Below are 57,671 nucleotides of genomic sequence, written 5' to 3' on the forward strand. Positions count from 1 at the left end.
AAACTCAGTTTGTACGTCCTGTACATACTGTGACATTACTGCTGGGTAGCGATGTTGTTAAGGGCGAAATTCTTGGTATTAAGAGCGATCGTATTATTCGCGGTCACCGTTTTATGGGTGAAGCTGAATTTACTATTGATAATGCGGAACAATACCCAGAAATTTTACGCACTCGCGGTAAAGTAATCGCAGATTACGCTGAGCGTAAAGCGACAATTATTGCCGATGCAGAAAAAGCTGCTCAGGCGTTGGGCGGTAAAGCAGACCTAACCGACAGCTTAGTTGAAGAAGTGGCTTCTTTGGTTGAATGGCCAGTAGTATTAACAGCAAAATTCGAAGAGAAATTCTTAGAAGTTCCTGCTGAAGCACTGGTATACACCATGAAAGGAGACCAAAAATATTTCCCTGTTTATGATAATGCAGGCAAGTTAATGCCGAACTTTATCTTCGTGGCGAATATTGAATCTTCAGATCCGCAGCAAATTATCTCCGGTAACGAAAAAGTCGTTCGCCCGCGTTTAGCGGATGCGGAATTCTTCTTCAAAACTGACCGTAAACAACGCTTAGAAGATAACTTACCACGTTTAGAAACTGTTCTGTTCCAGCAACAGTTAGGTACTCTGCGTGATAAAACTGATCGTTTAGAAGCATTAGCGGGTTGGATTGCTAGCAAGATTGGTGCGGATGTGAATCATGCAACCCGTGCAGGCTTACTGGCTAAATGTGACTTAATGACCAACATGGTCTTTGAATTCACAGACACTCAAGGTGTCATGGGCATGCACTATGCTCGCCATGACGGTGAGTCAGAAGATGTTGCTCTTGCACTGAAAGAACAATACCAACCGCGTTTTGCGGGAGATGAACTGCCATCTACCGATGTTTCTGCGGCATTAGCATTAGCAGAAAAAATGGATACTCTCGCAGGTATCTTCGGTATCGGTCAGCATCCAAAAGGGGATAAAGACCCATTCGCTCTGCGCCGTGCGGCATTAGGTGTGTTACGTATTATCGTTGAAAAAGGCTATCAGCTTGACCTTGTGGAAATGACCCAAGAGGCTGTGCGTCTGTATGGCGATAAACTAACTAACAAAAATGTCGTGGAAGATGTGGTTGAGTTCATGCTGGGTCGCTTCCGTTCTTGGTACCAAGAGCTAGGCTACAGCATTGACACTATCCAAGCCGTATTAGCACGTCGCCCAACTCAGCCAGCTGACTTCGATGCGCGTGTTAAAGCAGTGACTCACTTCCGTTCTTTAGAAGAAGCACAAGCGCTGGCAGCTGCTAATAAACGTGTTTCTAACATTCTGAGTAAGTCAGAAGAGAAACTCGCTGATAGCGTGTTAGCGTCTGTACTGAAAACGCCAGAAGAAGTGAAGTTAGCGACTCACGTCGTGGTACTGCAAGACAAGCTTGAGCCAATGTTTGCTGAGCGTAACTATCAAGAAGCACTCGTTGAGTTAGCCTCTTTACGTGAAGTGGTTGATGAGTTCTTTGCGAACGTCATGGTGATGGATGAAGATCCTGCTGTGCGGAATAACCGTTTAACACTGTTAAGCCAGCTTCGCGAGCTATTCTTAAAAGTAGCAGATATTTCACTGCTTCAATAGGTTGATTTTTAGTCGGTTATTTTTGATTTAGAAAATAATTGTATAAATATGACCTTCCCAATGATTGGGATAAATAAGCGCTAAAATATTTTTAGCGCTTATTTTTTATCCAAAAATAGACGTAAAAATAAGAAACCATACCATTTTGATGGTTTTATCAGCATACGAACAGTTTTAGCGAAAAATAGGGTTGACGATCCCCATTCTTGGCAGTATTATTCACACCGTTTTCGGCGAGTAGCGCAGCTTGGTAGCGCAACTGGTTTGGGACCAGTGGGTCGGAGGTTCGAATCCTCTCTCGCCGACCAAATTCTAAAACCCACCTCATTGAGGTGGGTTTTTTCGTTTCTATCTCCCTCATTTTTCCAACTCCTTTTCGTGACGACGATTATGCTCATTTAATACATATTACGTATTAATAAGCTTTCCATTGCTTTTAAGCTAAGTTGCTCAGAACAAAACCAGTCTACCGATCAAAACAAGCCTACCTATCAAAGTAAGCCTACCTATCGAAACAAGTCGGCTAATCAAAACCAACCTTCATAATCTGATTGGTATTTTCCCCCGTGATTCCCTGAAAATGGTAAGAGGATATATAAATCCGCCAATAATTCTTTTTAGTATAAAAAACATGCAAAACAATCAGCTAACAAATAGTTTCATGTGAATTCTATTTAGCGTTTTATGTTGCAATTTTTTGTATTGCCCACTATTTCCGCTCAGTAATTCAGCACTTAATCACAAATATACAAATAATTAACGTCCTTATAAAAATCTATCCAGTAATGTTTCTGTGGTTATAATCGCTAGAAAATAAACATTTTCGTAACATATAAGGCTATATTTACACCGAAATTATTCGAAAAATGTTATTTAAGCGAAATTGTTACAGTGAATAATGCTATTGACGAAATGTATTCCAGTTGATTAATTGCACAGTGAATAACAAAAAATACAGATACGGCATCTGTCTTATCCAAGATGGATTTCAGTATTCGATAAAACAACATACACCACAGGAGCATTACCAATGACGCTCTCGATGAAAAAGACAGGTTTATTGGCGGTAGGCTTAACATTAGCTGCTTTAGCGGTATCTGCCTCAGTACAGGCTAAAACACTGGTTTATTGTTCTGAAGGTTCACCTGAAGGGTTTAACCCGCAGCTATTCACCTCTGGAACAACTTATGATGCAAGTTCAATTCCTCTGTATAACCGTTTGGTTGAATTCAAGCTGGGTACAACTGAAATTGAGCCGGGCTTAGCAGAAAGCTGGGAAGTCAGTGACGATGGTAAAGTGTACACATTCCACCTGCGTAAAGGCGTGAAGTGGCACTCCAATAAAGATTTCAAACCAAGCCGCGACTTAAATGCGGATGACGTGATCTACACGTTCATGCGCCAAAAAGATCCAAACCACCCATACCACAAAGTTTCTGGCGGCAGCTATGAATACTTTATGGGAATGGACATGGACAAAATCATCGACAAAGTTGAAAAAGTCGATGACAACACCGTCCGTATCACATTAACACGCCCAGAAGCGCCATTCTTAGCGGATATGGCAATGGACTTCGCATCAATCTTATCAGCGGAATATGCTGATCAAATGATGAAGGCAAAAACCCCAGAGAAAGTTGACCTGAACCCAATCGGAACAGGGCCTTTTGAACTGCAACAGTATCAGAAAGATTCTCGTATTCTGTACAAAGCGAACAAAGATTACTGGGGCACAGTACCGAAGATTGACCGTTTAGTCTTCTCTATCACCCCTGACGCGTCAGTACGTTATGCAAAACTGCAAAAAAATGAGTGCCAAGTGATGCCGTATCCTAACCCGGCAGACTTAGAGCGCATGAAAGCAGATAAAGACATTACCTTGTTGGAGCAGCCTGGTCTGAACGTAGGCTACCTGTCTTACAACGTTGAGAAGAAACCACTGGATAACCAAAAAGTTCGTCAAGCGCTGTCGATGGCAGTGAACAAAGACGCCATTATCCAAGCGGTTTATCAAGGTGCGGGTCAAAAAGCGAAAAACTTAATTCCACCAACTATGTGGGGTTACAACGACGCGATTAAAGATACCGAATATAACCCAGAAAAAGCCAAGAAATTGCTGGCGGAAGCGGGCTTCCCAGAAGGTTTTGAAATTGACCTGTGGGCAATGCCAGTTCAACGTCCATATAACCCGAATGCTCGTCGAATGGCAGAAATGATCCAAGCTGACTGGGCGAAAATCGGCGTTAAATCGAAAGTGGTTAGCTACGAGTGGGGCGAATACCTGAAACGAGCTAAGAGCGGCGAACCTCAAACTGTGATGATGGGTTGGACTGGGGACAATGGTGACCCTGATAACTTCTTCGCGACCTTATTCAGCTGTGCTGCGAAAAAACAGGGTTCTAACTACTCTAAATGGTGTAATCAAAGCTTTGAAGATGTGATCCAGCCTGCGCGTATGACTGCGGATCACAACAAACGTGTCGAACTGTACAAACAAGCTCAAGTGATAATGAACGAACAAGCGCCTGCGCTGATCGTCGCTCACTCCACCGTGTTTGAGCCAGTGCGTAAAGAAGTAAAAGGCTACGTGGTTGATCCGTTAGGTAAACACCACTTCGAAAACGTAGACATTGATAAGTAATTGTTTTTAATCTGTAAATGCCCTTCGTTGCCTCTTTGCAGCGGAGGGCGTTTTCTCCTCTGACGTTCAGAAGATGCAGATAAATTTAGTTATTTGTGAGCAGATGAAAACGTTGTTTTTCTGACCAGCCAAGCGGACTAAGAGCCGTCGACGGCATTATTAAAGAGACTCAGGATATGCTGCAATTTATCCTCCGACGATTCGGGCTCGTGATCCCCACCTTTATCGGTATCACGCTACTTACTTTTGCTTTCGTTCACATGATCCCAGGCGACCCTGTCATGATTATGGCGGGTGAACGCGGATTATCCCCAGAAAGACACGCTTATTTAATGGCTGAATTAGGACTCGACCAGCCACTTTGGAAACAATACCTCCATTATCTGAACGGCATAATGCATGGAGACTTAGGGATCTCCTTAAAAAGCCGAATCGGCGTTTGGGAAGAATTTTTACCTCGCTTTTTAGCCACCGTAGAACTAGCCACTTGCGCCATGATTTTTGCGGTTTCTGTTGGTATCCCTGTGGGGGTTTTAGCGGCAGTTAAACGTGGTTCAATTTTCGATCACACGGCGATCGGTGTTTCATTAACGGGCTACTCTATGCCGATCTTCTGGTGGGGGATCATGTTGATCATGCTGGTCTCTGTTCAGTGGGATCTCACTCCCGTTGCGGGAAGGGTAAGCGACACCGTTTTCCTTGATGACTCGAATCCGCTCACGGGCTTTATGCTGATTGATACCCTAATTTGGGGGGAAGCGGGAGACTTCAAAGATGCAGTGGAGCATTTAATTTTGCCATCCATTGTGCTCGGAACTATTCCACTGGCTGTGATTGTGCGTATGACCCGCTCGGCGATGCTGGAAGTATTAGGGGAAGACTATATTCGTACGGCTAGAGCTAAAGGTGTTAGCCGTGCCCGCGTGATTTTAATTCACGCCCTGCGTAACGCATTACTGCCGGTTGTCACGGTAATTGGTCTGCAGGTCGGTGTGATGCTCGCCGGTGCCATTTTGACGGAAACCATTTTCTCATGGCCGGGGTTAGGTCGTTGGTTAATTGAAGGATTACAACGTCGAGATTATCCAGTGGTTCAAGGTGGCGTCTTACTTGTCGCAACGTTGATTATCTTCGTTAACTTAGTGGTTGATGTGCTGTATGGCATTGTTAACCCACGTATTCGTCATAAGAAATAAGGAGCGCAAAAATGTCTCAAACAACTGAGTCAAAAGCTGTCAGCGCCCCGAAGCCGATGACACCATTACAAGAATTTTGGCATTATTTTAAGCGCAACAAAGGCGCGGTCGTGGGGATGTTCTACATCATTTTGATGGTGTTAATTGCAATCCTTGCGGGGGTATTAGCGCCTCATGCGCCTGATGAGCAATTCCGTCAGGCATTGTTGACTCCTCCAGTTTGGGAAGAGGGCGGATCATGGGAATTTATTCTTGGCACGGATGATGTAGGTCGCGATTTATTATCTCGCCTAATGTACGGAGCAAGGCTCTCGTTATTAGTGGGCTGCCTCGTGGTGGTATTATCCCTGATTATGGGGGTAACGATTGGGGTAATTGCGGGTTATTTTGGCGGCGTAGTGGATGCGATCATTATGCGTTTGGTCGACATTATGTTGGCTCTGCCAAGCTTGCTGTTAGCGTTAGTCTTGGTGGCCATTTTCGGTCCCTCGATTGTCAATGCCTCGATAGCGTTAACTTTTGTGGCATTACCTCACTATATTCGTTTGACGCGAGCCGCGGTGCTGGTGGAAGTGAATCGTGACTATGTGACTGCTTCGAGAGTGGCGGGAGCAGGGGCATTGCGTCAAATGTTCGTTAATATTTTACCTAACTGTCTGGCACCACTGATTGTACAGGCCTCTTTAGGCTTCTCGAATGCCATCTTAGATATGGCTGCACTGGGTTTTCTGGGAATGGGGGCGCAGCCACCAACTCCAGAATGGGGAACTATGTTGTCTGATGTGTTGCAGTTCGCACAAAGCGCATGGTGGGTCGTAACGTTCCCTGGATTAGCAATTTTATTAACGGTATTAGCGTTTAACCTGATGGGTGATGGTTTACGTGACGCCTTTGATCCAAAACTCAAGCAGTGATGAGGTAATCTAATGGCATTGTTAAATGTAGAAGAACTTTCCGTTCACTTTGGTGACGAAGGAACCCCGTTTCGCGCCGTTGACCGCATCAGCTACCAAGTTGAGAAAGGGCAAGTGGTGGGGATCGTCGGCGAATCAGGTTCAGGTAAATCAGTTAGCTCACTGGCGATCATGGGGTTAATTGATTACCCCGGCAAAGTGATGGCGAAATCGTTGCAATTTGATGGACGTGATTTATTGTCCATCCCTGAAAAAGAGCGTCGTCAAATTGTCGGCGCAGATGTTGCCATGATTTTCCAAGACCCGATGACCAGTTTGAACCCGTGCTTTACAGTCGGTTATCAAATTATGGAAGCGTTAAAAGTTCACCAAGGGGGCAATCGAAGCACCCGTAAACAGCGGGCAATTGATCTGCTAAACATGGTGGGAATTCCTGATCCGCAGTCGCGCCTTGACGTATATCCGCATCAGTTATCTGGTGGGATGAGCCAGCGAATTATGATTGCGATGGCGATTGCGTGTCGTCCAAAACTGTTGATTGCCGATGAGCCAACAACCGCGCTCGATGTGACTATTCAGGCGCAAATCATCGAATTATTGCTTGAGTTACAACAACAAGAAAATATGGCGCTAGTACTGATTACCCATGACTTAGCGTTAGTGTCGGAAGCCGCGCACCATATTATCGTGATGTATGCTGGGCAAGTGGTCGAGTCTGCGAAAGCGAAGGATATTTTTAAACATCCAAGACACCCATATACCCAAGCATTGCTGCGCGCACTGCCTGAGTTTGCTAGCAACAAATCGCGTTTAGCTTCTTTGCCGGGTGTTGTACCCGGTAAGTATGACCGCCCTGAAGGGTGCTTGCTCAACCCGCGTTGCCCGTATGCAACGGATCGTTGTCGCCAAGAAGAGCCTGCGTTACAAACCATTGGTGACCGTCAGGTGAAATGTCACATGCCACTGGATGATATGGGGAGACCAACGCTATGAGTGAGCAACAAGCCAAAGGAATGCCGCTCTTAAAAGCGGTGGATTTAAAAAAATATTATTCTGTGAAAGGCGGAGTTTTCTCGAAGGAGAAAACACTCAAAGCGCTTGATGGTGTCTCTTTTGAATTAGAAAAAGGGAAAACACTGGCAGTGGTTGGGGAGTCAGGTTGTGGGAAATCCACACTTGGGCGCCTGTTAACGATGATTGAGCAGCCATCTGCCGGTGAGCTGTATTATCGTGACCAAAACTTGCTAATTGCTGATAAAGCAGCAGAGAAACTTCGTCGTCAAAAAATCCAAATTGTCTTTCAAAATCCGTATGGTTCGTTGAACCCACGTAAAAAAGTCGGGCAAATTTTGGAAGAGCCTTTATTGATTAACACCTCGCTGTCGAAAGAGCAGCGCAAAGAAAAAGTGTTATCAATGATGGCAAAAGTGGGTTTGAAAACCGAGCACTATAGTCGTTATCCACACATGTTTTCCGGTGGGCAACGGCAACGTATCGCTATCGCTCGTGGGTTGATGTTAGACCCTGATGTGGTGGTGGCGGATGAGCCAGTATCGGCGTTGGATGTGTCCGTGCGTGCTCAAGTATTGAACCTGATGATGGATTTACAGCAAGAGTTGGGGCTTTCCTATGTGTTCATTTCCCACGATTTATCGGTAGTAGAGCATATCGCGGATGAAGTGATGGTGATGTATTTGGGGCGTTGTGTGGAAAAGGGGACTAAAGAGCAGATTTTTAACAATCCTCAGCACCCATACACTCAAGCGCTACTTTCTGCGACGCCACGCTTGAACCCTGACCAACGCCGTGAACGCATTAAATTAACGGGAGAATTACCGAGCCCAATGAATCCACCTCCAGGGTGTGCGTTTGCAGCACGTTGTCGACGCGCTTTTGGTCCATGTACGCAATCTCAGCCTGCATTGAAAAACTACCGTGAGCAGTTAGTCGCTTGTTTTGCCGTTGATGAAGACGAAAAGCAGGCAATAGTCGCAAATTAATCACGTTAGACGGCAGAAAAGCAGACTTTCTGCCGTTTCTTCATGCTGTATTTACTCACTTTAGCGGTTAATTTGGAGCTTATCCTAAATTAAGTGATCTTTCTTTTTTAAAGCTGCACCTTTATACGGAAAATCAAGTATACTGTTTGTCCGATTTTTTCTTTAAAAAGCAGCTTGATTAGGAAGGTTGTGGGAAATGAACACTCGTGTCCAACGTTCACTCACGTTTAAGAGCATGGTCGTATTCTTTGTGATTACGTTGCTTTTTCTTGCACTTTTTTTGTCCATTCAATTTACTTACCTCTTAGAACAGCGCAAACAAGATTATTTAAATCAACTGAGCAATGCCGTAGTTCAAGTCCAGAAACCATTGACGGATTCACTACTTAGCTCCGATTTAAACGAAGCCAAAAGGTTACTTGTGAGCCTGAAAACCTCGGGGATTATGGGAAAAGCCATTGTGACGGTGGATAATGCGACGGTAATGAATTTAAGCTTTGCCACGCCGAAACCGATCCCTGAATGGTCTTTACCGCTGATTGGTATTCCGGTGGAGATGACTGTCCCATTGTATGCCTATGGCACGATGGCGCCACAAGCGAAACCTCAAGGTTATTTGACGTTACAAGTGGATTCTAACCGGGTTTATCGTTTTGCACTCAACACATTTGCGTTGTTAACGACAACGTATTTGCTGCTAGCGCTGATTATCTCTATTGCAATGACGTGGTGTGTGAGCCGCATGATTGTACGCCCACTGCGTAAAATGGCGGGGGAGTTGCAAGCAAATCAACACGTCGACCATTTGGAAGTTTCTCAATATCATCAAGATGATGAGATAGGGTTATTGGCGAAAGGTTATAATCGTCAAATAAAACAACAAAATTCAGATTAAGCCATGAACATGTTATAAGGTTTGTGGTCTAATATCATTACACATACCTATCATATTGTTAGCAGCAAGATTCGGGCGACTTACTCACTATCTGTCGTATCCAAAATGCGAAATATCAGCAGATAAATGGTGATGTTTGACATGCATTTTAGTGATCAACTTAGCGACTTAGCGTATTGAGCGCCGCCCAATTATCTCAATAACATGCAACGATGTTTTTTTCGGGTATAGTGATAATCAAATTTTTGATGAAGCCAAACTATATCGCTTAACCGAGTCAATTAGCGTTTTTCGTTAATTTTTCTGTTGCTGTTTACGGTTAAATACAAGGATATAAAGAACATAGGGGTCTACATGCAGGGTTTGAAAGTGCGATATATCATCGGCGTGGTACTTTTATCAGTCACTGGTTTTGCTAGTGCTGAACCTTTACAACCCGATCCAGCATGGCAGCAAGGAAAGCTCGAGAATGGCTTTAATTGGCAGTTATTACAAACACCACAGCGTCCAAATGATCGAATCCAACTTCGGTTAGCCATTAAAACAGGTTCGTTATCTGAAAAAGCCAGTGAAAAAGGGTACAGTTATCTGATCCCTAGAATGGCGCTATTCCATCAATCTGAAGCTTTCCCTGCAGCTACATTACAAAATTTTTGGCGTCAGGCAACCGACCCTGATATGCCGCTACCTCCAGCCGTGGTTTCTTACGACTACACAATTTATAGTTTAAGCCTGCCTAACAACCGCCCTGATTTGGTGAAACAAGCATTAAGTTGGTTGGCAACGTCTGTCGCTGGGGCGCAGTATACTGAGAATTCATTGCAGAGTGGCTTAACAGTTCCTAATATTCCAGTGGCTACCTTGCCTGTAAATGCCAATGACCCTGTTTGGCGTGCCCGTCTCAATGGGTCGGCGATGCTAGGTTATGATCCAGGGCAGAAGCCAAACGGTAAAGTCGATTTAGCCAGTGTGAATTCGTTCTATCAAAAATGGTATACACCCGATGTTATGACGTTATACGTCGCGGGACATGTGGATTCTCGCATGCTATCTGACAGTATCACTCAAGCGTTTTCATCATTAGAAGGCAAGCGCTCTGAGCCTGTTTCGGTTGCCGTTTTATCGTCAGTTAAGCCTCAGGCAATTGATATTCTTCAAGATAAATCAACGCAAGATACGCTTTCTCTAATTTGGGATATCGATTGGTTACCCATTAAGGATTCCAACGTATTGCTGCGTTATTGGGGAAGCGACCTCGCTCGTGAAGCCATTTACCGCTCATTGCAGAAAACCTTTAAACAAAAGTTTGCTGAAGATGGTGTGACCCCAGGCTTAGATTGTCGTGTTCAGTATCAAAAAGCGAGTTGCACATTAGCCATTTCTGCACCACCAGAAAAAATGGCCGCAGTAGCAGATGTGGCGCTGAACGAACTGGCGACAATCAAACAAAATGGTATTGACCCAGAGCTGTTCAACGACATGATGAAAGAGAAGCAAGTTCAATTATCACAACTGTTTGCGGCATATGCACGTACCAGTACCGATGTGTTAATTAGCCAGCGTTTGATTTCACAACAAAATGGTGTTGTGGATATCGCTCCTGAGCAGTATCAATTACTCAGACAAGCGTTCTTAGGGACTCAAAATCTTGAACAAGTGAACATGGAAGCACGTCGTTTACTGTCTCAAGAAGCAGCGATTGTCTTAGCGCAACCGAAAGAAAAACAGACCATGGATGCGGAGCAAATTCGCCAGAAATTCACGCAAGTGTTATGGCCTAAATTACCTGTGGTTGTGGAGCCGGCACCTGAATCTCCAGCAGTCGCAGAGCCTCAAGAGGGCGAGCCTGCACCAGCGTTACCGATTCCAGCACCATTGACTCGTTAGTGGTTAACTGAATAAAAATAGCCCTCAATAATGAGGGCTATTTTTTTGTGTTGATGGCGCTTTATTTAGACGTTAACAATGCTTCAATCGCGTTAATCAGTACGTTCCGTGAATCTCGATTATCCACAAAACCCGCAGCGCTGGTTTGAGTTGCCGGTGAGTAGTACGCAACGGAACCCCAAAAGCCTAAATGGGAATAGAGTGTCATGCCGTTGACCTCGCTGACCATGATCCCTTGCCGATAGCCTTGCGCCCCTTCATGGGAACCTGCACTTAACATAGTGTCTAAAGTTTCCGACTTGGCAAAAATCTTACCGCTAAATAGCGCTTCAAAGAACTGCGCCATTTGTTTCGAGGACATCACTAAGCCACCACCGCCATACACATCCATTGAAGGATCCATGTCGGAGCAATCGAGTTTTCCAAGGTACTGTTTTGCACGAGGTTCCGTTGTGGCAGGGAATTCAAACGTTTCCCAGTAAGCGCTCTGCAAGCCAATTTCATTAAATTTCAAAAGTTCTCGGACAGCTTCTCCCAATGCTTGCCCCGTCATTCGCTCAATAATATTCCCAAGCAGAATATAGCCCGTGTCAGAATAGATAAAAGCTTCAGAAGGACGGAAAAAGGGGTGATCTTGCTGAACATATAGTTCAATTTGCTCTGAACGTGTCCATTGATAATCAGGACGTTTTAAGATGTCTTTGAGGTATTCTTCGTTGGCATGATCCAATAGCCCGCTACTGTGGTTGAGTAGGTGGCGGATGGTAATCGCCTCGGTGTCATATTTTGGTGAGAGTAATTGATTGTATTTTGTTGAAATATAATGAGAAATATCGTCATCCACAAACAGTTTTCCCATTTCAGCCAAGCGTAAAATCGCTGCGGCGGTAAAGGGTTTGGTGTTACTCGCAATGCGCAAAGGCGTATCGACAGTTAATGGTTTCCCCGCAAGATCGCTACCTCGCGCGCAGAATGTTCCAATGCAGTTTTGTGGCTGATTATGGTAATAAACGACGACACCACAAGATAGATTTTCCAATTGAGAGATTAGCATTGTCGGCTTCCTTAGGTGCAGGCTTACTGTATCTTCGGCTGTTTGTCGCTATAACATACACGCTTAAAATGCGTTTAGTTTGCTAATTTTATGGTAGTCATGAGAAGTGCGGTCGATATCACATTCCGAAAAACAGTTAGGTTCATTGGGGAAATATTGGGATAGAATGATAAAGATACATATTATATGCAATTTATTAACATGCCATTCATCTATCGCGTGAGCATAAAAAGGTAAGGAAAGTATGAGCCATTCCAATGTATTACTGCATCGCCTAAACCTACGTTATCCTATTATTCAAGCACCTATGGCGGTGGTTTCAACACCTGCATTGGTAGCCGCTGTTTGTGAGGCGGGTGGATTGGGCTCCTTAGCACTGGGTGCGAGCTCGGTAGATCAAGCAAGGTCAATGATTGCCGCCACTCAAGCACTGACGGACAAGCCGTTTAATGTGAATGTGTTTTGCCATACGACACCACAACGCAATAACCAGAATGAACAGGCTTGGTTGGCACATTTACAGCCTAAATTTCAGCAATTTAACCATCAAGCTCCGGAGCAATTGGATGAAATTTATCTCTCATTTTTAGATAACCCAGCCATGTTGGAGCTTTTCTTAGAAATGAAACCCGCAGTCGTGAGTTTCCACTTCAATGTGCCGTCTCGTGAAGTTATCAATGCCTTGAAAAAAGAAGGTATTTTTACGATGGCGACGGCGACAAACTTACATGAAGCCCAATTAATTGAGCAAGCAGGCATTGATGCAATTGTGGCGCAAGGAATAGAAGCGGGTGGTCACCGTGGCATGTTTGATGTGCAACTAAAAGATGAAGAACTGACGACAAATCAGCTGGTTGCGCTACTTGCTAAACACACCCAATTACCGATTATTGCGACAGGGGGGATCATGGACGGTGCGGATATCAAGCAAGCCCTTGCTCATGGTGCCTCTGCCGCACAATTAGGAACCGCCTTTCTGTTATGCCCAGAATCTGCGGCAAATGAAGGATATCGTCGTAAGCTGAAAAGCCAAACGATGGACAATACTTATTTAACTGCCGCTATCTCAGGGCGGCCTGCTCGAGGTATTTTCAATCAATTTATGCAGGCAGGGCAGGAATATGATGTGAATAAATTGCCAGATTACCCGATTGCTTACGATGTGGGTAAGCAGCTGAATGCCGCGGCTACTCACTCAGGCAGTGATGAATTTGCAGCTCATTGGGCGGGACAAAATGTGGCAAAAGTCCGTGAAATGAGTGCAAAAGATTTGATGGCGACGTTAGTGAAAGAGATGGAATAAGCAAATAAATGGAATAAATGAGATAGGGGAATGATAAATCCGTCATTCCCCTATGATTGAGATTAAGAAGTGAGAACGTCTTGTGCGCCACCTTTCGGCTCATCCGTGGCAATCCACGCGGCGCAAAAGAGTGTGAGTCGGGCAAAGAAATAGAAAAATGCCATTAACCCCAATACTGAACCGAAAGCTGCCCCCGATGGTGAAGAGGCTAAGGTTGGTAAAATCCATGTCATGATAGATTTGATGATTTCAAACCCAATAGCAGCGAGTAAGGTGCCTTTCAGTAGTGAGCGGCGACGGTGCTGCATACGTGGTAAAATCCAGAAAATCCACAAAAATAATAAGAAGTTAGCGGTAATGGAAATCGCTAAACCAATCAATGTCCAAACTGGTCTTAGCCACTCGATGCTGTCTAAGCCAAGTGTACTGACAATGGTCGCTTGCGCAGAGCCTGCTACGGAGGTCAGTGTAATGGTGACAATCAACGCAATTAGTAAGCCAATTAGTGCGAAAAAGTCCCGAATATAGCGGAAAATGATATTTTCTTGCTCCGATTCATTCCGTTCCCAAATGGTACGAGATTGCGCCAAAATCGCTAAGCGCAAGTTATTCACCCAGTTAACGCCAGAATAGACCGCTAACGCTAAACCCGTTAACCCCACAGTAGTACGTTGGCGGATGGCAGTATCAATGGTCTGTTCAAGGGTATTGGCAAGTGTGGGATCAGTAATGTTGGCAGAAATGCCACGAATGAGCTTTTCAAGTAATTCAGGATTGCTGGCTAACACGAAACCTGCCGCAGCGAAGCTAAACATCAGTACGGGGATTAGAGATAAAAACGAGAAATAGGTAATTGCGGCACCAAACTGGTTACCCATTCTATCGGTAAAACGTTGAGCCGTGCGGATTAAATGCGCAATAAATGGAATTGCACAAACAAAATCAACCACCCTCATTGAGAACGTTAGGGCTTTTTTACTGCCATCTAGGCTTTTGTTTAGAGTGGATTTTAATTTGTTGGTCTCTTTTTGTTGCTCATCTTGCATGCCTGACATGCGTTCCCCTTTTCACTGCTTAATCAAAATATGCTTATAATTCACCATTCTATATTCTTTTATACTATAGCCTAAATTTGTTGATAATTTCACCCTATGCCTTTATTTATCCAAAATTAGGCATAGGGTGAGATAAAGAATAAAAATTAACTATTTGATTAAACTTGAATTTTTATTAAAGGGTGTCTTTGTAGATGTCTGAAAGGTCTTGGGCTTCTTGAAGCTCTGCCTTTGCTTCGGCAACTTTACGCTTATGTTTAGCGATTTTTTCAGGGTCACCTTTTTGAATAGATTCCTGCAATTCAGCTTCGCGCTCAGCAACTTTTTTCTGTTTTTCGGCAATTTTCTCCTGACTATCGCGATACAGCGAATCAGAGGTACAGTAGCGGTTAACGTTCTCGAGTGCGCGCTCTAAGCCATTTACGCGGTAGGTACTACCGTGTGCTTTGGCATATTTGAGCTGAGTTTCAATTTTCTGCTTTTTGATTTCACACCCTTGGGATGAATTACCTGCTGTTGCAGGATTATTCACTAAAAATACAGCCAATATGGAAGATATTATAAATACTCGTTTCATTGGTTTTCCCTATTATGGTTTTTAATTTTGCTTAGGATAACTTTTTGGTAAGGAAAGGTCATGTGCAATTTTGTCATGTTTTGTCACTATGACAATCCCATCAAATTTTAGCTATAATGGCGCGAAAGAAATTATTCGGTCTATTTTTCATTCAACAGACCTTCTGTACAGATTCTATTAACAGCATTCACAAATGTGGCTGCTGAATTCCTCAGGAAATAAACGCGACATGTTAAGTTATCGTCATAGCTTTCACGCAGGCAACCATGCGGATGTTCTCAAACATACGGTGCAAAGTCTGATCATTGAATCTCTTAAAGAAAAAGAGAAACCATTTCTGTATCTGGATACCCATTCTGGCGCGGGTCGTTATCAATTAACCAGCGAACATTCAGAAAAAACAGGGGAGTATCTCGAAGGGATTGCACGAGTTTGGGAGCAACCGGACTTACCTGAGGAACTACTGCCTTATATGCAAGTTGTACGCCGTTTAAATGAAAACGGTCGCTTACGTTATTACCCAGGCTCGCCACTATTAGCGAAACATTTACTTCGTGAGCACGATAAACTGATTTTAACCGAGTTACATCCAAGTGATTATCCATTATTGCGTACTGAGTTTTCTCGCGATGAGCGTGCACAAGTTGCCCGCGAAGATGGTTATCAGCAGTTAAAATCGAAATTACCTCCGCAAAGCCGCCGTGGTTTTATGCTGATGGATCCACCTTATGAGATGAAATCAGACTACGAAGCGGTCGTAAAAGGCGTTGTCGAAGGCTATAAGCGTTTCGCAACAGGCACTTATGCGATTTGGTATCCGGTAGTTCTGCGCCAGCAAATCAAACGCATGGTGAACCAGCTCGAAGCAACGGGTATCCGTAAAATTCTGCAAATTGAATTAGCGGTGCGCCCTGATAGCGACCAACGCGGCATGACTGCATCCGGTATGATTGTCATTAACCCGCCTTGGAAACTTGAGCAGCAGATGAAAAATGTCCTGCCATGGTTACATAAAACACTGGTGCCAGAAGGCACTGGGCATACATTAGTTGAGTGGATTGTACCTGAGTAACAATAGACTCTGGCTATTGCAGTAACAGGCAATAGCTATCTTAAATGTTTATGTTTACATAGCATAATAAGAGAATATTAACGTATTCGTAATTCAACAAATGGGAACAACCAAGTTATGAGCAAACATTACGACTATATTGCAATTGGCGGCGGTAGCGGCGGTATTGCGTCAATGAACCGTGCGGCAATGTACGGACAAAAGTGTGCCCTGATTGAAGCTAAAGAGTTAGGCGGCACTTGTGTTAACGTCGGTTGTGTACCGAAAAAAGTGATGTGGCATGCAGCGCAAATTTCTGAAGCAATTCGTGCTTATGGTCCAGATTATGGTTTCGATACTACTATCAATGATTTCAACTGGAAGAAATTAATTGAGAGCCGTACTGCTTATATCGACCGAATCCACCAATCTTACGATCGCGTACTTGGCAATAATAAAGTCGATGTGATCAAAGGTTTTGCTCGTTTTGTTGATGCACATACTGTTGAAGTGAATGGCGAGATTTACACCGCGGATCATATTCTGATCGCAACGGGTGGTCGTCCGGTGATCCCTGCGATCCCTGGCGCAGAATATGGCATGACCTCTGACGGTTTCTTTGAGCTGGAAGCTCTGCCTAAACGTGTTGCTGTCGTCGGTGCAGGCTATATAGCTGTTGAACTGGCGGGTGTTTTAAATGGTTTAGGTAGCGAAGCGCACCTGTTTGTGCGTAAACATGCTCCACTGCGTGCGTTTGACCCGCTTATCGTTGAAACGTTAGTGGAAGTGATGAACACAGAAGGCCCAACGCTGCACACAGAATCTATTCCGAAAGAAGTGGTTAAAAATGCAGACGGTTCACTGACACTGAAATTAGAAAATGGTCACGAGCAAACTGTCGATGCGCTGATTTGGGCAATCGGTCGTGAGCCAATGACGGATAACCTGAATATTGAAGCGGCAGGCGTTGAGCTAAACGCGAAAGGCTATATTAAAGTCGATAAATATCAGAATACTAATGTTGCTGGCGTGTACGCGGTTGGCGATAACACCGGTGCGGTAGAGTTAACGCCAGTAGCGGTTGCTGCGGGTCGCCGTCTGTCTGAGCGTTTATTTAATAACAAGCCTGACGAGCATTTAGATTACACCAACGTACCAACGGTGGTATTCAGCCATCCACCAATTGGCACAGTAGGTTTAACCGAGCCAGAAGCCATTGAAAAATATGGTGCTGATGCAGTGAAATGCTACAAATCTTCATTTACTGCGATGTATACCGCGGTGACTTCTCATCGCCAACCATGCCGTATGAAGCTGGTGTGTGTGGGTAAAGAAGAGAAAATTGTCGGCATCCACGGTATCGGTTTTGGTATGGATGAAATGCTGCAAGGCTTCGCGGTCGCTCTCAAAATGGGCGCAACTAAGAAAGATTTCGACAACACTGTTGCAATCCACCCGACGGCTGCCGAAGAGTTTGTGACAATGCGTTAAGCATCGTTTAACTCTCTTTAGCGAGATATTAAAAAGGCGCAGGTTAATTCTGCGCCTTTTTGTATTTCACGGTGATGATAGTACGTACTACATCGCTAACAGCGCGGCAATCTCTGGATGTGTTGCTAGGCTATCCATATAGGTTTGCATCGGCGGTGTTGCGGTATACCCGCAATACTTGATTAAAAACATCACAAAGCAGCCGACATAGACATCCACTGCGGTTAATGTTTCACCGCAAATATAGGGCTTGGCACTGGCAAGGCAGACATCTAGTGTTGCTAAAGTGCGTTCAACGCTACCAAAACCTGACGATTTTTGCTGCTCTTCTGTTAATTCCACACCTAAATCAAGGACGGTAAACGCAGATTCAATCGGACCTGCGGTGAATAAAAACCAGCGGTAATAAGCACCACGCTCAGGGCTATTGAGCGCAGGGGCAAAGCCCTTTTCAATAAATTTATCGGCTAAATAAAGACAAATCGCCGCACATTCCGTGACAACCACATCACCATCAACTAAAGCTGGTACTTTTGCCATCGGATTAATGGCAAGGTATTCCTTGGTGTGCATCTCTGCACCATAAGCTAATTCAATGCGCTTATAGGGAACGTCCATCATTTTTAATAGTAAATCAACGGTATTGCCGCGGGACATTGCATTGGTAAATAGAACTAGCTCGCTCATAGTGGTTTTTCCTTAAATGAAGTAGAGCACTGACTATAAGCGAAGGCGGTGTCAGAAATTGTCAGGAGTGACGCACAAGACTTCTTGCTGCCAGCGGGTGAGTAAATAACCTTTCGGGTAGGGAAGCGTGTCGCTTAACACGGTGTAAGATTGCATTCTATCTAAGCGAAAATGGCGATAACTTTGACGCAGCTCGCACCAAGCTGCTAACACTTGGGTGTCTTTCATATAGCCCACTGCAATCGGCCAAATAATCCGTTCACTGGATTGCCCTTTAATATCCACATACGCTATTTTGGCTTTGCGCTCTTCCCGTAAACTCAAGCGCAAATTTTTAGCCACATGCTCGTCAACTTCATTAAGTTGAGTCGTCGGGGCAAATAACGTATTACTGTTTAGGATGATCTGCGCCTCTTTACCCACCACGGCATTGATTTTATTTAGCGTGCGTAGAGCTGAATTTTTGAGTTCTTCATCGGCATTACTTTGTACCCAGCGTAAACCCAATATCAGTGCTTCCAGTTCGTTTTCATCGAACATTAATGGTGGCAATAATAATCCGCTTTTTAACTGATAACCAATGCCCGCTTCCCCGGTAATTTCAGCCCCTTGGTCGCGTAGCGATTCAATATCCCGATAAATGGAACGAACACTCACCTCTAACTGACAGGCGAGGGCGTCAGCGGTGACCGGATAGCGATTCTCTTTCAGGATCTGAATCAGCGTGAGTAAGCGTTGGGTGCGAGTCATTCGGCTCTCAGTTAGGATGTTATGCAAAGAATTGCCATCATACTAAAGAAAGCCATCCTTGAATTCCAATCGTGTTTATCATTCTGAATAAAACCTTCACTTCACCTTCATCTAACTGTCATCTTCCAGCCGTAGCCTGCCATGGCAACTTGAACGCGCGTGCAAAAACGACTCAACCGAAAATTCATACAAAAAACAAGAGACATCCACTAGGAGAAGCAAATGATTAAGCGCACATTATTGGCATCCGCTCTGATAGCCTCAACACTTGGCGCTAGCGCCTCAGAATTAATTATTGCCGGACGAGATAGCAGTTACGGTGATGCGATGCAGTTTGTGGTCGATGAATATAAAAAAAATAATCCCAAGGCAGACATCACCTTAGTTAAGCGTCCGAGTAAAGGGTTGTATGAAAGTGTCGTGCTCTCCATGCGCGAAAAAACCGGTAACTATGATGTGATCTTAATGGATGACACGTGGGCACCTGAATTCCTTGCTAACAAGTGGCTATCCCCACTTCCTGATTCACTCCAAGATAAAGACTTTATTCAGTCCACCGTAGATATCGGCCGTCAAGATGGCAAAGGTGCGAGCTATGCATTGCCAATGGTAGGCAACGTGGCGATGTTTGCGTGGAATAAAGACCTGTTCGACCAGTACAAGCTTCAACAACCGAAAACATGGACGGATGTGTTGAACTCAGCGAAAACCATTAGCCAAGATGGCAAAGCCAATGGCGTGGTGTATCGCGGAGTAAAAGGCAACCCGATCGTGACGGGATTTTTGCCAATTTTGTGGGGATATGGTGGCGATGTTGTCGATAGTAACGGAAAACCAACCTTGAATACCCCACAAGCCAAACAAGCGTTAGAAACCTTCTTAGCCATGAAGCAATATGCACCGAAAGGGGTGGATGTGTTTAACGCGGATGAAGTACGTGATGCATTACAAAAAGGTACCGCAGCGATGGCAATCGAAGTGTGGCCAGCTTGGGTGCCTGATCTTGATAACGCCAAAGTCTCGAATGTGGTCGGCAAAATGGAAATGATGGCGCCACCAGCAGAAACCGGACAGCCAGCACCGATGCTGGGTATTTGGCAGTTGGCGATTCCGGCAGATGCGAAAAACAAAGTGGAAGCGGAACAATTCCTTGCATTTGCGAGCAGCGCCGAAATGCAAAAAGCGTTAGCACTAAACTTCGGTACGCCGCCGACGCGCCATAGCGTCTATGCAGACCCGCAAGTTGTTAGTCAATACCGTTGGTATCCACAACAAGCTGCTGCATTAGAAGCCGGTAAAGCGCGCCCACGCATTCAAAATTGGGCCGAAGTGGAAAGTATTCTTGGGGACTTTTTACAAATGGCAATGATGGGGCAAATGACCGCGGATCAAGCTTTGGAACAAGCGCAAAAACGCATTGAACGTAGTACCAAAAAATAGCACCCAAAAATAGTGATGTTTTCATGGCGCTAGTTTCTAGCGCCTTTATGGAATGCTGAGTATGTTATTTGAAAACCGTAAACAGTTGTTTTGGTTACTCCTCCCAGCGCTGATTATGCTGGGGTTATTGACGCTGTATCCCATCGTATCTGTGCTGTATCACGCATTTGGGCAAGTGGATTATATCGATGACAGCTACCACTTTATTGGCTGGTCGAATTTCTCTGAATTGTTCGATGACTTTTTCTTTTTGGCTGCTATTAAAAATACCTTCGTGTTTACCCTCGTGGCATCCATCGCCCAAGTTCTTTTAGGGCTGTGGCTAGCACTGCTGTTTAACCGTCAATTTGCTGGGCGTAAATTTGCATTGCCCATCATTATCTACCCGATGATGCTTTCCACACTGGTGTGTTCCTCGATTTGGCGCTCTTGGTATAACTACGATTTTGGGTTCTTAAATAGCCTGCTGGTGGCGGTGGGTTTACCCGCCCAAGAGTGGCTATTTAATCCGGATTTAGCCTTATATTCCATCGCGTTAGTGGATACATGGCAATGGACGCCAATGGCATTTCTGATCATCTTGGCGGGCTTGCAGTCCATTCCTAAAGATATTGGCGAAGCGGCCATGGTGGATGGCGCTAAAGGCTGGAAATCCTTTGTCTACATCACGCTTCCGCTGATCAAAAAGCAACTGATGCTGGCGTTTTTATTGCGCTCTATCGACACCTTTAAGTTATTCGACAAAGTGTATGTGATGACGGGGGGCGGCCCCGGAAATTCCACCGAGACATTATCCATGTTTGTCTATAAATACGGTTTCCGCTTCTTCGACTTAGGTATGGCGAGTGCGGCGGCGTTAGTGATGTTGGCGATTTCCTTGCTGATGACATTGATTTATGCCCGCAACGTAATGAAAGGACGCTGATCATGAAAGCCAAAATACATACATTGTTGGTTTGGTTGGCGGTGTTGATCATGACGCTGCCGATTATTTGGATGTTCGGCACGGCGTTTAAATCCCCGTCTGAAATTATGCAATCGGGGGCGCAATTACTGCCAAGCCAATTGAGCTTATCCGCATTTGAAAAGCTATTTGAAGGGGATTTACTGCGCTTAGTCGGCAACACGGTTTTAGTCTCGGTGGGGGCAACCGCGGTTTCGGTGGTGCTAGCGTTCTTTTGTGCTTACGCCTTAGTGCGTTATCGCTTCCCCGCTAAGCTCGATAACGTGTTTTTGCTCGGTGTATTGATTATCAAAATGATGCCGCCGATTGTGATTGCCATCCCGCTCTATTCTTTGATGAACCAAGTCGGGTTACTGAATACGCGCATTGGGCTGATTTTGTCTTATCAGGTGTATACCTTGCCATTTTGTATCTGGATGCTGCTCGGTTTTATTCGCGATATTCCATTAGAAATTGAAGAGGCCGGGGCGATGGATGGGGCGAACTTACTGCGCCGTTTAGCCTATATCGTATTTCCGCTTTGTGCGCCGGGGTTAGTCGCGACGGCGATTTTCTCCATGATCCTCGGCTGGAATGAGTTTTTATTCTCGCTGTTATTTATTCATACACCCGACAAATTCACCATCCCATTATTTATCTCTAATTTTATGACTGAAGACGGTACCGCGTGGGGAGAAATGATGGCGATAGGGATTGTTTCTTCATTGCCGATGCTGGCACTGGCGGGCTATATGCAGCGCTATTTATTACGTGGCTTCTCGATGGGATTGAAATAATAGGCACTTATCATGAAAAAACTAGAACTGATTAATATTGGTAAAAGCTACGCAGGGCATTGCGTGATCCCACAAGTGGATTTAACTATCGACAATGGCGAATTTGTGGTGTTTGTCGGGCCTTCTGGCTGCGGGAAATCCACATTGTTACGCATGATTGCAGGGCTTGAATCCATCACCGACGGGGAGCTGAAACTCAATGGCCAACCTCTAAATGATGTGCATCCCTCACTGCGACAAGTGGCAATGGTATTCCAATCCTACGCCCTGTATCCCCACATGAGCGTGGAAAAAAATATGGGATTTCCGCTGAAGATGGCGGGAATGAGTGCGCGAGAAATTACCCAAAAAGTACGGGAAACCGCAGAGAATCTACAATTAACCCATTTGCTTGACAGACTACCATCGGCGTTATCTGGTGGGCAGCGTCAACGAGTGGCAATTGGACGCGCGATTGTGCGTGACCCAGAGTTATTTCTGTTTGATGAACCACTGTCTAACCTTGATGCCAAGTTGCGTGGTGAAATGCGCATTTACTTGAAGCAACTTCACCAAAACCTGAAAGCCACCATGATTTATGTGACTCACGATCAAGTTGAAGCGATGACCTTGGCTGACCGCATTGTGGTATTAAATCAAGGATGTATTGAGCAAGTTGGCACGCCTGAAACGCTATACCAGAAGCCTGCCAATAAATTTGTGGCATCGTTTATTGGGTCACCGGTGATGAATTTTCTCGCAACGAAAATGTTTGATTCAGTCAATATTCCGCTACCTGCAGAGGCAGAGTGTGTGGGCGTTCGCCCTAATCAAGTGGTGGTGGATAACCAAAACCCAGATGCCTTTATGCCAATCACCGTGGTGGAACCTCTTGGGCATTCTCGGCTTTACTATGGCCTATTACAAGATAAGGGTTCATTACAAGGGCAGCATTTTGTGGTGGAGAGTGACCAGATTTATGGTGTGGGGGACAGGTTGCCCATAAGCTTAGCGCGTTCGACGCTGCATTTTTTTGATGGGCAGGAACAACGGATTGAGATGGCTAACACAAGGACAAACCATGCAGCCTAGCTTTCAAATTACGGTAGTGGGAACGGGGGATGCTTATGATAGTGAGCGCATCAATGCCAGCATTCTTGTGGAAGAATCAGATTATCAATTGCTGGTGGATTGTGGCCCAACGGTACCTCAAGCGCTGTTTGGACAAATGCATGTGGAAGAATTGGATGCAATCTATTTGACCCATACCCATCCGGATCACTGTCTGGGATTAACCTCGTTACTTAACTGGATGGATTCGTACCGACGAAAGCGTCCACTAACTATCATTGCTCAGCGGGAACAATGGACACTATTAGCGCCGCTTCTTGCCTTCGCGCATTGGCCGAAAGCGCAATTAGGTTTCGAAATCATCCGACAAAATAGTGAAGAAATTCAATTTATTGGTGATTGGAAAGTGGCAACGGCGTTAACGCAACATTCGGTCAGTAACCGTAGTTTGCACCTGACGGCGAATTCGGGGCACAGTCTGTTTTATTCAGGGGATGGCGAGATTTCATCTCAAGGGGAACAACTGGCACTGCAAAGTGATTGGGTGTTTTTGGAATGTGAAACCCTCGATATTCATCCGAGTCATGGCTCTTGGGCATCGCTACACCAGCGGCTGCAAAAGTTATCTCCAAAATCGAATAGCCAATGGCGGCTTTATCATATTGAACCGCGTTACCGAGATAGCCTGCGTGAACATATTGACGAATATCCGTTTCTTCAGTTGGCTCAGCAGGGGGAATGTTTATCATGATGCAAAATCGCAAAGTGACGGCATCGGATGTGGCGGAAGTGGCAGGTGTTTCTCGTTCGTCGGTATCCCGGGCATTTACTGAAGGCGCGAGTATCCACCCGAAAAAGCAGCAAAAGATTTTAGATGCGGCGAAGCAACTGGGCTATCAACCTAATTTTTTTGCTCGAACACTGAGTACGCCTAATCAGAAAAAACGTTCAAATATCGTGGCGATTCTTGTCAGTGATTTATCGAACCCGTATGAATCCTATTTGTTTGAAGCCTTATCCAGCGCATTACAAGGACACGGAAAACAGCCGATGCTGTTGAATGTGAAACAGGCGGACGACCTTGATGCGGCGATTTTGCAATTATCGGGGTATCAAATTGATGGGGTGGTCGCTGTGGTGGGGTCACTGCCAGCGGAGCATTTTCATCAATGTTTAAAGCTCTCTTTACCGCTAATTACATTGGGGCGCAGTGATGCAGCGGGATTGATCCCTTCAGTACAAACAGATAACCAATTAGCCGGAGAAATGGCGGCAAAATATCTATTAAGTTTAGGCTTAACACGGTTGGGATTTCTGGCAGGGCGTGGAGATGGGCAAGCCTCAAATGAGCGTTATCAAGGCTTTAAACGCTATTTAATGGCAGCGGGCTGTCCCGAGCCAGTGTGCCTATCCGCGGGGAGTTATCGTTATCAAGCGGGCTTTGAGGCGGCTTTGCAGCATCAGCAGCAACTTCAATCGCTGGATGGCTTATTTTGTGCCGCGGATTCTTTGGCGTTGGGGGTAATGGATTGTTGCCGGCAAGCGCTGAATATTGCGGTTCCTGCGCAACTCAGACTCGTGGGGTGTGATGATATTCCGATGGCGGGGTGGGAAGGGTATCAGCTCACCACATTGGCGCAGCCTGTGAATCGCATTGCCCAGCAAGTGATTACCTTGCTCGAAGGTATTTGGGCGCAGTCAGAGAATCAACCGAATCTTATTAAGCTTGAACCTGAGCTGATTGTGCGCAAAAGCGCATAAAAAATGCCTCGAAGGAGGCATTTAGAGAGGCAATTTACTGGCTTTTTTGCCACCAGGAAACAATATAGTCCGCCACCTGTTCAGGATTATTGATATCCAATTGCGGGACGTCAGTATCGATAATTTCGTCGCTGGCAACCGCCACGACATACTCGTCGATTAAGCCGTTTAGTGGTTTACCTACATCGGATCGAAATAGCGCGATTTTATCGATAGGCTCACTCTTGAATCCTTCCACTACGATCAGATCTAGCGAAGCAGGATCAAAGCGGCTAGCCAGATAGCTCAGATCCATTTCATTGCATTCAGGGGTTTCGGTCATTAATGCCCAGCGCTGATTGCTGGCGACTAACGTTTGGTCTGCACCTGCTTTGCGTAATTCATAACTGTCTTTGCCCGGCGTATCAATTTCCATATCGTGATGCGTGTGCTTGATTAAGCCCACACGAACATGACGCTGTCTCAGTAAAGGGATAACTTTCTTGAGTAAAGTTGTTTTCCCGGTGCCACTGTAGGCGGTGATCCCGAGTAGAGGTAACGTGTTCTGGTTCATGATTTTTTTTGTTGTAACTCCCAGTTACGGCTATCTTCCGGCGTATTTAAGTTAGCAAATGTGCCGGTTTCAGAGGTAAATATGACGCCTTTTGCATCGATCTCACGCATAAATAGCATCAATTTGCGATCTCCTCTTGCGAGGTAATCATCCAACGGTTTCTGCAGAGACCGATGGAGTAGGGTAAATGTCGGGTGTTCTCGTTCGTTATCACAGGCATAGCAGGCAAGGTGCTTGCCTTTTTCGCGAAACATTTTTTCGGCTAAATCAGTTGGGAATTCGGGAACATCACAAGGGACAAATAGCAGCCAATCGGTGGTGACTTGATGAAGTGCAGCTTGCATCCCTGCTAAGGGGCCCGAAAAATCTGCGGTTAAATCCGTGAAAACGGGCAGCTGGCTTTGCGCATATTCTGCGTGGTGGCGATTAGCATTGATCATCAATTGACCGACTTGCGGCTGCAAACGCTCAATAATATAACGGTATAGCGGCTTACCCAATAAAGGAATTAAACCCTTATCTTGCCCTCCCATACGAGTGCCTTTGCCCCCTGCGAGGATCACGCCTGTAATCGACTGACGAAATGACATGTTCAATATCTCTGAAAATCTTAGCGAAAATGTTTTAACGAACTTAAGTAGTTTTTTGAGTATAGTAACAGCTAAAATCTATTCTATTTTCCTATAAAATCAATGAATATTAATACAAGAAACGGTTAAACTTTACTTAGATTGACAACTGTTCCCTTTTTCTCTTGTAGGATTATTGGTAACTTGTATCGAATATTCGTGATAAGGAATAAACATGAAATGCCATCGTTTAAATGAAGTCATCGAACTTCTGCATCCAGTATGGAAGGACAATTCAGATTTAAATTTAGTGCAATTACTGCAAAAACTGGCAGATGAAGCAGGTTTTAAAGGCAGTTTATCTGAACTGACAGACGACGTATTAATTTATCATCTAAAAATGCGTGGCACTGACAGCAATGCGGTGATCCCCGGTATTCAAAAAGATTACGAAGATGATTTTAAAACGGCCATTCTACGTGCTCGTGGCATCATAAAAGATTAAATGAACATGGATTTAACAGAACAATCGAGCTTCCACTTTAGTGGGATCTCCCCTGATTTGATCCTTGATGCGCTGATGGAAGCGGGGATTTACCCAGAATCAGGGCTGACAGAGCTTAACAGCTACGAAAATCGCGTTTTCCAATTTCAGGATGAAAATCGCCAGCGCTATGTGGTGAAATTTTATCGTCCTGAACGCTGGAACCGTTCTCAAATTCAAGAAGAGCACGATTTTACCCTTGAGCTACAAGATGAAGGCTTATCGGTGGCTGCGCCGTTAGAATTTGCCGGGCAAACGGTATTAGAATTTGGCGGGTTTATGTTTGCACTCTTTCCGAGTATCGGAGGGCGCCAATATGAAACGGACAATTTATTCCAGCTTGAGGGTGTCGGCCATTTATTAGGGCGAGTGCATCAAATCGGTAAACAGCGAAACTTTGCATTTCGTCCGACTCTTGGTGTGGAAGAGTATCTCGACCAACCGAGAAATATTATCGCCGCCAGTTCATTAATTACTGAGCGTGATAAAGCACCATTGATAGATTCACTGGATAAGTTGATTGCCCAAGTTAAGGCTCTGTGGCCTGCTCAGCAATCTTTTATTCGCCTACAAGGGGATTGCCATCCCGGCAATATTCTGTGGCGTGATGAAGCGTGGCTGGTGGATTTTGACGATGCACGCAATGGCCCTGCGGTGCAAGATTTATGGATGTTGCTTAATGGTTCGCGCCAAGAGCAAATCATCCAACTGGATACGTTATTAGAAGCGTATAACGAGTTTTGTGATTTTGATGTACGTGAGTTAAAGCTGATTGAACCGCTACGTGCGATGCGAATGGTGCATTATTTAGGATGGATCCTTCGTCGCTGGCAAGATCCCGCTTTCCCGAAAGCATTTTCTTGGATCCAATCTGCTGATTTTTGGCAAAAGCAATCTATCGAGTTTGCACAGCAAACTGAGCGGTTGTTAGATGCTCCTTTGCAATTGAACCCGCAATTTTAATATTTAAGACTGTGTTTTTGGAGAAAGTTTTCTATGAAAAAAATCATGTTGGCTTTGATTGGTATTGCCATGTCTTTTGGTGCTGCTGCAGCAAATTATTCAGAAGGTAAAGAGTACACGGATGTTAAGCCTCCGGTGCAAGACTTACCGCAAGTTTTGGAGTTTTTCTCATTTTACTGCCCACACTGTTATCAGTTTGAAAGCATCTACAAAGTGCCACAAACGGTAGAGAAAAACCTGCCAGAAGGTGTCACTAAAGCGCGTTATCACGTTGATTTCTTAGGCCCTCTAGGCGCTCAAATGACTCAAGCGTGGGCTGTGGCGATGGTGCTGAAAGTTGAAGATAAAGTGACGCCAATTCTGTTTGAAGGAATTCAGAAAACCCAAACTATCAATACCCCTGCGGATATCCGTAATGCGTTTATTAAAGCGGGCGTAACAGGTGAAGAATACGATGCAGCGTTGAATAGCTTTGTCGTGAAATCGTTAGTTGCTAAGCAACAAAATGCTGCACAAGATTTAAAACTGCGTGGCGTGCCAGCGTTATTCGTCGATGGTAAATATCAAATCCGTAATAACGGAATTTCTGTCGATAACGCAGAGGATTATGCTAAAGAATACTCAAAAGTTGTGAACTTCTTAGTCAGTAAAAAATAATCAGTGAAGATAGCGGCAATTTGCCGCTATCTTTTTATTTGCTGATTGTCCGTTATCAATATCCACAATTCGACCATCCCCCCTGATTTGTGATAAATCAAAGCCTCATTAGCTAACTTATTGATTTTATTTTATTGTTTTCTTCTTGCAATTCTCTTACTCATTGAATCCTTTAGATAACTAAATTTTACTCACAAAGTTATCCACAGGAAGTTATCGTGTGAAAAATGGGATAACTCGGCGGGAAATTGAATCTCAAGGTGTATCTGAAGCCACAATGTGGCATCCTATCCCCCATTCATTCCCGATAAAAAAGATGATGACAGATTATGGCTCAGATTGCTGAAAATCCCCTTATTTTGGTAGATGGCTCTTCCTACCTGTACCGTGCTTATCATGCATTCCCTCCATTGACCAACAGCGCTGGTGAACCTACCGGAGCGATGTATGGCGTGTTGAATATGCTGCGTAGCCTAATCATGCAATATACCCCGAGTCATGTGGCGGTTGTCTTTGATGCTAAGGGAAAAACGTTCCGTGATGAACTGTTTGAAAGCTACAAATCCCATCGCCCGCCAATGCCGGACGATCTGCGCGCTCAAATCGCACCGTTGCATGAAATGGTGGAAGCCATGGGGCTGCCGTTGCTAGTGGTACCAGGTGTGGAGGCAGATGACGTCATCGGTACGTTGGCGCGTGAAGCCAGCAGTAAAGGGATGCCGGTGCTGATCAGTACGGGCGATAAAGATATGGCGCAGTTGGTGGAGCCGAATATCACCCTGATCAACACGATGACCAACACCATCTTAGGTCCTGAAGAAGTGGAAGCTAAGTACGGGGTTCCACCAAGCTTAATTATCGACTTTTTAGCCTTAATGGGTGACTCATCCGATAACATTCCGGGTGTGCCGGGTGTCGGTGAAAAAACCGCATTAGCGTTATTGCAAGGTATTGGTAGCTTAGACGACATCTATAAAAATTTAGATGCGATTGCTCCACTCGGTTTCCGTGGCTCTAAGACCCTCGCACCAAAAATGGAAGAGAACCGCGAACTCGCACTGTTATCTTACCAATTAGCGACGATTAAAACGGATGTTGAGCTAGAAAAACCGTGTGAAGAACTCAAAGTGACGGAACTGGATGCGGATAAACTTCATTCGCTGTTTAGCCGTTATGAATTTAAACGCTGGTTGGCCGATGTTGAAAATGGTAGCTGGATGGACGGCAAAGGGGCAAAACCTGCCAAAGCCGCAGAAAGTTACCGTGCACCAGAAAGCCAGCCAGCGGCGAAATCTAAGCCAGCAGTTCCAACGCTGTGTGCTGAAAATTACCAAACCATTCTCGATAAAGAACAGTTAGACAGCTGGGTGAAAAAACTCAGCGAAGCGACGCTGTTTGCCTTTGATACAGAAACCGACAGCCTGGATACCCAAGAAGCTCGCTTAGTCGGGATGTCTTTTGCCATCGAAGCGGGTCATGCTGCGTATTTACCTGTTGGACATGACTATCTTGATGCGCCAGACCAGTTGCCTTTAAAAGACGTTTTGGCAGCCATGAAGCCTATCTTAGAAAATGAGAAAATCGGCAAAATCGGTCAGAACCTAAAATACGATGCGGAAGTGTTATTAAATTACGATATTTCGCTAAAAGGCATCGCGTTCGACACTATGCTGGAATCTTATGTGTTGAACAGTGTGGCTGGCATGGGGCGTCATGATATGGACAGCCTGGCAGATCGCCATCTCAACCATAAGACCGTGAGTTTTGAAGAGATAGCGGGTAAAGGCAAAAAGCAGTTAACCTTTAACCAAATTCCATTGGAACAAGCGGCAAATTATGCGGCGGAAGATGCGGATGTGACATTGCTACTGCATCAAGCGCTGTATCCGCAACTGGAAGCCGAGCCAAAATTAGCTCACGTTTTCCAAAATATCGAAATGCCGTTGGTGCCAGTGTTGGTGCGTATGGAGCGTAAAGGTGTTCTGATTGACGCAGCGGCATTAGGGGCGCAGTCTCAGGTGATCACCGCGCGGTTAGCAGAGCTGGAAAAACAGGCGTTCGAGTTAGCGGGTGAAGAGTTTAACTTAGCATCTCCGAAGCAGTTGCAGACGATTTTATTCGAAAAGCTACAATTGCCAGTTATCAAGAAAACGCCAAGTGGCGCGGCTTCAACCAACGAAGAAGTATTGGAAGAGCTGGCATTAAACCATGCATTACCAAAGTTGCTGTTAGAGCATCGTAGCTTAGCGAAACTAAAATCTACTTATACGGATAAGCTGCCGCTGATGATTAATCCAAAAACTCATCGTGTGCATACCTCTTATCACCAAGCAGTAACTGCGACGGGGCGTTTGTCTTCCCGTGACCCGAACTTGCAAAATATTCCGGTGCGTACCGAAGAAGGTCGCCGTATTCGCCAAGCGTTTGTGGCGCGTGATGGCTACAAAGTGATGGCGGCGGACTATTCGCAAATTGAATTGCGTATTATGGCGCATCTTTCTCAAGATAAAGGCTTATTGACGGCGTTTGCGGAAGGGAAAGATATCCATAGAGCCACCGCAGCCGAAGTGTTTGGGGTTCCATTAGAGGAAGTCACCAGCGACCAACGCCGTAGTGCAAAAGCGATTAACTTCGGTTTGATTTATGGCATGAGTGCATTTGGTTTGGCTCGCCAGTTAGGCATCCCACGTGGAGAAGCGCAGCGTTATATGGATCTCTACTTTGAGCGTTATCCAGGTGTGTTGCGTTATATGGAAAATACCCGCCTGCAAGCGTCTGAACAAGGTTATGTTGAGACATTAGAAGGGCGTAGATTGTATCTTGCCGATATTAAATCTAGCAATGGTATGCGCCGTAAAGCGGCAGAACGCGAAGCGATCAATGCCCCAATGCAAGGCACTGCTGCCGACATCATCAAAAAAGCGATGATAGCGGTAGATAGCTGGCTCGAAACTGAAAAACCAGATGCGGATATGCTGATGCAGGTGCACGATGAACTGGTATTTGAAGTCAAAGAGTCCGAGTTAGAGAAGGTGAAAGCGAAGGTTCAGGCGCTGATGGAGCAGAGTATGGTGCTGGATGTTCCTCTGAAGGTGGAGGTGGGTGTCGGCATTAACTGGGACGAAGCCCATTAATACTCGTCTACTCGTCATATTTCGGGCTGTAGGGGTGTTGGCTGCTCTCAACTACCCTAGTCACATACTTGTGTATGCTCCTAGGGATATCCTCATTTGCCGCCTACCTACAGCCGCGAACTATTTAGAGTATTGGTTGGGTAAGAGATAAAGAGAAAAAACTCTTAGTAAAACCTAAAAGAAAAAGATAAGAGCAAAAGCTAAGTAAAAGATAATGTAAGGCACTCCAGAGATTGGCGACAATGTTTGGGGTGTTTTTTTATGTTTGGAGAATTTTTTATAGTGGTATTTACGCAGCTAATTGGAGGCGTTTTATTCCCTTTAAATTGCACATAATTCATGGGTAAAACACTGAATTTTAAATATATCGTTGGGCTGGATAAGGTTGTTATTATGCGACTTAGATCTCATAAATATGTAGTAAAAATACGTTTTTAACGAATTATTAGGCAATTTAAAGGGCTGAATCGTAGTAAGCTTTGAAAAAAAACTACAAAAAGCCTTTTTTTCGAGCGGAAAATAAAGTACATTATCAGACGTAGGGTACAGAGGTAAGATGTTCTATCTTTCAGACCTTTTACTTCACGTAATCGGATTTAGCTGAATATTAGCTGCTCCAGTCAAGTTTTTGACTGGAGCATTTTTTTTTTGCATAAATTCTGATGCGCTAACGGCATAGACCGTTGTACGCCGTGATTGGCGTACAAGGAATGAAAAGATTATTCTGCGGCGTTACTGTACCAACTGTCGAGTTTGATACGTAATTTATCGATACCCATTTTTTTCAGTGCAGAGAAATATTCCACTTCAATATCGCCTTCCGCTGATAACGGCGCTAATGCTTGGCGAACTTCCATTAACTGTTTCTTTCTTGCGCCTGAAGCGAGCTTATCCGCTTTGGTGAGTAGAACAAGAACAGGAATGCTCATGGCGACTGACCATTCGATCATCTGCATATCGAGGTCTTTTAATGGATGACGGATATCCATCAAAATCACTAACCCTTTGATACATTCTCTTTTCTGTAAATATTCACCGAGAGCTTGCTGCCATTTGCGCTTCATCTCTTCAGGTACTTCGGCATAACCGTAGCCCGGAAGGTCAACTAGGCGAATGCCCTCTTCAACTTCAAATAGGTTGATAAGCTGAGTTCTTCCCGGTGTTTTACTGGTTCGCGCTAAGCTTTTTTGCTGTGTTAATGCATTTAATGCACTGGATTTGCCCGCGTTAGATCGGCCAGCAAACGCCACCTCAATGCCCGTATCTTTTGGTAGATGACGGATATCGGGGGCACTGATGACAAATTTTGTCATGTGGTAGTTGTGGTTTTTAATTGCCATTGGTGGTTCTCCCTGAGTAGCCTCAAAAGGCTGGGGGATTATAACGACTGAATAGCATACAAACAACAAAAGGGGGATATTTGGTGTGATATCTATTTGAGAATGACATTATGCGAAGGCTTTTTCATTAAGTTGCTCTACAATTAATTTAATTCAGCGAAATTTAACTATTTGGCGTAAATATAGGTAAATCTTTAGCAATTACCCCCGCTTCGCTCTAGAATTGGGCATTAATATGTTTTTGGGTATTAACAAAAGGGATCTTGAATGTTGAAACGAATTTTTGTGCCATTATTGGCAATCTGTGCAATGAGCACAACTTCTCTTGCATTAGCCGCGGGTGAAACTTACGTTAAATTAGTCACCTCTGCAGGTAATATTGAATTAGAACTCAATAGTAAAAAAGCCCCTGTTAGTACTGAAAACTTCCTGCAATATGTTAATGAAGGCTATTACAATGGAACAACCTTCCATCGTGTTATTCCTGGATTCATGATCCAAGGCGGCGGCTTTAATAAAGAATTGCAGCAAAAACAAACCCGTGCACCAATCGCTAACGAAGCTGATAATGGTTTACGTAATTTACGTGGCACTATTTCAATGGCTCGTAGCGCAAATAAAGACAGTGCAACCAGCCAATTCTTTATTAATGTTGCTGATAATGCGTTTTTAGATCACGGCCAACGTGATTTCGGCTATGCCGTATTTGGTAAAGTCGTTAAAGGAATGGATGTTGCAGACAAAATTTCTAAAGTGAAAACAGAGAACGTCGGTCCATATCAAAATGTTCCTGTTGAACCTATTACGATTATTTCTGCGGAAGTGATTAAAAAGCCTTAATACTGTTTGCTGTAATATCGTCTAATAGAGAGGGTGATTCTTGTTAATCATCCTCTTATCATAAAGCCTTTCTTTGCATTTTTTCTTAAATTATTTCCATTATAGGTCATCCCAACTCACTTCTATTTCATCATCACTCATGCGTTTGATTGTTTTTTATTAGTATGATTGTTTCTATTTTACTCCATTGTATTTAAAGTATTTATTATCAAATTTTGAATGTTGTTATATTCTTGTGAATATAATTCCATGATTTTTATATGGAAATTTTGTACTGAAAGTGGGTTACTTGACGTAAATAGGCTATTTTCCTGTCTTGGCTGTGCTATGATAGCCGCCCTTTGTGATAATTTATGGTTTTTGGGACGCGTTCTAATTGCTAACCACCACGAATTATGCATAAACAAAAAACTTATAATGATAAAAATCAGTCGGATAGGCTACTATGCTTTTACTTATTGATAATTACGATTCATTTACATACAACTTATACCAATATTTCTGCGAACTAGGGGCGGAAGTGCTGGTGAAACGTAATGACGAAATTACCATTGAAGAAATTGAACAACTGGCTCCAACCCATTTGGTCATTTCACCGGGTCCTTGCACGCCTGATGAGGCGGGAATTTCGTTGGAAGCGATAAAATATTTCGCCGGAAAATTACCTATTTTGGGTATCTGCCTAGGGCATCAAGCTATCGGGCAAGCATTTGGCGCGTCTGTTGTAAAAGCGCGTGAAGTGATGCACGGAAAAACATCATCTATCCATCATAACCATCAAGGGGTATTTAAAGGGCTTAATCGACCTTTAACCGTGACTCGCTATCACTCTTTAGTGATTGCAGCAGAAACGCTACCCGCCTCTTTTGATGTCTCCGCGTGGTCTCTGAATAATGGGGATATCGATGAAATTATGGGGATCCGCCATAAAACCCTGCCCATTGAAGGGGTCCAATTCCACCCTGAAAGTATTCTCAGCGAACAAGGTCATGAGCTGTTGAGTAATTTTCTCAAGTATTAGTGGTTGATTTTCGCGAATAGCAAAATTAATTATGCATATTTTACCCTTCCCTATTGCTCTTTATTGATTTTTTATTCATATTTGATGCTTATATTTTCACTTAAGCATTCGATAAAGAGCAGGTGAGGGGTATGTCAGAACAACACGCAGTCAATCGGCAGACTTTTGATCAGGTCATGTTACCTATTTTTTCGCCAGCTGAATTTATTCCAGTTAAAGGCGAAGGCAGCCGCGTTTGGGATCAGCAAGGTAAAGAATATATTGATTTCGCAGGCGGGATCGCGGTTTTAGCGCTAGGTCATTGCCATCCAAGCCTCGTTGCGGCTGTACGTGAACAAAGCGAAAAACTTTGGCATGTGAGCAATGTTTTTACCAATGAACAGGCGTTAACACTGGCCCAAAAATTAACGAAAGCAACGTTTGCGGATCGTGCATTCTTTGTGAACTCAGGGTCTGAAGCGAATGAAGCCGCATTCAAGCTAGCGCGTCGTTATGCCATCACCAAATATAGCCCGTATAAAACGAAGATCATTGCATTCAAGCAAGCATTCCACGGCAGAACATTATTTACTGTCTCAGTTGGCGGACAAGCGAAATATGCCGATGGATTCGGCCCAAAACCTGCGGATATTATTCATGTGCCTTTTAATGACCTTGATGCCGTTAAAGCCGTGATCGATGAAAATACCTGTGCAGTGGTTTTGGAGCCAGTTCAAGGGGAAGGCGGGGTAACCCCAGCAACATCAGAATTTCTGCAAGGAGTTCGTAAACTTTGCGATGAAAATAATGCATTACTTATTTTTGATGAAGTGCAAAGTGGAATGGGGCGTACGGGGAAATTGTTCTCTTATATGCACTACGATGTCACTCCCGATATTTTAACCACTGCAAAAGCGCTCGGAGGCGGTTTCCCTATCAGTGCGATGATCACAACTGCTGAAATTGCGAAAACAATGGAGGTAGGATCTCACGGAACCACTTACGGGGGCAATCCATTGGCATGTGCGGTAGGCAATGCTGCTTTCGATATTATCAATACCGATGAAGTCCTTGATGGTGTTGCTAAACGTCGTGAGTTATTTGTCTCTCATTTAAACAAGCTTAATGACCAATATGGAATTTTCGCTGAAATTCGCGGAATGGGCTTATTAATCGGTGCAGAGCTGAATGGCAAATTACTGAATCGCTCAAAAGATATTCTACAAGCTTGTGCTGCAGAAGGGCTGATGATGCTTAATGCGGGCACGAATGTATTGCGCTTTACTCCATCGCTGATTATTTCTGAAAATGAAATTAATAGCGGGATGGCGAAATTGGAAACTGCAATTAGCAAACTGCTGGCTTAATTGTCTTTTTATAGTGACAGAGGCAAATTTGCCTCTGTCACTGAACTATTATTCAAGTTGTTACTTGTTATTAAGCTTAGCTAATTTTGTTTTAATCTGCGCAGAATGTACTTCTTCTTTGGATATTTGCTCGCTTAGACTATTTAGACTATGAAGGGTTTCTTGCGTTTTTTTCAACAGCGCATCTAATTTTCTAGTATCGGGTTTTCCTTGATTTGATGCTATTTCTGGTGAGTTTCCATTTAGTGGAAACTGATATTTTTTACTATTATGTTTAGCTCTTAGCATTGATGTTTTAGTTTGGTATATTTCCCCATTAAATTGATATGTTCTCACGGTTGGTTTTACTTTTATATTTCTTCTAGGTAATACTTTATCATTTTTATTATGCGAGGCATGGTTCGAGCTATTATCTTTCAGTTTAGTGGAGTCTGTTTCTATTTTTTTCTGTGCTTTTGTGTTTTCTGATAAATATCCAGAGTCACTAGAATTATTTGAATAATGGCTTGATGAGTTAGAATTTAAGCTTTCATTGCTAGAATATAGCTGATTTTCTATCTTGTTCAGTGAATCCATATTTTCTAAGTGTCGATTTATTGACTTCATGTCAGTCTCATCGACAAGTAATTTATCGAGCTGACGAGTTGATGGAATTGCTAAGCTAACAAGACGGTCGGTGATTCTTTTTTGTAAACTATCTTGAATATGATTGGTATCATCATTCCACTCTAACTCCTCATTGAACTCAAATTCGGTATCACTGCTCTTTGCTTTATTCTCATCTTTTATTTTCGAAATAGAAGCTTTCTGTATCATACTTGATTCAGCTTCTTTTCTTATTCTCTCTTCACCTGCTTTTATTTCATTCTCTTTGTCTGTCTCTATTTTTTTTAGCTGTTCAGCTAATTTAGCTTGTGATGATTTTAGAGTACTAAGGTTGTTCTCAATCTTCTGAGTCGATGCAGTGTTCTGATAAGTAATTACTTCACTTAATCTTGTTTTTTCATGTTTTATTGGGATCTCAATTCCCTTTTTAAAAGTAACACAAAACTTTTCATTCTTATTTTTATTAAATATACTTTTTAAATAACGAATACCTTTTTCATGAGTCGATTTTATTTCTAAAATCAAATTTGAGAATCGGTTTGATGAACGTTTTAAATTAAATTCTTTAAAAACGTTAGTTTCTGTAGCACTTGTTTTATCAATTAGCATTAGTTCAGTATCCTGTTTTTCATTAATAATTGGCTCATTTTTTATTGAGACGGAATGGTTGAAAATACGTGGGGATTTAAGAATTAAAAAATGGCCATTAGCTTCAATAGCCTCATGGTATTTATAGGGAAGTGTTATTTTCTCTACTGGAGGCGAGTATTTAATTAGATTAATTTCTTTTTGTTCACTTGGCTCAAAATGACAAGTCAATACGGCGAAGTGCTTTTTTTGATAATGTAAATTAGATAGGTGATTATTATCGGGTATGCATGAACCAATATTAATGGTTTTTTTTATTTGATTAGATAATGATGAAGTGGTTATGGTTTTATTATCATTGATATTAATGATACTTTCGCTTCTTGGATTGATATTTTTAATCATCGTGTTGTCAACTCTTAATAATGGTTTAGTTACCACTATATTAGTTTGACAATTAACTATAATTATATAAAGAAACGATACTCATCAATGAGAGTATATAGATGAGAGGGGGAAATAAAGGATCCTAAGTAAGAAAAATAGCTTTGTACGTAAAGTATAAAGCTATTTCAATATCGAAGCCTCACCAAGAAGGGTGAGGCTGAAAGGTGAATCAGCGAGTGCCGTAAACAACAATCGTTTTGCCGTGTGCGGAGATTAAGTTTTGATCTTCCAGCATCTTTAAAATACGACCGACAGTTTCGCGAGAACAACCTACGATTTGACCGATTTCCTGACGAGTAATTTTGATTTGCATACCGTCTGGGTGAGTCATTGCATCAGGTTGTTTAGCTAAATTCAATAATGTTTGAGCAATACGACCAGTAACATCTAAGAATGCAAGGTTACCCACTTTTTCGGACGTGGTTTGCAAACGACTTGCCATTTGCGCGGAAAGGCGCATCAGGATATCTGGATTGACTTGAATCAGCTGACGGAATTTTTTGTAAGAAATTTCCGCGACTTCGCAAGCAACTTTCGCGCGAACCCACGCAGTACGTTCTTGCCCTTCTTCAAATAACCCAAGTTCGCCAATGAAATCTCCCTGATTTAAATAAGAGAGAATCATTTCCTTGCCTTCTTCATCTTTGATTAAAACAGCCACTGAGCCTTTAACAATGTAGTAAAGGGTTTCTGCTTTTTCACCCTGATGGATCAGAGTGCTCTTGGATGGATACTTATGAATATGGCAGTGTGACAAAAACCATTCAAGAGTAGGGTCTGTTTGTGGCTTGCCGAGAACCATTAGCGTTATCCTCTGTATGTTATTGCAACCTTTCGAAAAGTAGGGAAAGGCTGACTTTAAAGTGTCAAGCTTAGCATATTAAGTCACATTGATGCCTATTATTAATATCGCCCTAGGCCAATGCAAATTAATATCAATTGTATAATATAATCAATTAAATCGTTGAGTATTGATCTTAATCCTATCAACTAACCATTGTTTGTATCATATCCAATAGCGAAAGTCTCCCCTGTATCGCTTCAGCCTAATAATGCTGATATAACATTGTCTAGATATATGGAACAATGTGGCGATAAATACCACTATTTTTCGAGAGGAATAAAAATGGAAGCACGCGTCAAGTGGGTTGAAGGGCTCTCTTTTTTAGGTGAGTCGGCATCGGGTCATCAAGTTATGATGGATGGCAATGCTGGAGATAAAGCACCGAGTCCGATGGAAATGGTTCTAATGGCTGCAGGCGGATGCAGTGCGATTGATGTGGTTTCTATTCTGCAAAAAGGTCGTCAGGATATTGTTGATTGTGAAGTAAAATTAACTTCGCAGCGTCGTGAAGAAGCTCCGCGCTATTTTACGGACATCAACCTGCACTTTATTGTGACGGGACGTGAATTAACGGACAAAGTGGTGGAGCGTGCGGTTCAACTTTCTGCAGAAAAATATTGTTCCGTTGCTATCATGTTAGAGAAAACGGTTAACGTGACTCATAGCTTCGAAATTAAAACGCTGTAATTGTTTTCTTGCTATTAAGATGCTTATCGATAATTAAGATAAGCATCTTGTTATTTATCTCTTTAATGAGAATCTTAAACTACCCATTTCGCTGTTTCATTAATTTTTCCACTAATGGCATCATAATAAGTTCCATCGCGAGTCCTAATTTCCCACCGGGTACCACAATGGTATTCATCGCTGAAATAAACGAGCCATTTAACATGGATAATAAATAAGGGAAATCGATCTGCTCTAATCCTCTAAAGCGAATAACGATAAAACTTTCGTCCTGTGAAGGTATTGCTTTGGCAGAGAAAGGGTTAGAGGTGTCAACGGTAGGAACTCGTTGGAAGTTAATATGGGTACGAGAAAACTGCGGCGTAATATAGTTAATATAATCCCCCATCGAACGTACAACGGAATCCATCACCGCTTCACGGGAATGTCCTCGCTCGGTGGTATCGCGGATGAGTTTTTGGATCCATTCAAGGTTAACAATTGGCACTACACCCACAAGCAAATCAACATGTTGTGCAACATCGTGCTCTGGGGTAACTACTCCGCCATGTAATCCTTCATAAAACAGCACATCGGTATTGGCTGGTAGCGATTCCCACGGGGTAAACGTGCCAGGTTGCAGGCCATAGGGCACCGCTTCATCGTAAGTATGTAAATATTTTCGAGATTGACCGCTGCCAGTTTTAGCATAGTCAATTAGCGTCTGTTCAAGTAGAGAAAAATCGTTGGCCTCAGGGCCGAAATAGCTGATATGGCGCCCTTGTTCGCGGGCTTTACGAATAGCCATATCCATTTCAGGGCGGGTATAACGATGAAAACTATCCCCCTCAAGGGTGGCTGGGCGGATATTTAATTGATGGAAAATTTTACGAAAAGCTTGGCTCGTTGAGGTTGTTCCTGCGCCACTCGAACCCGTCACTGCAATAATCGGATGCTTCTTCGACATAGTGGACTCCCTGTTTTACGCCATGACCACTATTTTTGAGAAACAGCGCTACGGGCGAAACTGGTTATTAGGCATGAAATTTACCGATTCATGTAACTCAGACCAGACTAGCACAATTTCGCCAGAAACTAACTGCCGTTTCACATCATTCACTTTGTCCTGCAAGCTTTTTTCGTGAACGCCGTAATCGGTTCCTTCGCGTAAAACATAGCTCTCGATAAGGTTTTCGAGCGTTTCAGGAGCGAGGTCTTTCCACGGAATAATCATGATTTTTGCTCATTCAAATACGCTGTTAGCCACAGAGGAATACGAGTTTCTAACCACATTTGTGGCTTTCTAAAACTACCGCCGACAAAGCCGACGTGTCCACCATGTTCCGTCATTTGGTATTCAATATTTTCGGGTAAATGACTTAAATCAGGCACGACTTCGGGCGCCATAAACGGGTCGTCTTTTGCGTGAATAATCAGGGTTGGCTTAGTAATCTGAGATAACTTAGGTAGCGCGCTGCATTTTTGATAATAATCCGCAGCATCATCAAAACCATGAATACGTGCGGTGATCACATCATCAAATTCACGAATGCGTTTTAACTGTTTAAGCTGCAACAAATTAAGAGGAAGTGAACCGGGATAGCGCACCAGTTTGCGGGTAGCGTTACGTTTCAATCCATTTAATAGGTAACGTTGATAGAGCTGAGAAATTCCTTTCTCCATTTTCATGGAGCAGGCTTCGAGCATTAATGGGGCCGAGACAACGACGCCGGCATCTAATTCAGCATTCTCACCGTTTTCAGCTAAATAGCAGGCGAGCATATTACCGCCAAGGGAATAACCTACCGCGGCAGTGGGGGCATCGCCCCATGTCTGTTTTAGCCAATGTAAAAAATAGCGGGCATCACTAGTTTCACCGGAATGGTAAATACGTTTTTGGCGGTTAGGTTCACCGCTGCATCCTCTAAAATGCATGATCACGCCGAGCCACCCTTGCTTTTGGGCGCTTTCTAACATCCCGTGGGCATAGGGGCTTTTAAAATTTCCTTCCAACCCATGAAAAATCACTAAACGAGGCTTTTTGCTCGCTTTTTCTGGGTTTTCACTCCAAGCAAGATCGATAAAATCGCCGTCAGGCAATTCTAATCGCTGCCATGTTGGGATAATTTTCGGGGTACGGCGAAAGATCCTTGGCAATAAGGTTTGGAGATGAGGGTTTTTTGCCCAACTCATAGGGCGGAAATTTTCTGACATGGCCTTATTTTTTATTTAGTGGAACGCTTGTGAGTCACATAACATACTGTTATTTTTCTGTGATGCAAGTAAACAAATCTAGAAACAAATTTAGGTTGAGGAACATAGTATAAATGACTCTGGGGCTAATTTTTTCGCTTTTTACGTTTTTATTCATTGCAGCAGTCACGCCCGGCCCTAACAACATGTTGTTGACCTCTTGTGCCGCTAACTACGGCTTTCGTCGCAGTATCGGATTATTATTAGGAATAATGCTGGGCATGCAGTCAATTTTATATTTGTCTGCGTTCGGTGTTGCCGCGCTATTACTATTATATCCTGCAATTCATATTGTGCTGAAAATCATTGGTAGCGTTTATTTATTATGGCTAGCATGGAAAACCGCTACCGCCAGCTACGAGCCACTCAAAACAGACAGCAAAGCCTCTAAAAGCGTCACTTGGTTTCAAGGCGGATTATTGCAGTTCTTAAATCCGAAAGCATGGATGATGGGGCTTGGCGCGGTAGGGAGTTTTAGTCTTCCAGGCGAGTTATTTACTCAGTCCATCATTGTGATGAGTATCGCTTTTGTGATTGTGAACTTTGTCGCTGGCTTGATTTGGATGGGTTTCGGTTCTTTGATTGGGGTTTGCTTACGTAGTCGTCGTGCATGGTTTATTTTCAACCTAGTGATGGGGATACTGACCGCCGCGTGTGTGCCGCTAATTTGGTTGGAGTAAAGTATCAATAAATTAAGTGGGTAGTGTATGATTTATATTCGAATGAAATTTCAGATGAAGTTTACTGAAAATAAGGAATAGTTAGTTTTTTCAGTAATTACATGAAATTCATAAAGTTGTAAGATCTTACTTATGAGGGAGCTTACAAGGAATTAGGGATGTCTATCTTTACTATCCGCTATCATCTTTATGATGCAAAAAATATTCAAAATGAACGTCTTCTTGGTGTTGAACATATAGAGAATGTTGATGAAATTCTGATCCCTTTAAATGAAAAAAACACGCCTTTTTTTATCACTAAATCTTTTGTAGGTATCGAATCTAAAAGATGGCGAGTAGAGTTTGTGCTTGGTATCCAACCAAATACTTGGGGGATTTGGTTAAGCCCAAAAGATATCTCGGACGATGTTTATCTATCACAATCAATGGTGAAAAGACGAATTAATCATGCAGGGGGGATTGTCAAAAAAGGCACTATTGTAGTTGTAGAGTTTGGTCATATTTACCTAACACTCAATTCACAACAAATCTTGTCCGACAGCTCGTTATATCCTTGTTATACCCAATCGGGTGAAATGCATAAGCGGAGACCTGCAATTGTAGTCAAAGCTGATCGAAAGGGTGTCACAGTTGCCCCAATAACCTCCCAAATGCCTAAAAATTTTCCTCATAACAAAGCAATATTTGAGCTTGATTTGCAGTCTACACAGTTTATCCATGAGCTCAAGAATGGCAAAGCAAGTTATGTTTTATGCGAAATGTTACAAACCGTCTCTGCCACTCGAATTCTTCCGCCCTATGCAAGAGACTTTGCTGGTAAAGAACGAAAATTTCGGCGCAATGAATCTTATCAACGCAGATTAAGTGCTAGCGATATGAAATCTCTTGATGATGGGCTACTTGGTGCCATTGGTGCATCATCTTATCGTATAAAAAATGAGTCCTTGACCGTAGCATTGCAAAAAGAGATCCAGTTATCTCAAGATATTATTGCTCAGATAGAAAAGTTAAGGCATATAATTGAAGTACAAAAGGTGAGTTTAGAAGAACTAACATGTCGTCATAAAATTTTGTCCGAACTCTATTTATTAAACTCGGAACATTTGTCCCTTGATTCTATTTATAGCGAGATATCTGAATATTTGTGACTTGACGGATTTTTAGGGACATGATTCAATGCTTTTGGGTAGGGATACAGAGACGGCGCTCTCCTTATGACGCTGAAAGATGCAAGCCGACGAACACAATATGAAAGTAACAAAAAAGGCACCTTAGGTGCCTTTTTTGCTTTTCAATCCACGTTATTCTCTAGTCTAAATCGACATTTTTACTACCGAACAGATAGGTGAAAATAAACCCGCACAGATAAGAGACTAAGACACCTCCAGCATATACCGCCATTGCAGGAAGTACACCTTGGTCTGACGTCATTAGTGGAATCGCGATTAACCCTGAAGGGCCGAATATAGTATTTAACCCGACAGGTAGACCCATCCACGCGATGGCACCGATAAAGAAACCACCGGCCGCGCCCCCTAAACAGGCAGTCACAAACGGCTTCACTCGTGGTAACGTCACCCCGTAAATTAATGGTTCACCAATACCTAAGAAGCCGGGGAAGAGTGCACCGCCAATTTGACTACGGGTAACAGAGCCTTTCTTCGCCTTCACATACAGTGCCAGTGCCGCACCCACTTGACCCGCACCTGCCATCGCTAAGATTGGGAATAACGAGTTAAACCCTTGCGCTTCAACTAACGCGACATACACTGGAATAAAGCCTTGGTGGACACCGAACATTACCGCAATCAGGAACAGACCCGCTAAGACGGCTGTGCCGATAGGGTTTCCGTTTAAGTGCATGAATAGCCAAGACATTCCTTCGAATAACCAGACGCCAATAGGCATGATGAAGACAAAGGTCGCAGCGCCGACAATTAACAGCGTAATCGTTGAGGTTAAAATAATATCCAAACTGGCCGGAATGATTTTGCGCACTTGTTTTTCAACCCAAGCACCAAAAATACAGGCAATTAGGATCCCGATAATGTTGCCTCTCGGGTCGATATACGAACCAAAGAAGTCTGTCATACCAGAATAGAAGCCTTTAGTGGCCGCCGGGTCGTAACCTAAAATAAACAGCGCAGCGATAATGGCACCGTTAACGCCACTTCCCCCAAACGCTTTTTGGGCGTTATAACCAATCAACAATCCCATAAAGGTGAATAACCCTTTACCGAATACACTCATATACGCAATTAAGCTTTTGAGGTGGGCAAGCTGGGTTGAATCCGCAGGGAATAAGTTTTGGTTCGCTGATAATAATGTGAGTAATGACGCCAAGCCCATTAAGAGACCCGCGCCGATAAAGCCCGGAATTAATGGGGTAAAAATAGTCGCAAATTTAGATAAAAAGCGATGAACGGCGCTGGTTTGTTTTTTCTTCAGCTGCTGTTTATTGGCTGAAGCAATCTCTTTCAGATCTTGGGTCGCGGTAGAGTCATGAGCTTCATCCGCTTCGCCATTTTCTAGCATTTGCTTCATTAAATCCGCGGCGGCTTGGGCTTTTCCAGGGCCCAAAACAATTTGCAGTTGGTCGTCACTTTCTAGTACGCCCAGTACGCCGGGGATTTTTTTGATTTCGATTTTATCGATAAACTGGTCATCATGTAAGGTAAGCCGTAAACGCGTCATGCAGTTACCGCACTGCTTGATATTGCGACCACCACCCACGTGTTGCAGGATCTGCTGTATCATTTCATTTGTTATTTTAGCCATACTGTTTCTCTCATAGAGATCCGCCAATTAGACGGATTTTGCGATGTTGAGGGCAGTGCGAATAAAGCCATGATTTTTAGCGAGTAATTGACGAGCTTCATCCGCATTTAAGCCAGATAAAATCATCAAAATCGCGGTCTTACAGTGTCTATCACATTGTTGTAATGCAGATTCTGCACTTTGGCGGTCGCATTCGGTTGCTTCCATCACAATCTTAGTCTGGCGCTCAATGAGCTTAGCGTTAGTCGCTTCCACATCGACCATTAAATTGCCAAAGACTTTACCGATGCGGATCATCGCCCCAGTGGTGATCATATTTAAAATCAGTTTTTGTGCGGTTCCTGCTTTCATGCGCGAAGAGCCGGTGACAACTTCAGCACCCACAATCGGGGTGATGGCAATGTCAGCGGCTTGAGAGACAGGGCTATCAGGGTTACAGCTAATTGAGGCAACGGTTGCACCTAAGGAGCGTGCATATTTCATGGCACCCAGAACATAAGGCGTGCGGCCACTGGCGGCGATCCCAACTAAAATATCTTTTTGATTAAAATCGATGTTCTTTAAGTCTTGCTCCCCTAACTCGGGTTTATCTTCCGCATTTTCAACCGCACGGAAGATGGCTTGGTGACCACCAGCAATCAGCCCAATAACTTGTTCATGAGGGGTTCCATAGGTAGGTGGGCACTCACTGGCATCGAGGATCCCTAAACGTCCCGAAGTACCCGCACCGGAATAAATCAGACGTCCACCTTGTTGGAAAGCTGCCGCAACTTTATCGACCAATTCTGCAATTTGCGGTAAGGTTTTTTCGACAGCCAAAGGGACTTTTTTATCTTCATTGTTGATTACTTGAAGCATTTCAATGGTAGATAATTGGTCAATGTGGGTACTGGCTTCGTTACGGCTTTCCGTGACCATCTTGCTTAAATCAATCGACATAGTAATAACTCCTTAAACGTATCATGAGGGGTATGCTATGGAATTATTTATTCCTTTGATGTGATAATCATCACGGTACTATCTATTCTCCCTTGTCAATATAAGCGAATAAATTTGGTTATTTATTGCCCTGTAATTTAATAGTAATTTGAATTTAAATAATTAATTACCAAGCATTGAGTTTTTATTAAAGGAATAATTTATTTGTAAATTTATTCTGTCGATGAAGGTTTATCTTCTTGAGGGCTACTATGACGTTACTCGATACCATCACGTACCTATTACCGCGATTAGCGGAAAATCAACGTAAAATTGCACAATTTATCTTAGAAAGTCCGGAAAATGTGCTGAAACTATCATCTTCACAGTTAGCGGAGCAGTTGGGGATCAGCCAATCCGCTATAGTGAAGTTTAGTCAAAAGCTAGGTGTAAAGGGGTACCCCGCGCTGAAATTGGCGTTGAGTGAAATCATTGGTCGCCAACAGCAAGAGTTGGGGGAGCCTCACCGTGCGTTACATAACCGTATTACGCAAACGGATAGCTTGATGGTGGTCGCGCAGAAGCTGGCATTAGAGAAAAATTATTCCATCACAGAAACAACTAAACGCCTTGATTTTAAACAGTTTGAAAAAATTATTGAGCGTATAGACCATGCGCAGCGTGTGCAAATTGTCGGCATTGGCGGTTCAGGACTTACTGCGAAAGATTTAAGCTATAAGCTTCAGAAAATCGGCATTACCACGCTCGTGGAGCCGGATCATCACGTTCAAATTGCTGCCGCTTTAACCTTGACGCCGAAAGATGTGCAAATCGTCATTTCCTTCTCTGGAAAGCGCAAAGATATGCTCACTGCTGCCAATATTGGTCACCAAAATGGTGCTTGTGTTATCGCTATTACGCGCTCGAAAGAGTCTCCACTCGCTCAAATGTCAGACTATATGTTGGAAAGTGTGGCGGAAGAGAACGAATGGCGCAGCTCATCAATTTCTTCAAGAACGGCACAAAATACCCTGACCGATTTACTGTTCATGGCGTTGTTACAAAAACGGGAAGATAAAGCGAAAGCATTGGTGATGAATGCCAAAGTGATGATTAATAAACTTGATGAATAACTATTAATACCCCGATAACTTTGCAAAATAATCTTATCTGCGTTAAGACTAAAGGAGGCATTATTTCGCTTAAAACAATTCATTGAGGGAGAGTCCATGAGGGCATTGATCGTTTATACCGAGCTAACAGATGAAGATTCTGTGATTAGCCATGCGGTTGCACGGCTGGCAAGCGAACTGAATGACGAACACGTCGAAACGGTCATTATCCGTGATTTTGAAGACGGTCTTGCCTATATTCGCTCAAACACCAGCATTGACTGCTTGCTTTACGGACGAGATATGTCCGATAAAGAAGAGCAAGCTCAAGCGCATCGGCTGATCACTCAGCTTCATCGCCGCCAAGAAGATGTACCCGTTTTTCTCTTGAGTGACCGTGAAGAGGCCTTGGTAGCTTTTGATCGGAAAATGATGGAGCAGGTGGATGAATTTGCATGGATTTTAGAGGACTCCGCAGACTTTATTGCCGGACGCGTTCTTGCTGCTATCATCCGTTACCGTGCGCAGTTACTCCCGCCATTAATGAAAAGTTTAATTAAATACAGTGATGTACATGAGCACTCATGGGCGGCGCCGGGGCACCAAGGGGGGGTCGGTTTTACCAAAACGCCAGCTGGGCGTATTTATCACGACTTTTTTGGTGAAAATTTATTCCGTACCGATATCGGCATTGAGCGAGTTGCCGTAGGTTCGTTGCTCGACCACACTGGGGCATTTGGGGAGTGTGAGAAAAATGCTGCACGGATTTTTGGTGCTGACCAATCCTATTCCGTTGTGGTCGGGACTTCGGGTTCGAACCGTACCATTATGCAAGCTTGCATGACGGATGACGACGTGGTGGTTATTGACCGAAATTGCCATAAATCCATCGAACAAGGTTTGATTTTAACGGGAGCAAAACCTGTTTATATGGTCCCAAGTCGTAACCGTTATGGGATTATTGGACCGATTTATCCCACAGAAATGTCCCCTGAAGCCATTCAGAAAAAGATCGCCGACAATCCATTTACTGCCGATAAAATCGGTAAAAAGCCGGCCTATAGCGTGGTCACAAACTGCACTTATGATGGTGTTTGCTACAATGCGCGCAAAGTGCAAAACCTATTGGATAAATCCCTCGATAGAATTCATTTTGATGAGGCATGGTACGGTTACGCGCGATTTAACCCGATTTATCGTGACCATTTTGCGATGCGTGATGAAGAGCGCAAAGAGGATGACCCTACCATTTTTGCCACTCACTCAACCCATAAATTATTGAATGCGCTGTCTCAAGCCTCGTTCATTCATGTTCGAAATGGCCGGAATGCCATTGATTTTAATCGCTTTAATCAAGCCTATCATATGCATGCAACCACCTCGCCGTTGTATGCCATTTGCGCTTCGAACGATATTGCGGCAGATATGATGGATGGAAATAGTGGGCGCTCATTAACGGATGAAGTGATCCGCGAAGCCATCGACTTTCGTCAATCACTTGGTTATCTGTACAAAGAGTTCCAAAATGATGGCGAATGGTTTTTCAAACCGTGGAATCAGGAGACGGTGAAGGATCCTGCAACTGGCGAGCGCTACGATTTTGAGTTTGCCCCTGTTGAATTGCTGATGAAAGAGCAAAGCTGCTGGGTAATGAACCCTGAAGATACCTGGCATGGTTTCAAAAATATTCCCGCAGATTGGGCGATGTTAGATCCTATCAAAGTGAGTATTTTGGCGCCGGGAATGGGGGACGATGGCAAGCTGCTCGATTCCGGAGTTCCTGCGGCGCTCGTGACCGCATGGCTAAATCACTATGGTATTGTGCCGACCCGTACTACCGATTTCCAAATTATGTTCCTGTTTTCTATGGGGATCACCAAAGGGAAATGGGGCACATTAGTCAATGCATTGCTCTCCTTTAAACGCCACTACGATGCCAACACGCAACTGAAAAAAGTGTTACCTGAAGTGGTGGAAGTAGCGCCTGATATTTATGGTGAGATGGGGCTGAGAGACTTGGGGGATAAGATGTTTGCTTACTTGCAGCGCAATAATCCGGGTAGTCAGCTGAATCAAGCCTATTCAGAGTTACCCAATGTCATGATGAGCCCACGTGATGCCTATCAACAGATTGTTGCGAACCGCGTTGAAGCTGTGCCGTTAGATAAGCTGGCTGGGCGTATTGCAGCGAACTCGATTATTCCTTATCCACCGGGGATCCCAATGTTGTTATCCGGCGAAAGCTTTGGTGAAACCAACAGCCCGCATATTGGTTATTTACGCAGTTTACAAGCGTGGGATAGCGAGTTTCCGGGTTTTGAACATGAAACAGAAGGTACGGAAAAAATTGATGGCGAATACCATGTGATGTGTGTGAAATAGTTATGTGCGTGAAATAGTTACGTGCGATATGGGAAATCGGGAAGGTTGTATGTTAGCCGGTAGAAACCGTGTCGGAAGCGCGTATTAAGATTTAGGAAGGGCGACTTAGTGATAAGTTGCCCTATTTTATTGGGCGGTAGCTATACTTCTCCATATTATTTTTAATATTAAATTTGTCATTGGAAATAGAAATAAATATATTCACTGAACAATTAATGCTTTCTAAAATAAAAAACATTTTTTGTTAAATTTAACTGTGATCTATTATTTTCACTCTGATTGAAATTCAAACTTATATCGCAAAAAATGCGTTTTATATTTTTATTCTTGCTATGCATGATGAGTTTAAATAGCATATTTATAAGCCACACATACAAAGCTGCCTACGTTATTTATATAACGTTTGGCATGCTTTTATTTGATAATAAAGTATCATCTGATTAAAAATTAATGAGAGTTTGAAATGAATAACATACTGAAAGCTACTTTGGTTGCAGCGGTATTAAGCTCAGTCGGTTTTGTGAGCACGGCGAGCGCAACAGATAACTCGAAAGAACGACAACAAGCGCGTGATGTACGCCAAGATACCCGTGAAAAAGCACGCGATACTAAGCGTGACTGTATCTCTAATGACAACAAAAGTAACCATGATTGTCGTCAAGATAAACGCCAAACTAAGCAGGATGGTCGCCAGGAAGCTCGTCGAATTAAATACTAGTTTGGTTGCTTAAATAAGTAAAAATTACACAGGCATAATAGATAAATTTATGCCTCTCTGTTTTATATTCTATTAGCGGCGTATTTCTTGAGAAAACTGGTTATCAATAAACTGTATAATAGGAATCTTCTGTTTATTAAAATAATCTTTATCGTCAATAAAGCCTAATTGATGACAATATTGAGAAGCGTAGCCACTGACTAACAGTTTCCAGTTAAATTTAAAGTCAGGATAGGTTTTCTTGGCAATTTTATAAATACTGGTTGTGCAGTTATTCCACATAGAATGATATTTTTCATTGGTCTCTTTGAGCTGATTAAGTTTACTCATATAATTGAGAAACAGTTCGGTAATAAGTGGCTTATCTAAATTTAAGGGATAAATATAGACCTGCTCATTGCGTAAATTAACGCGAGTACCAATTAAATCCTGCTCATCAGCGACTACATAGATAATATCGTAGTTATAGAAAAAACCCTTCCAAACCGAAAATTGTTGATGTGTTTTTCGCCTTGTCTCGATAGAGAAAGAGACATAGTCCCCATTGGTAAAACCGAAGCTCAGAAAGACATGGGCGATCATTTTACCAGACCAGTGGGATTGAACTAAGTCTACGCTTTGCAAGTTAGACAGGTTGTAATGCTTTGTATCCCAAGTGTATTCATTCTTATCGGCAAACTGAAAAGAGCGAAAATTATGAATGGCGACGTCCGAAGTTTCGTGATTAAAATCCATATGGGATTTATAGCGATATTCGGTTCTCCACTCATTTTGAGGCAATAGATTGCTCATCTGCACGCTACATTTTTAATAAAACAGACATGGCGCGGGAATAATCTAAAACAATGCCCGGTGTCCACGTCATTATGCTTGCATGTTTTCTGAGTTGGGACATGACCCAAAGCTCAGGGCTAAAGAGCAATTTAAGCAGCAGCATGAAGCCGCCTTTTTTCTCAGTAAAATATCCCTCGGTACTTTTTATTAGCGCCAAAGAAACGACGGTTGAACAATTGCGATTCGTTAAATTGTAGGTCGTGTCTTTACTGTATTCTTGCCAGAATGCGTCTAACTTTTCTTTGCTGATCCCTTCAATGGTTAATTTGAAGTTTGATGGCGGCGCAATTTTCATTTCATCAAGATAGCTGATTTGAAAAACGCCCGTGTCATTGTTTTCCTCGGTGGATTTTAATATCTGCAAAAATTGCGCTGTATCGCGATCGATATCTTTCTCTGGGTAGTGGCTGATATAAATTTCATCCAGTTCGAAAGCAACATGCCCTGTACTAATCACGCCCAATGAATTACGGGAAACAATATAACGCTGGATAATTTTAAAAAATAACGGCAGTTGCCCGGTCGTTGTCCATACGTGTAAGGTGCCGCGTTCTCTGTTTGAAGCGTCATCATTGCGTGTAAATACCATCTGGTTAACATTCGAAATTTGGCTGCTCACAACAAAGTAGTAAACAAAGAATGAGTCGAGGGAGAAGATCATAATCAGCGTGCCGACATCCCAATAAACTTGGCGAGAGGAATAGTCAAAAGACCAAGGAATGAAATTCCATAAACCTAATGAAAATTCAATAATGGAGACAGTGAACATCAACTTCCAGCGTTCAAATTTTAAAACCACGCTATTGGACATTTTCCAGATAGCACTGACCATGAGATATAAGCCAGTAATAAACCCAGAGAGAACCGTTTCCCATGCATGTATTTTAGAAAATAAGACAATGTAGACCATTAAAAGTAGCACTAACCCGCGGCTGATCCGCAGCCCTCGGGTGGCACCTTGGCAATACATCGCACAGACAAACGAGCGAATGGCTTCCAATAAAATTGGAATACAGAGGAAAATCATAAACTCATGGGGATCAGCAAAAAAAGGTAATAGAAAAAAGCAGGCACCAATCAGAACACCAAATAGTGTGAGCGCCAGAATAAACCAGAAATATTTCTTCGCTGTGTCTCTGCCATAGAGCATCGTAATGATATAAATCATGCTGCACCAACCATAGAATCTTGATAAGTGCTAATGCCTTATCTTTATAGGTTTTTATTATTAATTTGTAGGATTGGCTTCATTATAATGGGGATATTTAAGCGACAAAATAGATGGCAATTCGTGCGTTTTGTTGTGATTTTAATTCATTGAAGAATAAGTGTTATTTCTAGTGTTACACTTTGATTGTGTGGCTGTAACTGCTTTAGGTTAACGGTATGTTAATATTTAATTCTATTAATGACCCGTCAACTCTTCGGATTATGTTTTAAAGAAACCATAAATAAGATTTTTATGTGTAATTAAATTCTTAAACTTAAAATCTCTAATTATGATTATCTCTTTTGGTCATTTATTGAAATAACCCTTTATTAGTCTGATCTTAATAAAGGGTTATTATTGAAGAACGATTACGAATTAACCCGCTTCAAACTCATTGGTCATGGTTTCTAACTGCTCTTGCAGATCCATCCATTCCATTTCAACGTCTTCAAGGGCTGATTTATGCTCAGTCTGCTTTTTCAAACAGTCAGTCAGCTCCGTTTTTTTATCTTGCTCATAAATAGCGGCATCGGATAATTTCGCCTCTAACTCGGCTAAGGATGCAGAGTGTTTTTCCATTTTCTTTTCCAACTCCGTGATTTTTTTACGGATAGGTTGGGTCAGTTGACGGAACTCGGCTTCGCGGCGTTTTTGGTCTTTTCTATCTTGCGCCGTCACGGTTGACGTGCTGGCTGGCTTTTCTTTATCAAGCAGATCGCGGGCTTGCTGTAGCTCCATTTTGTTCTGCTCAGCTAACCATTGTTGGTAATCTTCGAGGTCACCATCAAATTGCTCCACTTTTCCGCCATGAACCAGATACAGCTCATCCGTGGTGGTGCGCAGTAAGTGTCTATCATGGGAAACCACAACCAATGCGCCTTCGAAAGCCATTAACGCTTCGGTTAGTGCTTGGCGCATATCCAAATCTAAGTGGTTGGTTGGCTCATCGAGTAATAGTAAGTTAGGGCGCTGCCAGACAATCAGAGCTAATACTAAGCGGGCTTTTTCCCCACCAGAGAAACGTCCACTAGGATCCGTCACTTGGTCGCCTTTAAAACCAAAGCCGCCAAGGTAATCACGTAATTGCTGCTCGGTTTGCTCTGGCGCAAGACGAGCAAGATGCTGTAATGGGGATTCATCCGCATGCAAATATTCTAATTGATGCTGGGCGAAGTACCCCAGTTTGATCCCTTTGGCGAGTGAGATTTCACCGTGTAATGGTGGTAAGTCACCTGCTAGCATTTTGATTAGTGTGGATTTACCGGCACCATTTCGTCCCAGTAACCCAATGCGAGAACCCGGAACTAAATTCAATTTGATGGATTCCAGCACCACTTTTTCACCGTAACCTGCACTGACTTTTTCCATCTTTAATAATGGATTCGGCAGGCTTTCAGGTTGACGGAATGAAAAATGGAATGGGTTGTCCACATGCGCAGGGGCGACCATCTCCATGCGTTCGAGCATTTTAATTCGGCTTTGTGCCTGTTTAGCTTTGGTGGCTTGCACTCTAAAGCGGTCAATATAGCTTTGTAAGTGGGCGGCTTTAGCTTGTTGGCTCTCATACAAGGCTTGTTGCTGAGCGAGTTTAGTAGCACGTTGGCGTTCGAATGAGGAGTAGTTGCCCGTGTATTCGAACATGGTTTCTTGTTCGATATGCAGCACTTTGTCGATGATGGGGTCGAGGAAGTCCCTATCATGGGAAATCAAGATTAGGGTGCCAGAATAGCTTTTAAGCCATTTTTCCAACCAAATCACTGCATCTAAATCTAAATGGTTCGTCGGTTCATCGAGAAGTAATAAATCAGAACGGCACAGTAGGGCTTGCGCAAGGTTTAGGCGCATACGCCATCCACCGGAAAATGATTTTACCGGAGACTGTAGCTGTGCTTGGCTAAAGCCAAGACCATGTAGCAAACTCGCTGCACGAGACTGAATTGTCCACGCATCAATGGCATCTAACTGCCCATGAATGACGGCAATAGCGTGACCGTCATTTTTTTCGTTCGCCTGTTGGAGTTTATGTTCTAAGGCGCGAAACTCACGATCGCCATCAATCACATACTCAATACAAGGTACATCAAGGGCTGGAGTTTCTTGGTTCACCCACGCCATAGACCAATTGCTTGGAAAGGTTGCTGATCCTGCTTCCGCTTGCAATTCACCCTTTAACAGTGCCAGCAATGTGGATTTTCCGCAGCCGTTTTTACCCACTAATCCGACTTTTTGCCCCGGATTGATAGTCGCAGTTGCATTGTCCAGCAGAACACGTACACCTCGGCGAATTTGTAATGAAGAGAAAACAATCATAGAAACCGTCTATTGAAAATATGTTAAATTATTGAGTTAGATATATTCGAATAATAAAGTTATTACTGAAATATATTAAGCTTAAAGTACATTTAGCAGGCTGCATGGTAACGGAAAATTATCCGCCTGACACGCCTTTGAGGAGGGAAAGATGTCAAATACGCCAAAAGTGCTCGTGGTCTACGCTCACCCAGACCCCCATGAATCTGTTGCTAATCGTCTGTTGTTAAATGCAGTGCGCGATTTTGACAATGTCACTATCCACGATTTATACGCAACATATCCCGATTATTTTATTGATGTCACTGCTGAACAAAAGCTGCTTTGCCAGCATGATGTCATTGTATTTCAGCACCCGCTGTATACTTATAGTTGCCCCGCGCTATTAAAAGAGTGGTTTGACCAAGTTCTGACTCGCCGATTTGCCACAGACCAAGGATACCAAAAACTGAAAGGCAAATATTGGCGCTCGATTATCACCACGGGGGAGCCAGAAGAAGCTTACCAGTATGGCGGCTATAATCGTTATCCATTATCTGAAATCCTTCGTCCATTTGAGTTGACCTCATTGATGTGTGATATGCACTGGATGGAGCCGAACATTATCTATTCTGCCCGTCGGCAGAGCCCGCAACAGTTACAGCAAATGGTTGAAGAGTATAAGCAATGGATGAGACAACCTCTCAATACGGGAGACATTTCAAATGGATGAATTAAATCTATTTGAATCGGTGATCATATTTTTATGCGCCGGTGTGGTGATGGTGCCGATTGCCCAAAAAATCCGACTGGGTGCGGTATTAGGCTATTTATTGGCGGGGATTGTGATTGGTCCATTTGTATTGGGCTTTATTCGCAATGTGGATGACATTCTGCATTTCTCGGAGCTGGGTGTTGTCTTCTTAATGTTTTTGATTGGGTTGGAACTGAAACCCTCGAAATTGTGGGAGCTGCGCCGATCGATTTTTGGTGTCGGTACCATTCAAGTGGTTGTAACCGCGGCTTTGATGGCTGGGATCTTGATTCTAGCTCAGTTTTCTTGGCAGGCAGCTGTGGTTGGCGGGCTGGGAATGGCGATGTCCTCAACGGCTATGGCGCTGCAATTAATGAATGAAAAAGGGATGTCCAACCAAGAAAGTGGGCAGCTCGGTTTTTCTGTTTTACTGTTCCAAGATATGGCGGTAATCCCGATTATGGCGCTGATCCCGCTGTTGGCAGGGGATACGGGAAGCAGCGATTGGTACAAAATTGGATTGAAAGTGGTGGCGTTTGCGGGGCTATGGATTGTCGGGCGTTATTTATTACGTCCACTCTTTAGGCTCGCAGCGAAATCGGGCGTTCATGAAATTTTTACCGCAGCGGCGTTGTTAGTCGTACTGGGTTCTGCGTTGATTATGGAAAGCCTTGGCTTCTCAATGGCGTTGGGTACGTTTATGGCGGGGGTGATGCTCGCTGAGACGGAATTTCGTCATGAACTTGAGATTAATATTGAACCGTTTAAAGGCTTGCTGCTAGGGCTGTTTTTCATCTCCGTCGGTATGTCATTAAATTTACAAGTATTGTGGGCTTATCTCCCTCAAGTTTTACTGGCAGTTTTGGTGCTGGTCGCCGTGAAAGCGCTTGTCTTATATGTATTGGGATTTGTGGCGCGTTTACGCACCGGTGCTCGAGCGCAATTCTCTGGGGTGCTTAGCCAAGGTGGTGAGTTCGCCTTTGTAATTTATGCCACGGCATTCGGTGCTAGCGTGATTGATGAGCGACAAATGGATTTATTGTTGGTAGTGGTGACGCTATCGATGATGACAACGCCACTTGTGATGCAGTTGATAGATGCGTATCTCAACCGCCGTTATAATCAGCAAGCAACCTCTACCGAAAAACCGTTTGTGGAAGATACCAATCCTCATGTGATTTTAGTGGGATTTGGGCGAATGGGGCAGGTGGTTGGCCGTTTGCTGATGGCGAACAAAGTGAATATTACGGTGCTTGAACAAGATGTTACCGCGATTAGTACCATGCGCCGCTACGGTTACACCGTCTATTATGGGGATGCGCGAGAGCTACAACTTCTGCGCTCAGCGGGAGCGGATAAAGCCAAAGCGATTGTGATCACCAGCAACGTTCCTGAAGAAGTGATGGAAATTGTGCGTATTTGCCAAGAAAACTTCCCGAATTTGCATATTATTGCGCGTGCAAAAGGGCGCTTAGAAGCTCACGAATTACTGCACAGCGGCGTGACGGATTTTAGCCGTGAAACCTTCTCAAGCGCGTTAGAAATGGGAAGCAAAGCACTGATTAGCACCGGAATGCATCCACACAAAGCTTATCGAGCGAAACAGCATTTCCGTCGGCTTGATATGCGTATGCTACGGGATATTATTCCTGAAAATGAGAACAGCGACAGCGGGCAAATTTCACGTATTAAAGAGGCACGGCGTGAACTCAACGAACTTTTCGAAAAAGAGATGCAAAGAGAAAATCGCCAACCGCACAGCTGGAATAACGAACAGTAAGGTAGAAAAATGGCAGCAACACGTAAGCGTTTTATTGCTGGGGCAACCTGTCCTAAATGTAAGTCTCAAGACACCTTAATGATGTGGCGAGAAGATAAAATTGATGTGGTTGAATGTGTGAATTGTGGGGATCAACAACGTCAAGCTGAAGGCGATGCAACTGAGCATGTGAGAAAGCAAGAACAAGTTATTGGAATTTTTACGCCAGAATAAGAGAATTTTGTCAATTCTCAATACAGCACAATTGTTTTCCGGTACAATTGGCAAAAATTTTTCCCTTACGGGTCGTAGGAGATGTCATGAAAGTAGCAAAAGACTTGGTTGTAAGCCTAGCTTACCAAGTAAGAACAGAAGACGGTGTTTTAGTTGATGAGTCCCCGGCAAATGCGCCAATGGACTATCTGCATGGCCGTGGTTCTTTAATTTCTGGTCTGGAAAAAGCATTAGAAGGTCGTGAAGTTGGCGAACATTTCGATGTTGAAGTCGCTTCAGACGATGCATATGGTCAATATGATGACAACTTAGTTCAACGTGTACCGAAAGATGTATTCATGGGCGTTGACGAGCTGGAAGTGGGTATGCGTTTCTTAGCGGACACTGACATGGGCCCAGTTCCAGTTGAAATCACTGGCATCGAAGGCGATGAAGTTATCGTTGACGGTAACCATATGCTAGCAGGTCAAAACCTGAAATTTAATGTTGAAGTCATGGCTATCCGTGAAGCAACTGAAGAAGAAATCGCT

The 57,671-nt window shown here is 43.5% G+C and carries 52 protein-coding genes and 1 tRNA gene (2 of these 53 only partly in view); 35 read left to right on the forward strand and 18 right to left on the reverse strand.

The features are described from left to right. The 9 genes from glyS to H0913_RS01625 form a co-directional block, all read left to right on the forward strand. On the forward strand, window positions 1-1,610 hold the 3' portion of the coding sequence (glyS, locus tag H0913_RS01585) for a glycine--tRNA ligase subunit beta (protein ID WP_154602293.1). Its footprint begins 460 nt before the window's first position; only the last 1,610 of its 2,070 coding nucleotides appear in the window; its start codon lies off the left edge, out of view; its stop codon occupies window positions 1,608-1,610. A gap of 231 nt (window positions 1,611-1,841) precedes the next feature. Then, a tRNA-Pro gene (locus tag H0913_RS01590) sits at window positions 1,842-1,918 on the forward strand. A 722-nt stretch (window positions 1,919-2,640) separates the two neighbouring features. Next, window positions 2,641-4,251 (forward strand): dipeptide ABC transporter periplasmic-binding protein DppA, encoded by a 1,611-nt coding sequence (gene dppA, locus H0913_RS01595; protein ID WP_154602294.1) that lies wholly within the window; start codon window positions 2,641-2,643, stop codon window positions 4,249-4,251. A gap of 176 nt (window positions 4,252-4,427) precedes the next feature. Continuing rightward, window positions 4,428-5,447 (forward strand): dipeptide ABC transporter permease DppB, encoded by a 1,020-nt coding sequence (gene dppB / locus H0913_RS01600; protein WP_036948611.1) that lies wholly within the window; start codon window positions 4,428-4,430, stop codon window positions 5,445-5,447. A gap of 11 nt (window positions 5,448-5,458) precedes the next feature. After that, the gene (gene dppC, locus H0913_RS01605) at window positions 5,459-6,361 is read left to right on the forward strand and encodes a dipeptide ABC transporter permease DppC (RefSeq protein ID WP_154602295.1); all 903 of its coding nucleotides are present in this window, start codon (window positions 5,459-5,461) and stop codon (window positions 6,359-6,361) included. A gap of 12 nt (window positions 6,362-6,373) precedes the next feature. Then, window positions 6,374-7,354 (forward strand): dipeptide ABC transporter ATP-binding protein, encoded by a 981-nt coding sequence (gene dppD, locus H0913_RS01610; RefSeq protein ID WP_036948618.1) that lies wholly within the window; start codon window positions 6,374-6,376, stop codon window positions 7,352-7,354. After that, window positions 7,351-8,361, forward strand: a complete 1,011-nt coding sequence (gene dppF, locus H0913_RS01615; RefSeq protein WP_154602296.1) for a dipeptide ABC transporter ATP-binding subunit DppF — start codon at window positions 7,351-7,353, stop codon at window positions 8,359-8,361. Before dppD ends, dppF begins: the two co-directional genes overlap by 4 nt. Before the next feature lie 196 nt (window positions 8,362-8,557). Then, a complete protein-coding gene (locus tag H0913_RS01620; RefSeq protein WP_154602297.1) occupies window positions 8,558-9,256 on the forward strand; it encodes a HAMP domain-containing protein in 699 nt (232 codons plus the stop codon). Between the two features lie 354 nt (window positions 9,257-9,610). After that, window positions 9,611-11,143 carry a M16 family metallopeptidase gene (locus H0913_RS01625; protein ID WP_154602298.1) on the forward strand — a complete coding sequence of 511 codons (1,533 nt, stop codon included), beginning with the start codon at window positions 9,611-9,613 and terminating at the stop codon, window positions 11,141-11,143. A 61-nt stretch (window positions 11,144-11,204) separates the two neighbouring features. On the opposite strand, the gene H0913_RS01630 is transcribed toward H0913_RS01625, so the two are convergent. Then, complete coding sequence (locus tag H0913_RS01630; protein WP_181477871.1) at window positions 11,205-12,197, reverse strand: serine hydrolase domain-containing protein; 993 nt, start codon at window positions 12,195-12,197, stop codon at window positions 11,205-11,207. Window positions 12,198-12,441: 244 nt separating this feature from the next. Here H0913_RS01630 and H0913_RS01635 point away from each other — a divergent pair, with 244 nt between their 5' ends. Then, window positions 12,442-13,500 carry an NAD(P)H-dependent flavin oxidoreductase gene (locus H0913_RS01635; RefSeq protein ID WP_154602300.1) on the forward strand — a complete coding sequence of 353 codons (1,059 nt, stop codon included), beginning with the start codon at window positions 12,442-12,444 and terminating at the stop codon, window positions 13,498-13,500. Window positions 13,501-13,562: 62 nt separating this feature from the next. Here H0913_RS01635 and yhjD read toward each other — a convergent pair whose 3' ends face one another. Both yhjD and H0913_RS01645 read right to left on the reverse strand, forming a co-directional pair. Next, window positions 13,563-14,555 carry an inner membrane protein YhjD gene (yhjD, locus tag H0913_RS01640; RefSeq protein WP_181477872.1) on the reverse strand — a complete coding sequence of 331 codons (993 nt, stop codon included), beginning with the start codon at window positions 14,553-14,555 and terminating at the stop codon, window positions 13,563-13,565. A 175-nt stretch (window positions 14,556-14,730) separates the two neighbouring features. Beyond that, window positions 14,731-15,132 carry a DUF1090 domain-containing protein gene (locus tag H0913_RS01645; protein WP_181477873.1) on the reverse strand — a complete coding sequence of 134 codons (402 nt, stop codon included), beginning with the start codon at window positions 15,130-15,132 and terminating at the stop codon, window positions 14,731-14,733. Window positions 15,133-15,361: 229 nt separating this feature from the next. On the opposite strand from H0913_RS01645, the gene H0913_RS01650 reads away from it, so the two are divergent. Together H0913_RS01650 and gorA are read left to right on the forward strand one after the other, a co-directional pair. Continuing rightward, a complete protein-coding gene (locus H0913_RS01650) occupies window positions 15,362-16,204 on the forward strand; it encodes a 23S rRNA (adenine(2030)-N(6))-methyltransferase RlmJ (protein ID WP_036948638.1) in 843 nt (280 codons plus the stop codon). A 117-nt stretch (window positions 16,205-16,321) separates the two neighbouring features. Next, on the forward strand, window positions 16,322-17,674 hold the full coding sequence (gene gorA / locus H0913_RS01655) for a glutathione-disulfide reductase (protein ID WP_154638604.1): 1,353 nt from the start codon (window positions 16,322-16,324) through the stop codon (window positions 17,672-17,674). 87 nt (window positions 17,675-17,761) lie between these two features. On the opposite strand, the gene H0913_RS01660 is transcribed toward gorA, so the two are convergent. Continuing rightward, the gene (locus tag H0913_RS01660) at window positions 17,762-18,361 is read right to left on the reverse strand and encodes a glutathione S-transferase family protein (protein WP_132496934.1); all 600 of its coding nucleotides are present in this window, start codon (window positions 18,359-18,361) and stop codon (window positions 17,762-17,764) included. Window positions 18,362-18,412: 51 nt separating this feature from the next. Next, the gene (locus H0913_RS01665) at window positions 18,413-19,111 is read right to left on the reverse strand and encodes a helix-turn-helix transcriptional regulator (protein ID WP_154602306.1); all 699 of its coding nucleotides are present in this window, start codon (window positions 19,109-19,111) and stop codon (window positions 18,413-18,415) included. A gap of 222 nt (window positions 19,112-19,333) precedes the next feature. Between H0913_RS01665 and H0913_RS01670 the strand changes: the two genes are divergently transcribed. From H0913_RS01670 to H0913_RS01695, 6 genes are all read left to right on the forward strand, one after another. Then, on the forward strand, window positions 19,334-20,551 hold the full coding sequence (locus tag H0913_RS01670; protein ID WP_181477874.1) for an ABC transporter substrate-binding protein: 1,218 nt from the start codon (window positions 19,334-19,336) through the stop codon (window positions 20,549-20,551). A 61-nt stretch (window positions 20,552-20,612) separates the two neighbouring features. Continuing rightward, on the forward strand, window positions 20,613-21,476 hold the full coding sequence (locus H0913_RS01675) for a carbohydrate ABC transporter permease (protein ID WP_036948646.1): 864 nt from the start codon (window positions 20,613-20,615) through the stop codon (window positions 21,474-21,476). 2 nt (window positions 21,477-21,478) lie between these two features. Beyond that, window positions 21,479-22,291: a carbohydrate ABC transporter permease gene (locus H0913_RS01680; RefSeq protein ID WP_181477875.1), complete on the forward strand. Its 813-nt coding sequence runs from the start codon at window positions 21,479-21,481 to the stop codon at window positions 22,289-22,291. Between the two features lie 12 nt (window positions 22,292-22,303). Beyond that, window positions 22,304-23,362, forward strand: a complete 1,059-nt coding sequence (locus H0913_RS01685) for an ABC transporter ATP-binding protein (RefSeq protein WP_181477876.1) — start codon at window positions 22,304-22,306, stop codon at window positions 23,360-23,362. Continuing rightward, on the forward strand, window positions 23,352-24,092 hold the full coding sequence (locus H0913_RS01690) for a ribonuclease Z (RefSeq protein WP_181477877.1): 741 nt from the start codon (window positions 23,352-23,354) through the stop codon (window positions 24,090-24,092). Before H0913_RS01685 ends, H0913_RS01690 begins: the two co-directional genes overlap by 11 nt. Continuing rightward, window positions 24,089-25,102, forward strand: coding sequence for a LacI family DNA-binding transcriptional regulator (locus tag H0913_RS01695; RefSeq protein ID WP_181477878.1), 1,014 nt, complete (start codon window positions 24,089-24,091; stop codon window positions 25,100-25,102). Before H0913_RS01690 ends, H0913_RS01695 begins: the two co-directional genes overlap by 4 nt. Before the next feature lie 34 nt (window positions 25,103-25,136). On the opposite strand, the gene mobB is transcribed toward H0913_RS01695, so the two are convergent. Further along, complete coding sequence (mobB, locus tag H0913_RS01700; protein WP_181477879.1) at window positions 25,137-25,655, reverse strand: molybdopterin-guanine dinucleotide biosynthesis protein MobB; 519 nt, start codon at window positions 25,653-25,655, stop codon at window positions 25,137-25,139. Then, window positions 25,652-26,245, reverse strand: coding sequence for a molybdenum cofactor guanylyltransferase MobA (mobA, locus tag H0913_RS01705; protein WP_154626502.1), 594 nt, complete (start codon window positions 26,243-26,245; stop codon window positions 25,652-25,654). Before mobA ends, mobB begins: the two co-directional genes overlap by 4 nt. A gap of 214 nt (window positions 26,246-26,459) precedes the next feature. Here mobA and H0913_RS01710 point away from each other — a divergent pair, with 214 nt between their 5' ends. The 4 genes from H0913_RS01710 (at window position 26,460) to polA (ending at window position 31,522) form a co-directional block, all read left to right on the forward strand. Then, entirely contained in the window at window positions 26,460-26,729 is a 270-nt protein-coding gene (locus H0913_RS01710) for a YihD family protein (protein WP_006659561.1), read from the forward strand. Continuing rightward, entirely contained in the window at window positions 26,730-27,731 is a 1,002-nt protein-coding gene (locus H0913_RS01715) for a serine/threonine protein kinase (protein WP_418055364.1), read from the forward strand. A gap of 33 nt (window positions 27,732-27,764) precedes the next feature. Continuing rightward, complete coding sequence (gene dsbA / locus H0913_RS01720) at window positions 27,765-28,388, forward strand: thiol:disulfide interchange protein DsbA (protein ID WP_036948659.1); 624 nt, start codon at window positions 27,765-27,767, stop codon at window positions 28,386-28,388. A 329-nt stretch (window positions 28,389-28,717) separates the two neighbouring features. Continuing rightward, the gene (gene polA, locus H0913_RS01725; RefSeq protein ID WP_181477880.1) at window positions 28,718-31,522 is read left to right on the forward strand and encodes a DNA polymerase I; all 2,805 of its coding nucleotides are present in this window, start codon (window positions 28,718-28,720) and stop codon (window positions 31,520-31,522) included. 719 nt (window positions 31,523-32,241) lie between these two features. On the opposite strand, the gene yihA is transcribed toward polA, so the two are convergent. After that, complete coding sequence (gene yihA / locus H0913_RS01730) at window positions 32,242-32,862, reverse strand: ribosome biogenesis GTP-binding protein YihA/YsxC (protein WP_132496945.1); 621 nt, start codon at window positions 32,860-32,862, stop codon at window positions 32,242-32,244. 267 nt (window positions 32,863-33,129) lie between these two features. Between yihA and ppiA the strand changes: the two genes are divergently transcribed. The 3 genes from ppiA (at window position 33,130) to H0913_RS01745 (ending at window position 36,069) form a co-directional block, all read left to right on the forward strand. Beyond that, complete coding sequence (ppiA, locus tag H0913_RS01735; RefSeq protein ID WP_108478750.1) at window positions 33,130-33,702, forward strand: peptidylprolyl isomerase A; 573 nt, start codon at window positions 33,130-33,132, stop codon at window positions 33,700-33,702. A gap of 445 nt (window positions 33,703-34,147) precedes the next feature. After that, window positions 34,148-34,723 carry an aminodeoxychorismate synthase component II gene (locus tag H0913_RS01740; RefSeq protein WP_154602318.1) on the forward strand — a complete coding sequence of 192 codons (576 nt, stop codon included), beginning with the start codon at window positions 34,148-34,150 and terminating at the stop codon, window positions 34,721-34,723. Between the two features lie 131 nt (window positions 34,724-34,854). Continuing rightward, window positions 34,855-36,069 (forward strand): aspartate aminotransferase family protein, encoded by a 1,215-nt coding sequence (locus H0913_RS01745; RefSeq protein ID WP_181477881.1) that lies wholly within the window; start codon window positions 34,855-34,857, stop codon window positions 36,067-36,069. Window positions 36,070-36,129: 60 nt separating this feature from the next. Here H0913_RS01745 and H0913_RS01750 read toward each other — a convergent pair whose 3' ends face one another. Beyond that, complete coding sequence (locus H0913_RS01750; RefSeq protein ID WP_154602320.1) at window positions 36,130-37,668, reverse strand: hypothetical protein; 1,539 nt, start codon at window positions 37,666-37,668, stop codon at window positions 36,130-36,132. Between the two features lie 211 nt (window positions 37,669-37,879). Then, on the reverse strand, window positions 37,880-38,512 hold the full coding sequence (gene crp, locus H0913_RS01755) for a cAMP-activated global transcriptional regulator CRP (protein WP_006813718.1): 633 nt from the start codon (window positions 38,510-38,512) through the stop codon (window positions 37,880-37,882). 324 nt (window positions 38,513-38,836) lie between these two features. Here crp and H0913_RS01760 point away from each other — a divergent pair, with 324 nt between their 5' ends. Beyond that, window positions 38,837-39,241, forward strand: a complete 405-nt coding sequence (locus tag H0913_RS01760) for an OsmC family protein (RefSeq protein ID WP_154602321.1) — start codon at window positions 38,837-38,839, stop codon at window positions 39,239-39,241. Between the two features lie 79 nt (window positions 39,242-39,320). Here the strand turns inward: H0913_RS01760 and H0913_RS01765 are convergent, their stop codons facing one another. The 3 genes from H0913_RS01765 to H0913_RS01775 are packed head-to-tail and all read right to left on the reverse strand — an operon-like array spanning window position 39,321 to window position 41,434. Further along, window positions 39,321-40,187: a phosphoribulokinase gene (locus H0913_RS01765; RefSeq protein ID WP_154626512.1), complete on the reverse strand. Its 867-nt coding sequence runs from the start codon at window positions 40,185-40,187 to the stop codon at window positions 39,321-39,323. Between the two features lie 48 nt (window positions 40,188-40,235). After that, window positions 40,236-40,454: a YheU family protein gene (locus H0913_RS01770; RefSeq protein WP_108478754.1), complete on the reverse strand. Its 219-nt coding sequence runs from the start codon at window positions 40,452-40,454 to the stop codon at window positions 40,236-40,238. Further along, window positions 40,451-41,434 (reverse strand): hydrolase, encoded by a 984-nt coding sequence (locus H0913_RS01775; protein WP_181477882.1) that lies wholly within the window; start codon window positions 41,432-41,434, stop codon window positions 40,451-40,453. Before H0913_RS01775 ends, H0913_RS01770 begins: the two co-directional genes overlap by 4 nt. A 113-nt stretch (window positions 41,435-41,547) precedes the next feature. Here H0913_RS01775 and H0913_RS01780 point away from each other — a divergent pair, with 113 nt between their 5' ends. Together H0913_RS01780 and H0913_RS18805 are read left to right on the forward strand one after the other, a co-directional pair. Beyond that, window positions 41,548-42,153: a LysE family translocator gene (locus tag H0913_RS01780; RefSeq protein WP_181477883.1), complete on the forward strand. Its 606-nt coding sequence runs from the start codon at window positions 41,548-41,550 to the stop codon at window positions 42,151-42,153. A 158-nt stretch (window positions 42,154-42,311) separates the two neighbouring features. Beyond that, window positions 42,312-43,301 (forward strand): type II toxin-antitoxin system PemK/MazF family toxin, encoded by a 990-nt coding sequence (locus H0913_RS18805; protein ID WP_181477884.1) that lies wholly within the window; start codon window positions 42,312-42,314, stop codon window positions 43,299-43,301. A 160-nt stretch (window positions 43,302-43,461) separates the two neighbouring features. Here H0913_RS18805 and murP read toward each other — a convergent pair whose 3' ends face one another. Then, window positions 43,462-44,931, reverse strand: coding sequence for a PTS N-acetylmuramic acid transporter subunit IIBC (murP, locus tag H0913_RS01790; RefSeq protein ID WP_181477885.1), 1,470 nt, complete (start codon window positions 44,929-44,931; stop codon window positions 43,462-43,464). 27 nt (window positions 44,932-44,958) lie between these two features. Continuing rightward, window positions 44,959-45,870, reverse strand: coding sequence for an N-acetylmuramic acid 6-phosphate etherase (gene murQ, locus H0913_RS01795; RefSeq protein WP_036948695.1), 912 nt, complete (start codon window positions 45,868-45,870; stop codon window positions 44,959-44,961). Between the two features lie 251 nt (window positions 45,871-46,121). Between murQ and H0913_RS01800 the strand changes: the two genes are divergently transcribed. The 3 genes from H0913_RS01800 (at window position 46,122) to H0913_RS01810 (ending at window position 50,061) form a co-directional block, all read left to right on the forward strand. Further along, a complete protein-coding gene (locus H0913_RS01800; protein ID WP_154602327.1) occupies window positions 46,122-46,982 on the forward strand; it encodes a MurR/RpiR family transcriptional regulator in 861 nt (286 codons plus the stop codon). A 96-nt stretch (window positions 46,983-47,078) separates the two neighbouring features. Beyond that, the gene (gene adiA / locus H0913_RS01805; protein WP_154638615.1) at window positions 47,079-49,343 is read left to right on the forward strand and encodes an arginine decarboxylase; all 2,265 of its coding nucleotides are present in this window, start codon (window positions 47,079-47,081) and stop codon (window positions 49,341-49,343) included. A gap of 463 nt (window positions 49,344-49,806) precedes the next feature. Further along, window positions 49,807-50,061: a hypothetical protein gene (locus tag H0913_RS01810; protein WP_181477886.1), complete on the forward strand. Its 255-nt coding sequence runs from the start codon at window positions 49,807-49,809 to the stop codon at window positions 50,059-50,061. Between the two features lie 72 nt (window positions 50,062-50,133). Here the strand turns inward: H0913_RS01810 and H0913_RS01815 are convergent, their stop codons facing one another. The 3 genes from H0913_RS01815 to H0913_RS01825 form a co-directional block, all read right to left on the reverse strand. Continuing rightward, a complete protein-coding gene (locus tag H0913_RS01815; RefSeq protein WP_230086662.1) occupies window positions 50,134-50,853 on the reverse strand; it encodes a DUF4105 domain-containing protein in 720 nt (239 codons plus the stop codon). Window positions 50,854-50,860: 7 nt separating this feature from the next. Then, a complete protein-coding gene (locus H0913_RS01820; RefSeq protein ID WP_181477887.1) occupies window positions 50,861-52,063 on the reverse strand; it encodes a peptidase in 1,203 nt (400 codons plus the stop codon). A 417-nt stretch (window positions 52,064-52,480) separates the two neighbouring features. Beyond that, window positions 52,481-54,415, reverse strand: a complete 1,935-nt coding sequence (locus tag H0913_RS01825) for an ABC transporter ATP-binding protein (RefSeq protein ID WP_181477888.1) — start codon at window positions 54,413-54,415, stop codon at window positions 52,481-52,483. Between the two features lie 151 nt (window positions 54,416-54,566). Here H0913_RS01825 and kefG point away from each other — a divergent pair, with 151 nt between their 5' ends. The 4 genes from kefG to slyD all read left to right on the forward strand — a co-directional run. After that, on the forward strand, window positions 54,567-55,127 hold the full coding sequence (gene kefG, locus H0913_RS01830) for a glutathione-regulated potassium-efflux system ancillary protein KefG (protein WP_181477889.1): 561 nt from the start codon (window positions 54,567-54,569) through the stop codon (window positions 55,125-55,127). Next, window positions 55,120-56,928: a glutathione-regulated potassium-efflux system protein KefB gene (gene kefB, locus H0913_RS01835; RefSeq protein ID WP_181477890.1), complete on the forward strand. Its 1,809-nt coding sequence runs from the start codon at window positions 55,120-55,122 to the stop codon at window positions 56,926-56,928. The genes kefG and kefB overlap by 8 nt, the downstream gene beginning before the upstream one ends. Window positions 56,929-56,937: 9 nt before the next feature. After that, the gene (locus H0913_RS01840) at window positions 56,938-57,141 is read left to right on the forward strand and encodes a YheV family putative zinc ribbon protein (protein ID WP_036948717.1); all 204 of its coding nucleotides are present in this window, start codon (window positions 56,938-56,940) and stop codon (window positions 57,139-57,141) included. Window positions 57,142-57,227: 86 nt separating this feature from the next. Further along, window positions 57,228-57,671 carry the 5' portion of a peptidylprolyl isomerase gene (slyD, locus tag H0913_RS01845; protein WP_006659533.1) on the forward strand. The gene runs 162 nt beyond the window's last position, so the window shows 444 of its 606 coding nt (coding positions 1-444); the start codon lies at window positions 57,228-57,230; its stop codon lies off the right edge, out of view.

This window comes from Providencia rettgeri (assembly GCF_013702265.1).
Lineage (GTDB): Bacteria > Pseudomonadota > Gammaproteobacteria > Enterobacterales > Enterobacteriaceae > Providencia > Providencia zhijiangensis.

Coding starts and splice junctions, on each gene's coding strand:
- dppA (WP_154602294.1), top strand. CDS start 2,641: ATGACGCTCTCGATGAAAAAGACAGGTTTATTGGCGGTAGGCTTAACA.
- dppB (WP_036948611.1), top strand. CDS start 4,428: ATGCTGCAATTTATCCTCCGACGATTCGGGCTCGTGATCCCCACCTTT.
- dppC (WP_154602295.1), top strand. CDS start 5,459: ATGTCTCAAACAACTGAGTCAAAAGCTGTCAGCGCCCCGAAGCCGATG.
- dppD (WP_036948618.1), top strand. CDS start 6,374: ATGGCATTGTTAAATGTAGAAGAACTTTCCGTTCACTTTGGTGACGAA.
- dppF (WP_154602296.1), top strand. CDS start 7,351: ATGAGTGAGCAACAAGCCAAAGGAATGCCGCTCTTAAAAGCGGTGGAT.
- H0913_RS01620 (WP_154602297.1), top strand. CDS start 8,558: ATGAACACTCGTGTCCAACGTTCACTCACGTTTAAGAGCATGGTCGTA.
- H0913_RS01625 (WP_154602298.1), top strand. CDS start 9,611: ATGCAGGGTTTGAAAGTGCGATATATCATCGGCGTGGTACTTTTATCA.
- H0913_RS01630 (WP_181477871.1), bottom strand. CDS start 12,197: ATGCTAATCTCTCAATTGGAAAATCTATCTTGTGGTGTCGTCGTTTAT.
- H0913_RS01635 (WP_154602300.1), top strand. CDS start 12,442: ATGAGCCATTCCAATGTATTACTGCATCGCCTAAACCTACGTTATCCT.
- yhjD (WP_181477872.1), bottom strand. CDS start 14,555: ATGTCAGGCATGCAAGATGAGCAACAAAAAGAGACCAACAAATTAAAA.
- H0913_RS01645 (WP_181477873.1), bottom strand. CDS start 15,132: ATGAAACGAGTATTTATAATATCTTCCATATTGGCTGTATTTTTAGTG.
- H0913_RS01650 (WP_036948638.1), top strand. CDS start 15,362: ATGTTAAGTTATCGTCATAGCTTTCACGCAGGCAACCATGCGGATGTT.
- gorA (WP_154638604.1), top strand. CDS start 16,322: ATGAGCAAACATTACGACTATATTGCAATTGGCGGCGGTAGCGGCGGT.
- H0913_RS01660 (WP_132496934.1), bottom strand. CDS start 18,361: ATGAGCGAGCTAGTTCTATTTACCAATGCAATGTCCCGCGGCAATACC.
- H0913_RS01665 (WP_154602306.1), bottom strand. CDS start 19,111: ATGACTCGCACCCAACGCTTACTCACGCTGATTCAGATCCTGAAAGAG.
- H0913_RS01670 (WP_181477874.1), top strand. CDS start 19,334: ATGATTAAGCGCACATTATTGGCATCCGCTCTGATAGCCTCAACACTT.
- H0913_RS01675 (WP_036948646.1), top strand. CDS start 20,613: ATGTTATTTGAAAACCGTAAACAGTTGTTTTGGTTACTCCTCCCAGCG.
- H0913_RS01680 (WP_181477875.1), top strand. CDS start 21,479: ATGAAAGCCAAAATACATACATTGTTGGTTTGGTTGGCGGTGTTGATC.
- H0913_RS01685 (WP_181477876.1), top strand. CDS start 22,304: ATGAAAAAACTAGAACTGATTAATATTGGTAAAAGCTACGCAGGGCAT.
- H0913_RS01690 (WP_181477877.1), top strand. CDS start 23,352: ATGCAGCCTAGCTTTCAAATTACGGTAGTGGGAACGGGGGATGCTTAT.
- H0913_RS01695 (WP_181477878.1), top strand. CDS start 24,089: ATGATGCAAAATCGCAAAGTGACGGCATCGGATGTGGCGGAAGTGGCA.
- mobB (WP_181477879.1), bottom strand. CDS start 25,655: ATGAACCAGAACACGTTACCTCTACTCGGGATCACCGCCTACAGTGGC.
- mobA (WP_154626502.1), bottom strand. CDS start 26,245: ATGTCATTTCGTCAGTCGATTACAGGCGTGATCCTCGCAGGGGGCAAA.
- H0913_RS01710 (WP_006659561.1), top strand. CDS start 26,460: ATGAAATGCCATCGTTTAAATGAAGTCATCGAACTTCTGCATCCAGTA.
- H0913_RS01715 (WP_418055364.1), top strand. CDS start 26,730: ATGAACATGGATTTAACAGAACAATCGAGCTTCCACTTTAGTGGGATC.
- dsbA (WP_036948659.1), top strand. CDS start 27,765: ATGAAAAAAATCATGTTGGCTTTGATTGGTATTGCCATGTCTTTTGGT.
- polA (WP_181477880.1), top strand. CDS start 28,718: ATGGCTCAGATTGCTGAAAATCCCCTTATTTTGGTAGATGGCTCTTCC.
- yihA (WP_132496945.1), bottom strand. CDS start 32,862: ATGGCAATTAAAAACCACAACTACCACATGACAAAATTTGTCATCAGT.
- ppiA (WP_108478750.1), top strand. CDS start 33,130: ATGTTGAAACGAATTTTTGTGCCATTATTGGCAATCTGTGCAATGAGC.
- H0913_RS01740 (WP_154602318.1), top strand. CDS start 34,148: ATGCTTTTACTTATTGATAATTACGATTCATTTACATACAACTTATAC.
- H0913_RS01745 (WP_181477881.1), top strand. CDS start 34,855: ATGTCAGAACAACACGCAGTCAATCGGCAGACTTTTGATCAGGTCATG.
- H0913_RS01750 (WP_154602320.1), bottom strand. CDS start 37,668: ATGATTAAAAATATCAATCCAAGAAGCGAAAGTATCATTAATATCAAT.
- crp (WP_006813718.1), bottom strand. CDS start 38,512: ATGGTTCTCGGCAAGCCACAAACAGACCCTACTCTTGAATGGTTTTTG.
- H0913_RS01760 (WP_154602321.1), top strand. CDS start 38,837: ATGGAAGCACGCGTCAAGTGGGTTGAAGGGCTCTCTTTTTTAGGTGAG.
- H0913_RS01765 (WP_154626512.1), bottom strand. CDS start 40,187: ATGTCGAAGAAGCATCCGATTATTGCAGTGACGGGTTCGAGTGGCGCA.
- H0913_RS01770 (WP_108478754.1), bottom strand. CDS start 40,454: ATGATTATTCCGTGGAAAGACCTCGCTCCTGAAACGCTCGAAAACCTT.
- H0913_RS01775 (WP_181477882.1), bottom strand. CDS start 41,434: ATGTCAGAAAATTTCCGCCCTATGAGTTGGGCAAAAAACCCTCATCTC.
- H0913_RS01780 (WP_181477883.1), top strand. CDS start 41,548: ATGACTCTGGGGCTAATTTTTTCGCTTTTTACGTTTTTATTCATTGCA.
- H0913_RS18805 (WP_181477884.1), top strand. CDS start 42,312: ATGTCTATCTTTACTATCCGCTATCATCTTTATGATGCAAAAAATATT.
- murP (WP_181477885.1), bottom strand. CDS start 44,931: ATGGCTAAAATAACAAATGAAATGATACAGCAGATCCTGCAACACGTG.
- murQ (WP_036948695.1), bottom strand. CDS start 45,870: ATGTCGATTGATTTAAGCAAGATGGTCACGGAAAGCCGTAACGAAGCC.
- H0913_RS01800 (WP_154602327.1), top strand. CDS start 46,122: ATGACGTTACTCGATACCATCACGTACCTATTACCGCGATTAGCGGAA.
- adiA (WP_154638615.1), top strand. CDS start 47,079: ATGAGGGCATTGATCGTTTATACCGAGCTAACAGATGAAGATTCTGTG.
- H0913_RS01810 (WP_181477886.1), top strand. CDS start 49,807: ATGAATAACATACTGAAAGCTACTTTGGTTGCAGCGGTATTAAGCTCA.
- H0913_RS01815 (WP_230086662.1), bottom strand. CDS start 50,853: ATGAGCAATCTATTGCCTCAAAATGAGTGGAGAACCGAATATCGCTAT.
- H0913_RS01820 (WP_181477887.1), bottom strand. CDS start 52,063: ATGATTTATATCATTACGATGCTCTATGGCAGAGACACAGCGAAGAAA.
- H0913_RS01825 (WP_181477888.1), bottom strand. CDS start 54,415: ATGATTGTTTTCTCTTCATTACAAATTCGCCGAGGTGTACGTGTTCTG.
- kefG (WP_181477889.1), top strand. CDS start 54,567: ATGTCAAATACGCCAAAAGTGCTCGTGGTCTACGCTCACCCAGACCCC.
- kefB (WP_181477890.1), top strand. CDS start 55,120: ATGGATGAATTAAATCTATTTGAATCGGTGATCATATTTTTATGCGCC.
- H0913_RS01840 (WP_036948717.1), top strand. CDS start 56,938: ATGGCAGCAACACGTAAGCGTTTTATTGCTGGGGCAACCTGTCCTAAA.